The 42,287-nt window shown below is 72.9% G+C and carries 34 protein-coding genes, 1 rRNA gene, 1 pseudogene and 2 riboswitches; of the genes and pseudogenes, 13 read left to right on the plus strand and 23 right to left on the minus strand.

All coding sequences use genetic code 11. The features are described 5' to 3' along the window. A partial coding sequence (locus tag ABZY91_RS27055) for an MFS transporter (protein ID WP_355405617.1) occupies positions 1–1,212 on the minus strand: 1,212 nt, incomplete at its 3' end. A 273-nt stretch (positions 1,213–1,485) separates the two neighbouring features. Here ABZY91_RS27055 and ABZY91_RS27060 point away from each other — a divergent pair. Then, positions 1,486–2,205, plus strand: coding sequence for a DUF2470 domain-containing protein (locus ABZY91_RS27060; RefSeq protein WP_329877895.1), 720 nt, complete (start codon positions 1,486–1,488; stop codon positions 2,203–2,205). Positions 2,206–2,744: 539 nt separating this feature from the next. Here ABZY91_RS27060 and ABZY91_RS27065 read toward each other — a convergent pair. Beyond that, positions 2,745–3,746 (minus strand): LysM peptidoglycan-binding domain-containing M23 family metallopeptidase, encoded by a 1,002-nt coding sequence (locus ABZY91_RS27065; protein ID WP_355405618.1) that lies wholly within the window; start codon positions 3,744–3,746, stop codon positions 2,745–2,747. A gap of 3 nt (positions 3,747–3,749) precedes the next feature. Next, positions 3,750–3,911, minus strand: a riboswitch (cyclic di-AMP (ydaO/yuaA leader). Between the two features lie 310 nt (positions 3,912–4,221). Here ABZY91_RS27065 and ABZY91_RS27070 point away from each other — a divergent pair. Beyond that, positions 4,222–5,772 (plus strand): MFS transporter, encoded by a 1,551-nt coding sequence (locus ABZY91_RS27070; protein WP_355405619.1) that lies wholly within the window; start codon positions 4,222–4,224, stop codon positions 5,770–5,772. A 28-nt stretch (positions 5,773–5,800) separates the two neighbouring features. On the opposite strand, the gene purB is transcribed toward ABZY91_RS27070, so the two are convergent. The 4 genes from purB to ABZY91_RS27090 all read right to left on the minus strand — a co-directional run bounded on the left by purB (position 5,801) and on the right by ABZY91_RS27090 (position 9,108). Then, positions 5,801–7,231: an adenylosuccinate lyase gene (gene purB / locus ABZY91_RS27075; protein WP_329950143.1), complete on the minus strand. Its 1,431-nt coding sequence runs from the start codon at positions 7,229–7,231 to the stop codon at positions 5,801–5,803. A gap of 175 nt (positions 7,232–7,406) precedes the next feature. After that, positions 7,407–7,856, minus strand: coding sequence for a MarR family transcriptional regulator (locus ABZY91_RS27080; RefSeq protein ID WP_355405620.1), 450 nt, complete (start codon positions 7,854–7,856; stop codon positions 7,407–7,409). An 83-nt stretch (positions 7,857–7,939) separates the two neighbouring features. Continuing rightward, a complete protein-coding gene (locus tag ABZY91_RS27085) occupies positions 7,940–8,356 on the minus strand; it encodes a DUF3037 domain-containing protein (RefSeq protein WP_329877905.1) in 417 nt (138 codons plus the stop codon). Then, on the minus strand, positions 8,353–9,108 hold the full coding sequence (locus ABZY91_RS27090) for a HipA family kinase (protein WP_355405621.1): 756 nt from the start codon (positions 9,106–9,108) through the stop codon (positions 8,353–8,355). Before ABZY91_RS27090 ends, ABZY91_RS27085 begins: the two co-directional genes overlap by 4 nt. A 271-nt stretch (positions 9,109–9,379) precedes the next feature. On the opposite strand from ABZY91_RS27090, the gene ABZY91_RS27095 reads away from it, so the two are divergent. After that, positions 9,380–10,738 carry an NAD(P)/FAD-dependent oxidoreductase gene (locus ABZY91_RS27095; protein WP_329950145.1) on the plus strand — a complete coding sequence of 453 codons (1,359 nt, stop codon included), beginning with the start codon at positions 9,380–9,382 and terminating at the stop codon, positions 10,736–10,738. A gap of 89 nt (positions 10,739–10,827) precedes the next feature. Here the strand turns inward: ABZY91_RS27095 and ABZY91_RS27100 are convergent, their stop codons facing one another. Both ABZY91_RS27100 and ABZY91_RS27105 read right to left on the minus strand, forming a co-directional pair. Next, positions 10,828–12,027 (minus strand): GDSL-type esterase/lipase family protein, encoded by a 1,200-nt coding sequence (locus ABZY91_RS27100; RefSeq protein WP_355405622.1) that lies wholly within the window; start codon positions 12,025–12,027, stop codon positions 10,828–10,830. Between the two features lie 156 nt (positions 12,028–12,183). Then, positions 12,184–13,521 (minus strand): aminotransferase class I/II-fold pyridoxal phosphate-dependent enzyme, encoded by a 1,338-nt coding sequence (locus tag ABZY91_RS27105; RefSeq protein WP_355405623.1) that lies wholly within the window; start codon positions 13,519–13,521, stop codon positions 12,184–12,186. A gap of 34 nt (positions 13,522–13,555) precedes the next feature. Here ABZY91_RS27105 and ABZY91_RS27110 point away from each other — a divergent pair, with 34 nt between their 5' ends. The 6 genes from ABZY91_RS27110 (at position 13,556) to ABZY91_RS27135 (ending at position 19,272) form a co-directional block, all read left to right on the plus strand. Further along, on the plus strand, positions 13,556–14,227 hold the full coding sequence (locus tag ABZY91_RS27110; RefSeq protein WP_329877915.1) for a pyridoxamine 5'-phosphate oxidase family protein: 672 nt from the start codon (positions 13,556–13,558) through the stop codon (positions 14,225–14,227). Positions 14,228–14,240: 13 nt separating this feature from the next. Then, a complete protein-coding gene (locus tag ABZY91_RS27115) occupies positions 14,241–14,870 on the plus strand; it encodes an FMN-binding negative transcriptional regulator (protein WP_355405624.1) in 630 nt (209 codons plus the stop codon). A 230-nt stretch (positions 14,871–15,100) separates the two neighbouring features. After that, positions 15,101–16,513, plus strand: coding sequence for a sugar porter family MFS transporter (locus ABZY91_RS27120; protein WP_355405625.1), 1,413 nt, complete (start codon positions 15,101–15,103; stop codon positions 16,511–16,513). A 48-nt stretch (positions 16,514–16,561) separates the two neighbouring features. Continuing rightward, positions 16,562–17,263: an alpha/beta fold hydrolase gene (locus tag ABZY91_RS27125; protein WP_355405626.1), complete on the plus strand. Its 702-nt coding sequence runs from the start codon at positions 16,562–16,564 to the stop codon at positions 17,261–17,263. Positions 17,264–17,324: 61 nt separating this feature from the next. Beyond that, entirely contained in the window at positions 17,325–18,626 is a 1,302-nt protein-coding gene (locus tag ABZY91_RS27130) for an MFS transporter (protein ID WP_355405627.1), read from the plus strand. Between the two features lie 100 nt (positions 18,627–18,726). Continuing rightward, on the plus strand, positions 18,727–19,272 hold the full coding sequence (locus tag ABZY91_RS27135) for an HAD domain-containing protein (protein WP_355405628.1): 546 nt from the start codon (positions 18,727–18,729) through the stop codon (positions 19,270–19,272). 75 nt (positions 19,273–19,347) lie between these two features. Here the strand turns inward: ABZY91_RS27135 and ABZY91_RS27140 are convergent, their stop codons facing one another. Further along, positions 19,348–20,136, minus strand: coding sequence for a CPBP family intramembrane glutamic endopeptidase (locus ABZY91_RS27140; RefSeq protein ID WP_329950152.1), 789 nt, complete (start codon positions 20,134–20,136; stop codon positions 19,348–19,350). A 164-nt stretch (positions 20,137–20,300) separates the two neighbouring features. Further along, positions 20,301–21,806 (minus strand): glutamate--cysteine ligase, encoded by a 1,506-nt coding sequence (locus ABZY91_RS27145; RefSeq protein WP_329950161.1) that lies wholly within the window; start codon positions 21,804–21,806, stop codon positions 20,301–20,303. A gap of 370 nt (positions 21,807–22,176) precedes the next feature. Here ABZY91_RS27145 and ABZY91_RS27150 point away from each other — a divergent pair, with 370 nt between their 5' ends. Beyond that, positions 22,177–22,749, plus strand: coding sequence for a hypothetical protein (locus ABZY91_RS27150; RefSeq protein WP_329877931.1), 573 nt, complete (start codon positions 22,177–22,179; stop codon positions 22,747–22,749). Between the two features lie 476 nt (positions 22,750–23,225). Then, on the plus strand, positions 23,226–23,417 hold the full coding sequence (locus tag ABZY91_RS27155) for a DUF5999 family protein (RefSeq protein ID WP_329877932.1): 192 nt from the start codon (positions 23,226–23,228) through the stop codon (positions 23,415–23,417). 109 nt (positions 23,418–23,526) lie between these two features. Here ABZY91_RS27155 and gcvP read toward each other — a convergent pair whose 3' ends face one another. After that, positions 23,527–26,427 (minus strand): aminomethyl-transferring glycine dehydrogenase, encoded by a 2,901-nt coding sequence (gene gcvP / locus ABZY91_RS27160; protein ID WP_355405629.1) that lies wholly within the window; start codon positions 26,425–26,427, stop codon positions 23,527–23,529. Positions 26,428–26,668: 241 nt separating this feature from the next. Further along, positions 26,669–26,772: riboswitch (glycine riboswitch) on the minus strand. A 221-nt stretch (positions 26,773–26,993) separates the two neighbouring features. Between gcvP and ABZY91_RS27165 the strand changes: the two genes are divergently transcribed. Beyond that, a complete protein-coding gene (locus ABZY91_RS27165) occupies positions 26,994–28,319 on the plus strand; it encodes a DUF2382 domain-containing protein (protein WP_355405630.1) in 1,326 nt (441 codons plus the stop codon). 165 nt (positions 28,320–28,484) lie between these two features. After that, entirely contained in the window at positions 28,485–29,975 is a 1,491-nt protein-coding gene (locus tag ABZY91_RS27170; RefSeq protein WP_329877937.1) for an MFS transporter, read from the plus strand. Positions 29,976–30,155: 180 nt separating this feature from the next. On the opposite strand, the gene ABZY91_RS27175 is transcribed toward ABZY91_RS27170, so the two are convergent. The 12 genes and pseudogenes from ABZY91_RS27175 to rrf all read right to left on the minus strand — a co-directional run. Beyond that, positions 30,156–31,619 (minus strand): DNA polymerase IV, encoded by a 1,464-nt coding sequence (locus ABZY91_RS27175; protein WP_355405631.1) that lies wholly within the window; start codon positions 31,617–31,619, stop codon positions 30,156–30,158. 67 nt (positions 31,620–31,686) lie between these two features. Further along, positions 31,687–32,388 (minus strand): ElyC/SanA/YdcF family protein, encoded by a 702-nt coding sequence (locus ABZY91_RS27180; protein ID WP_329877972.1) that lies wholly within the window; start codon positions 32,386–32,388, stop codon positions 31,687–31,689. A gap of 123 nt (positions 32,389–32,511) precedes the next feature. Beyond that, a complete protein-coding gene (locus tag ABZY91_RS27185; protein WP_329877941.1) occupies positions 32,512–33,171 on the minus strand; it encodes a MerR family transcriptional regulator in 660 nt (219 codons plus the stop codon). A gap of 237 nt (positions 33,172–33,408) precedes the next feature. Then, the gene (locus tag ABZY91_RS27190) at positions 33,409–33,885 is read right to left on the minus strand and encodes a bifunctional nuclease family protein (RefSeq protein WP_063350203.1); all 477 of its coding nucleotides are present in this window, start codon (positions 33,883–33,885) and stop codon (positions 33,409–33,411) included. Between the two features lie 75 nt (positions 33,886–33,960). Continuing rightward, positions 33,961–34,659 carry a MerR family transcriptional regulator gene (locus ABZY91_RS27195; RefSeq protein WP_329877974.1) on the minus strand — a complete coding sequence of 233 codons (699 nt, stop codon included), beginning with the start codon at positions 34,657–34,659 and terminating at the stop codon, positions 33,961–33,963. Between the two features lie 182 nt (positions 34,660–34,841). Then, on the minus strand, positions 34,842–35,714 hold the full coding sequence (locus ABZY91_RS27200; protein ID WP_329877945.1) for an FHA domain-containing protein: 873 nt from the start codon (positions 35,712–35,714) through the stop codon (positions 34,842–34,844). Positions 35,715–35,829: 115 nt separating this feature from the next. Continuing rightward, positions 35,830–36,831 carry a DUF881 domain-containing protein gene (locus ABZY91_RS27205; RefSeq protein WP_355405632.1) on the minus strand — a complete coding sequence of 334 codons (1,002 nt, stop codon included), beginning with the start codon at positions 36,829–36,831 and terminating at the stop codon, positions 35,830–35,832. A gap of 400 nt (positions 36,832–37,231) precedes the next feature. Next, positions 37,232–37,564, minus strand: a complete 333-nt coding sequence (locus tag ABZY91_RS27210) for a small basic family protein (protein WP_030062488.1) — start codon at positions 37,562–37,564, stop codon at positions 37,232–37,234. Between the two features lie 254 nt (positions 37,565–37,818). Continuing rightward, positions 37,819–38,685 (minus strand): annotated as a pseudogene (locus ABZY91_RS27215) (DUF881 domain-containing protein); the annotation flags it as partial. Between the two features lie 160 nt (positions 38,686–38,845). Beyond that, a complete protein-coding gene (locus ABZY91_RS27220) occupies positions 38,846–41,341 on the minus strand; it encodes a mannose-1-phosphate guanyltransferase (protein WP_329877964.1) in 2,496 nt (831 codons plus the stop codon). Between the two features lie 136 nt (positions 41,342–41,477). Then, a complete protein-coding gene (locus tag ABZY91_RS27225; protein ID WP_329877966.1) occupies positions 41,478–42,098 on the minus strand; it encodes a CDP-alcohol phosphatidyltransferase family protein in 621 nt (206 codons plus the stop codon). 97 nt (positions 42,099–42,195) lie between these two features. Then, positions 42,196–42,287 (minus strand): 5S ribosomal RNA (rrf, locus tag ABZY91_RS27230); the annotation flags it as partial.

Consider the following 42,287-nt stretch of genomic DNA (forward strand, 5'->3'; position numbering starts at 1 on the left):
GGGGGAGACCTTCCACATCACGAGGAATGGGGTCGAGGTCGCGGAGCTGCGGCCGGTGTCGGGCCGGCGGCGGCTCACGGCGGAGGAACTGGTGGGCACGGCCACACCGAGCGCCGCGGCGGCCATCAGTCCGCCCACCCAGTTCGGCGCCTGGTAGCCGAGCCCGGCCGAGATGACCAGCCCACCGAGCCAGGCGGCCAGCGCGTTGCCCAGGTTGAACGCGGCGATGTTCGCGGCCGAGGCGAGCGTGGGCGCGCCCGCCGCCTGGTCCATCACCCGCTTCTGCAGCGGGGCGACGGTGGCGAAACCGAACACCCCGATCAGCGGGATGGCCACGATCGCGCCGACCCGGCTCTGCGCGGCGAAGGTGAAGGCGAACAGCAGCACCGTGAGCACCGCGAGGATCACGTAGAGGCTGCGCATCAGCGCGCGGTCGGCGAACCAGCCCCCGAGCAGGTTGCCGACGAAGAGGCCGACCCCGAAGAGGAAGAGCAGCCAGGTGACGCCGGACGGCGAGAAGCCGGCGAGCTCGGTCATCATCGGCGTGATGTAGGTGAACATCGCGAAGATGCCGCCCCAGCCGAGCACCGTCATGGTCAGCGCGAGCCAGATCTGCGGGGTCCGGAAGACGGCCAGCTCGGCGCCGAGCCGGGCCCCCTCCGGCCGGGACTGGACGGGGACGAGCGCGGCGATGCCTGCGAAGCCGATCACCCCGAGCGCGGCGACCACGTAGAAGGTGGAACGCCAGCCGAAGTGCTGGCCGAGCAGCGTGCCCATCGGGACGCCGAGCACGTTGGCGGCGGTGAGCCCGGTGAACATGAGGGCGATGGCGCCGGCCCTCTTGTGCGGGGCGACCAGGTCGGCGGCGACCACCGAACCGATGCCGAAGAACGCGCCGTGCGCGAAGGCGGCGAGGATCCGCCCGGCCATCAGCAACCCGAAGGCGGGGGCCATCGCGGAGACCAGGTTCCCGACGATGAACAGGCCGGTCAGCATCAGCAGCATGCCCTTGCGGGGGACGCGGGTGCCGAGGACGGTGAGCAGCGGCCCGCCGACGACGACGCCGAGCGCGTAGCCGGAGATGAGCAGGCCGGCGGTGGGGATGGACACCGAGAAGTCGCCGGCGACCTCGGGCAGCAGGCCCATGATCACGAACTCGGTGGTGCCGATGCCGAAGGCGCTGATCGCCAGCGCCAGGAGCGCGAGAGGCATGAGAGGGACCGCTTTCCGGAGCGTTGCAGGGGTACCGGTCAGCCGCACACCAAACCATTGCGCGTGCAACTACCAGCGTCGACAATACGACCGCTCGCCGGATACTTGCAAGCGCGGCATATAGACGGCCGCCTGCAACACCTTCCACGACAGCCTCACCCGGCTCCTCCTCCGGCAACTCGCCGCCACCCCCCGCACGCGACGGCCCGCGTCACCTTGCCTCACGCAGCGCAAGTCATTAGGTTAGCCTCACCTAACTAGCCGGAGGTTGCCATGAACCCCACCCCCATCGACGCCGAGGTCCCCGAGCCCACCGCCGCCGAACGGGTCGGCAGCCTGCTCTGCGCAGCCTCCTCCGTCGTCGTCCGCGCCTTCGGCGAGCACCACGAACTCACCACCCCCGTCTCGGTCCACGGCTCCAGGCTCCGCCTGCGCGCCCCGCTCGACGCCCCGCTCACCCTCGCGACCGTCCGCGAGCAGGACGGACTCCCCGTCGTCCTCGACCTCACCGACATCGCGCCGGTCGCCGTCCGCGACCGGGTCCGCGGACGCCTCACCCTGGCCGGGCGCCTCCACCTCGCACACCTCGCCGACGACGGCCTCAGCGTCCACCTCCGCCTGGACGTCGCCCACGCCGTCCTCTCCACCCCGTACGGCACCAGCGCCCTCACCGGCGCCGACCTCGCCCTCGCCACCCCGGACCCGCTCGCCCGCTACGAGGCCGGCATGCTCACCCACCTCGCCGACGACCACCCGGACGCCCTCGCGGTGCTCACCCGCCTCCTCGACCCGGAGCTGCTCGTCGACCACCCCGACGTCCGGCCGCTCGCCCTCGACCGGTACGGCCTGGTGCTCCGCCTCGACCACGCGCACGGCCACCGTGACGTCCGGCTGGTCTTCCCCGAACCGGCCCACGACGCCGACGACTTCGGCCACCGCGTGCACCAGCTGCTGACCGCCGCGCAGCAGGCCGAGCCCGCGCACCGGCGCTGACCCCCGTCCCACCCCCGGCCCGACTCTCCCGCCCGGCCCGGCCGTTGACGGCCGGCCACGCACCGCCGGTCACCCATGCCGCGGAACCGGTCGGCCGGGAGAATCCGCGAGCGTCCACCGGGTCGACCGCGCCCACCCGCGCGTCCCCGGCGGCCGCACACTCCGGCGCACCCGGCCGACCGGCACCACCGCCCCGCGCCGCCGACGGCACCCGAACGATCCGTTCGCCCGGAAACCCCTCCCGAACTCTCACCGAGCCCCTTCCGGAATCCTTCCGGAACCCTTCAGGATTCGGCCTGAATTCGGCGGGAATCCGGCCGGTCGGACCAGACGCCGGAAAGATCCCCCAGGGGGGGCGGAAACGACAGAGGCCGGCCCGGTTCGCGAGAGGAGGTCTCGCGAACCGGGCCGGCCCGACGGGCGTGTCCCGCGCCCGTGGATCCACTGGTGGTGCGGCGATCACCCGGTCAAGCGGTCACCCGACATGACCATTCCGGGAGGTCGTTCACCCCGCACCCAGCGGTGGTTCTGGTGCTCGATCAGATCGAGACGCCGTGCGCCCGCAGGTAGGCGATCGGGTCGATGTCCGAGCCGTACTCCGAGCCGGTGCGGATCTCGAAGTGCAGGTGCGGGCCGGTCACGTTGCCGGTCGCACCGGAGAGGCCGATCTGCTGGCCGGCGGTGACGGTCTGACCGACCTTCACCGCGATCGAGGACAGGTGCGCGTACTGGGCGTACTTGCCGTCGGCGAGCTTGATCTCGACCTCGTTGCCGTAGGCGCCGCCGTTGCCGGCCTTCACCACGGTGCCGGCCGCGATGGCGCGCAGCGGGGTGCCGGTGGCAGCGGAGAAGTCGACACCGGTGTGGTGGCCGGAGGACCACATGGAACCGGCGACACCGTAGGCGGTACCGAGCTTGGTACCGGCCAGCGGGGCGACGTAGCCGGAGGAGGCGACCACGGGAGCCGGCGCCGGGGCGGCGGGCTTCGCGGCCTGGACCGGCGCGGGCTTGGCGGCGGGCGCGACCGGCTTGACGGCCGGGGCGGCGGGCTTCGCGGCCGGGGCGGCGGGCTTGGCGGCCGGCTTCACCGAGTCCTGCGAGACCTGCGGCTTGGCGGCGGGCGCGGCCGGCTTGGCGGCCTCGACGGCCTTGCCGCCGAGGGCGAGCTGCTGGCCCGGGTAGATCAGGTTCGGGTTGGCGCCGACGACCGAGCGGTTGCGCTCGTACAGGGCCTCCCAGCCGCCCTGGACGTTCTTCGCGTCGGCGATCTTCGACAGGGTGTCCCCGCCGGCGACCTTGTAGGTCTCCTCGGCCGCGGCGGCCGGGGCGGTCTCGGCGGCCGGAGCGGCGGCCGGGGCGGCGTCGACGCTGGTGGCGCCGTTCCAGGTGCTGGTCTGGTGGGGCTTGGCGGCCGGAGCCTCGTGGGCCTGGGCGCTCACCGCGGTGACCAGCGGGAGGGCGAAGGCGGCGCCGGTGACGGCGGTGGCGATACCGATGCGGACGGCGCGGGGCAGGGCGATACGACGAGCCTGTGCGGCCATGGCTGATGTCCTCTCCGACGCCTACGAGGTGAGCTGTCGGGTTCGGGCTGGAGTTGCCCGGCCGCATCTAGGCGGCTTCACCCCAAGCCGGACCGCGAATTCCGGTCCGGCGACTTACCTTTGGGTCCCCCGCTCCTGCCGAACAGAGTTCGTTGCGTACCACCGGGCAGCGGCAGGACTAGGCGTTCCACCCGGTGGCCACCCGGGCTGACGCCGGGCGGTCGCTGAACTAAAACTCATCCGTCCGAGTGAAGCAATGTCGATCTCTTGAACTCGCAACAAAACACCGGACCGCCGTCACGCTCCGAATGATCGGCTGCACAGTACGCACACAATCGATTCACGGCGTGCCACTGATCCACGACCCTCCGCCGATTTCCGGACCGGTCCGCACACGATCACTCACGGAAAGCCATCCGCCGACACGCCCCCGGTGACCCTTGTCACGTCGGCCCCCGGGGCGGACGATCATGCCGTGGCCACCTCCGAGGCCGGCATCCTGCGGTTGGGCACCGCGCAGGGTCGCTGGGTACTTCTGGCGACGGTGCTCGGCTCCAGCCTGGCGATGCTCGACGGGACCGTCGTGAACGTCGCGCTGCCCAGGATCGGGACCGATCTCGACGCCCCGCTCGCTGCCCTGCAGTGGACGCTCAACGCCTACCTGCTCACCCTGGCCGGGCTGATCCTGCTCGGCGGCGCGCTCGGGGACCGGTACGGCCGACGCCGGATCTTCCTGCTCGGCGTGGTCTGGTTCGCCGTCGCCTCCGCGGCCTGCGCGGCCGCGCCCACCATCGAGGTGCTGGTCGCCGCCCGCGCGGTGCAGGGCGTCGGCGGGGCCCTGCTCACCCCGGGATCACTGGCGATGCTCCAGGCGGTCTTCCACCCCGAGGACCGCTCCGCCGCGGTCGGCCTCTGGTCCGGCCTCGGCGGGGTGTCGGCGGCGGTCGGACCGTTCCTCGGCGGCTGGCTGGTGGACGGGCCGGGCTGGCGGTGGATCTTCCTCCTGAACGTCCCGCTGGCCGTGCTGGTCGTCGCGGTGACCGCCCGACACGTGCCGGAGAGCCGGGACGAGTCCTCGACCGGCCGGTTCGACGTCCTCGGCGCGGTGCTGGCCGCAGTGGCCCTGGGGACCTTCACCTACGCGCTGACCGCCGCCGGGGAGGGCCTCTCCCCCGGGGTCTGGCTCACCGGGGCGGCCGGGCTGCTGCTGGGCGTGGCCTTCGTGCTGGTCGAGCGCCGCACGCCGGAGCCGATGCTGCCGCTCGGACTCTTCTCGTCACGCCTGTTCACGGCGGTGAACCTGGTCACCCTCGCCGTCTACGCGGCGTTCAGCGGGGTCTTCTTCCTGCTCGTCGTGCAGCTCCAGATCGTCTCCGGCTTCTCCCCCCTGGTCTCCGGGGTGGCCCTGGTGCCGATCACCGTGCTGATGCTGGCGCTCTCCGCGCGGGCCGGCCGGCTGGGCAAGCGGATCGGGCCCCGGCTGCCGCTCACCGTCGGCCCGCTGCTCTGCGCCGCCGGCGTGCTGCTGATGCTGCGGATCGGACCCGACGCCTCGTACTGGACGGACGTGCTGCCGGCCGTCACGGTGATGGGCTGCGGGATGGTGCTGCTGGTCGCGCCGCTGACCGCGACGGTGCTGGCGGCGGTGGAGGTACGGCACGCGGGGATCGCCAGCGGCGTGAACAACGCCGCCGCCCGGGCCGCCGGCCTGCTCGCGGTCGCCGCCCTGCCGTCGTTGGCCGGGCTGAGCGGCGACGCCTACCAGGTGCCGGCCTCGGTGGACGCGGCGTTCCGCACCGCGATGCTGATCTGCGCCGGGCTGCTGGTGGCCGGCGGGCTGACCGCGCTGGTCACCGTGCACGGCAACGTCCTGGCGCCGGAGGATCACCCGGTGGCCGAGCCGGACTGCCGGTACGCCTGCGCCACCGGCGCACCGCCACTGGATCCGGGCCACGCGCCGGAGGCGTCCGAGCACGGCGAAGGCCCCGCCACCGGTACGGTGACGAGGCCCCGGCCGGACGCCTGACGAGACGCCGGACCAGCCTGACGAAACGTCAGAGGATGTCGCCCGGAGCGTACTTGGCGGCCTCGGGGTGGGCGGCCGCGACCGCCTCGATCTGCCGGACGACCTCGGCGACCTGGGCACCGGCGGCGCCGGTGAAGGAGAGCCGGTCACCCAGCAGCGCGTCCAGCGCGGCCCGGTCCAGCGGGATCCGCTCGTCGTTCGCGAGGCGGTCCAGCAGCTCGTTCTCCCGGGCGCCGGCGCGCATCGCGAGCGCGGAGGCGACGGCGTGCTCCTTGATGACCTCGTGGCCGGCCTCCCGGCCGACGCCCGCGCGGACCGCGCCCATCAGCACCTTGGTGGTGGCCAGGAACGGCAGGTAGCGGTCCAGCTCGGCCTCGATCACGGCGGGGAAGGCGCCGAACTCGTCGAGGACGGTCAGGAAGGTCTCCAGCAGACCGTCGAACGCGAAGAAGGCGTCCGGCAGCGCGACCCGGCGGACCACGGAGCAGGAGACGTCGCCCTCGTTCCACTGGTCGCCGGCCAGCTCGGCGGTCATCGACGCGTAGCCGCGCAGGATGACGGCCAGGCCGTTGACGCGCTCGCAGGAGCGGGTGTTCATCTTGTGCGGCATCGCGGAGGAGCCGACCTGGCCCTCCTTGAACCCCTCGGTGACCAGCTCGTGGCCGGCCATCAGGCGGATCGTCTTGGCCAGGCTGGACGGCGCGGCCGACAGCTGGACGAGGGCGGTCAGCACCTCGAAGTCCAGCGAACGCGGGTAGACCTGGCCGACGCTGGTGAGCACGTTGTCGAAGCCGAGGTGCGCGGCGACCCGGCGCTCCAGCTCGGAGAGCTTGTCGGTGTCGCCGTCGAGCAGGTCGAGCATGTCCTGGGCGGTGCCGACCGGGCCCTTGATCCCGCGCAGCGGGTACCGGGCGATCAGCTCCTCCAGGCGGCGGAAGGCGACCAGCAGCTCGTCGGCGACGGTCGCGAAGCGCTTGCCCAGGGTGGTGGCCTGCGCGGCCACGTTGTGCGAGCGGCCGGCCATGACCAGCTCGGCGTGCTGGGCGGAGAGACGGCCCAGCCGGACCAGGACGGCCACGGCGCGGTCGCGCACGTGCTCCAGCGACTGCCGGATCTGCAGCTGCTCGACGTTCTCGGTCAGATCGCGGGAGGTCATCCCCTTGTGGATCTGCTCGTGGCCGGCGAGCTCGCTGAACTCCTCGATGCGGGCCTTCACGTCGTGCCGGGTGATCCGCTCGCGGGCGGCGATCGACGCGAGGTCGACCTGGTCGATCACTCGCTCGTAGTCGGCGACGGCCGTGGCCGGCACCTCGACGCCGAGGTCCTGCTGGGCCTTCAGGACGGCAAGCCAGAGGTGGCGCTCAAGCACCACCTTGTGCTCGGGGGACCAGAGCTGGGCCAGGGTCGCCGAGGCGTACCGGGAGGCCAGGACATTGGGGATCTGGGGCTTCGCGCTCACGCTTCGCAAGCCTAACAGCCGAGGTCAGCCGGAACCGCGCCGGTCCGGCGGCCACGGCGGACGGGCCGAACGGGCCGGAGCGAGCGGCCCGGGCCGGGGGCCGACGGAAACGGGCGCAGCGGTCGCGCCGGGCGCGCCCGGGAGTCGCGGAGGGCCCCAGGGAATCGCGGAGGCCTCAGGGAGCCGTCCGGCCGCTGAGCACCGGGAGCACCTGGACGCAGACCGAGTGCAGCGCCACCCGCTGCTCGTCGGTCATGGTCCCGATGGCCTGGTGGGTCCGGATCATCTCGCCCCGGATCAGCCCCAGGATCTCCCGGCCCTGCTCCGTGATGACGACGATCTTGACCCGCCGGTCCCCGGCCGCCGCCTCGCGGTGGGCCAGGCCCAGCGACTCCAGACGGTCGACGATCCCGGTCACGTTGGAGGCGTCACAGCCGAGGCGGCCGGCCAGCGCGCGCATCGGCACCGGCTCCTGGACGGCGCCGAGCGCCTTGGCCTGCGAGGAGGAGAGACCGTGCCGGGACGCGGCGGCCGCGAAGTCCTGGAAGTACGCGGCGCCGACGGCGGCCAGTGCCTCCATCAGCTCGCCGTTGGTCGGTACGGTCGTCGTCGCTGTCGAACCCATGAGGTCAGGGTACGACCGAGTGCTTCAGTAACTCAAGCTTTGAGCACGGCAAAGATCTGCCGCCCGGAGCGCGGGCCGCCCGGTCAGAGCACCAGCTGGTCGAAGAGCCGCCGCAGCTCGGCCTCCGGGTCGGCGGTCAGCCCGGTGTGCACCGGCCCCGGCTGGACCACCGCGCTGCGCGGCGCGGTCAGCCAGCGGAACCGCTGACCCGGGCTGTCCGCCGCCGCCGGACCGGCCTGCGGCCCGCCCTGGCAGACCACCTCGATCCCGTGCAGCGCCCGCCGCACCCCGGCGACGTCGACCACCGGGTCCAGCGCCAGCAGCCGCGCCTGGTCCAGGTGCGTCCGCGCCGCCAGGTGGGCGCTCTGCCGGCAGTACAGCAGCACGCCGACGTTGACGCACTCGCCGCGCTCCACCCGGGGCACCGCCCGGATCACCGCGTACTCGTAGTCGTGCAGTTCGGCGACGGCCGGCAGCGCCGACCGGATCGGGCCGGTCATGCGGACACCTCCGGCAGCCAGTCCCGCGGACCGGCCAGTCGCTCGGTCAGCTGGGCGCGGTACGCGGCGCGCACCGCCTCGGGCGAGTCGAACCCCGGCTCGTCCACCAGCCAGACGTCGGGGATCCGCGCCACCGCCTCCCCGATCGCCGACTCCGCCAGCGGGGCGAGCACCTTGTCGGCCGCGAGCAGGTCGGGCTCGGCGCGCAGCAGCGCGTGGTCGGAGGCGTCGTACGCCCGGCGGATCCAGGCAGCGGCGCCGGGCCAGTGGTGGTGGAAGATCAGGCTGGCGCCGTGGTCGATCAGCCGCAGCCCGCCGGTGGCGACCAGCAGGTTGGGATTGCGCCAGGAGCGGTCGACGTTGCCGATCAGCGCGTCGAACCAGAGCACCTGACCGGCCAGTCCGGAGTCCACCTCGAAGCAGACCGGGTCGAAGTTGAGCGCACCGCTGACGAAGGCCATGCCCAGGTTGACCCCGCCGCTGGCCCTCATCTGATCCTGGATCTGCGGGTCCGGCTCGCTGCGCGCCAGCACCGGGTCCAGGTCGACGGTGACCAGTTCGGGCACCGGCAGGCCGAGCCGCCGACCGAGTTCCCCGGCCAGCACCTCCGCGACCAGCGCCTTGCGGCCCTGCGCGGCACCGACCCACTTCAGCGCGTAGAGCCGCCGGTCGTCGGCCTCGACCAGGCCCGGCATCGAGCCGCCTTCTCGCAGTGGCGTCACATAACGGACCGCCGTCACCTCGGGGAGCACGGCCGACAGCCTATCCGGCATATGCACGGGGCGGGTGTCGCTCGGCATGCTCGCCCGCCCGGGTCGTCCCGGTGGCAGCCCGTGCTGCTCCGTGCGAGTGTGGCGGACAGTAGCGGGGTAGACGCCTGCCCGGCACCACCTGCACCACCGGCACCTGTACTGCCGTGGCCTGCACCGCTGTGAACTGCGCCGATTCGACCGGCACCGATTCGGCCCGCACCGTGACTGAACGACACCGTGACTGAACGACATGCACTGTGAGGGACGCACGATGGAACGACCCCGGATCCTGATCGTGGGCGGCGGCTTCGCCGGGCTGGAGTGCGCGCGCCGTCTGGAGCGCAAGCTCGCTCCCTCGGAGGCGGAGATCTCACTGGTCACACCATTCAGCTACCAGCTGTACCTGCCCCTGCTGCCGCACGTGGCGGCCGGCGTGCTCACCCCGCAGTCGGTGGCCGTCTCGTTGCGCCGGACGCTGCGCCGGACGCACATCGTCCCCGGCGGCGCGATCGGCGTCGATCCCGGGTCCAAGGTCTGCGTGGTCCGCAAGATCACCGACGAGGTGGTGGCGCTGAAGTACGACTACCTGGTCCTCGCCCCCGGCAGCGTCACCCGCACCTTCGACATCCCCGGCCTGACCGACTACGCGCGCGGGATGAAGACGCTCGCCGAGGCGACGTACGTCCGGGACCACGTGATCGCCCAACTCGACCTCGCCTCCGCCACGCTGGACCAGCGCGAGCGCGAGTCCCGGCTCCAGTTCGTGGTGGTCGGCGGCGGCTACGCCGGCACCGAGACCGCCGCCTGTCTGCAACGGCTCACCACGGCGGCGGCCCTCCGCTACCCGCGGCTGGACGCCCGGCAGATCAAGTGGCACCTGATCGACATCGCCCCGAAGCTGATGCCCGAACTCGGCGACGCGCTCGGCATCGCCGCCCTGGAGGTCCTGCGCGGGCGCGGCATCGAGGTCTCGCTGGGCGTCTCGGTGGCCGAGGTCGGCGCCGAGTCGGTCAAGTTCACCGACGGCCGGGTGCTGCCCTGCCGGACCCTGATCTGGACGGCGGGCGTCGCGGCCAGCCCGCTGATCGGCACCCTCGACGCGGAGACGGTGCGGGGCCGGATCGCGGTGACCGCGGAGATGCGGGTGCCGCAGTTCGAGGGAGTCTTCGCACTCGGCGACGCGGCCGCCGTGCCCGACCTCGCCAAGGGCGACGGTGCGGTCTGCCCGCCGACCGCCCAGCACTCGGCCCGTCAGGGCCGGGCGGTGGCCGGCAACGTGATCGCCGCCCTCCGCCACCAGCCGCTGGAGCCCTATTACCACAAGGACCTGGGCCTGGTCGTGGACCTCGGCGGCAAGGACGCCGTGTCGAAGCCGATCGGCGTGGAACTGCGCGGGGTGCCTGCCCAGGTGGTGGCACGCGGGTACCACCTGATGGCGATGCGCACCAATGCCGCCAAGTTCCGGGTCGGAGCGAACTGGCTGCTCAACGCGACCGCCGGTGACGACTTCGTCCGCACCGGGTTCCTGGCCCGCCAGCCCGCCCGGTTGCGCGACTTCGAGTACACCGACGCCTACCTGACGAAGGATCAGGTGAAGGCGCACGCCCAGGCGCTGCTCGCCAAGGGCTGACCGCCCGGCCGCGTCCGCGCGGTCCGGCCGGCGCCGGTGCCCCTCCCGCGACGGCCGTCGCGGGAGGGGCACCGGCCTTTCACCGCACGCTACTTCGCGGTCAGGTACATCCCGCCGGCGTCCTGCCCCGCCGTGTTGCGGCAGGCCCAGTTGCCGCCCGGCCTGGCGAACAGCAGGGTCAGGCACCGCCCGAGAGCCAACTGCCCGTAGTAGTTGGGGTGCAGGGACTCCTGGAGGGTGCCCTGGGAGGTGTTGAGCCCGCCGTCCAGGAACCTCGCCCACTCACTGGTGGTGGCGGAGGGCGCACTGGTCGAGGTGGCCTGCCGGGTCGCCTTCGAGCAGACCTCGCGCCCCTGCAGCGTGTCGGCCAGGTCCAGGAACTGCACGCCCTTGGCCGCCGCGACCCCGGCCAGCGAGCGGGAGATCTGCGGCACCAGCGAGTCCCGTGCCCAGTCCGCGTCGCCGTTCCAGAGCGGACAGCCGCCGGTGTCCGACCGGCTCCAGCCGCTCTCCGGGTAACGGATCTCGGCGGCCCGCGGGATCGGCGACGGGTAGGACTGGAGCACGATCCGGTAGTCGCCGCTCCCGTACCCGGCAGCCGCCATCACGGTGCGGATCTCGTCCACCGCCTTGCCGACCCCGGCCATCGCCGCCGGCATCCGGGCGTCGACCTCGCCCTGCTGGTCGTCGTGGCAGTAGGAGTACCAGACGAGGTAGTCGGCGACGCAGGTCTCGATCACGTCGGCGAAGCCGAGGTCGTTGCCCCCGATCGACAGCGTGACCAGCTTGACGCTGTACTGCTTCGCCACGGCGGCGAGCTGGTCGGCCTGCGGGGCCTCGCCCTTGAAGGACCGGCCGCCGGCGGCGGCACGGAAGACGTTCTCGGCGACGGCACCCGAACAGGCCAGGTTGATCTGGACCTGGGCCACGGTCGGTGCGCTGCGCACCTCGGCCACGTCCGAGCGGTCGCACCCGCTCGTGTAGGTGGCGCCGTAGATCCTGGCCGGGTCGGCCGCGCCGCCGCTCCAGGCCCGGTCGGTTCCGGACCGACTGCCGCCGGAGGCAACGGAGTTGCCCTTCCATCGGCCGGCCTCGCCGGAGATGTAGCTGTCGCCGAGGGTGACGCTGGCGGTCTGCCCGGCGAGAACCGCGCCGGCGAGGGACGCCGGGGCGGCGACCGCCGGCGCGGTGGTCAGCGCGGTGGCCAGCGGGAGTGCGACGGCTGCGGTGAGCAGCCGCCCGCTCCAGGAGGTGGTCCTGCGGATGATGCTCGAACGGTTCTCGGGCACGGCGGAACTCCTGCGGTCGGTCTCGCCCGCACAGTGGGGTCGGGGAGACACGGAGGTGAGGGTGGGCCGCCGGCCGGTGGCGCGATGAAGATGACATGCTCGCGCTTGTTACCGCTAGGTATCTGCACCGGATTTCTCGCCGGGTTACCGACCGGTTCAGCTCAGTCGCGAAACGGCGCCGCCCGTTCCGAGGACGCCGGCCAGGTCATCGGCCAGACGCCGCGCCTCAGCGGGGTCCAGCTCCGCGACGGTGATCCGCAGCCCGGGCGGGGACTGCAGCCGGTACCGCGCGCCGGGTGCCACGACCCAGCCCCGCTGCACCAGGGAGGCCAGCACGGTGGTCTCGTCCGGCACCGGCACCCAGACGTTGAGCCCGCTCGCCCCGTGCGCCGCGATCCCGCGCGCGGCCAGGTCGCCGATCAGCGCGTCCCGGCGCGCCCGGTACGCGGCGGCGACCCGCCCGGCCGGCGCCGCGTCGGTGCGCCACAGCTCGGCCACCGTGCACTGGAGCAGATGACTGACCCAGCCGGCCCCGAGCCGCTGCCTCCCGAGCACGCGACCGATGGTGTCCTCGTCCCCGACGGCGACCGAGAGCCGCAGGTCCGGCCCGTAGGCCTTGGCCGCCGAGCGGACCACCGCCCAGTGCGTCGGACCGGCCCCGGCCAGCGGGTGGTAGGGCTGGTCGACGATGCCGTGACCGTGGTCGTCCTCGATCAGCAGCACGTCCGGATGGCCGGCCAGCACCGCCCGCAGCTCCTCGGCCCGGCCGGCGGTGAGCACCGCTCCGGTGGGGTTCTGCGCCCGGCTGGTCACGACGACCGCCCGGGCCCCGCCGGCCAGCGCCTCGGCCAGCGCACCGGGCAGCGGACCCGCGTCGTCCAGCCGGACCGGCGCGGCCCGCAGGCCCAGCGCCGGCAGCAGGTCCAGCAGGCTCCCCCAGCCCGGGTCCTCGACGGCCACGGCGTCGCCGGGGCGCAGCCGGGTGGCCAGGATCCGCTCGATGGTGTCGAGCGAGCCGGAGGCGACGGCGATCGGCCCGGCCGGCAGGCCGTCGGCGGCGAAGCCCGCGCCCGCCAGCGCGAGCAGGCCGGCGTCGGCGGCCGACCCCCCGTAGCGCACGGGGGCGCGCCGGGCGGCCTCGGCGGCGGCGGCGAGGGCGGGGGTGAGGTCGGGCAGCAACGCCGGGTCGGGGTTGCCGTTGGAGAGGTCGCGGGCGTTCGGCGGGACGGGCAGCCGGAGCTGGTCGCGGGGGGTGTGGGGCGGCCGGGGGCGGATCCGGCTGCCCTTGCGGCCGGCGGTCTCGATCACGCCGCGGTCGCGGAGCAGCCGGTAGGCGGCGGCCACGGTGTTGGGGTTGACGCCGAGTTCGGTCGCGAGGTCGCGCAAGGGGGGCAGCGCCGTGCCGGGGGCCAGTCGGCCGCTGCTGACGCCCTGCTCGACGTCGGCCGCGATTTCGCTGGCACGCCGACCGGTGATCCGATAGTCTCCTAGCACAAAACAGATTATGCACTAGTACATAGAGGTTGTCATGTCGACCAGGCCGGACGGCGAAGCGTCCTACCCGCGCACCCCGCGCACCACTCCCACCCGCTACAAGGACCGCGCCACCTGGGAGCGGGAGGCGATCCACGCCATCCTCGACGCCACCTACCTCTGCCACCTCGGGTTCGTCGCCGACGGCGCCCCGGTCGTGCTGCCCACCATCCACGCGCGGGTCGGCGACCGACTCTACGTGCACGGCTCCACCGGCAGCCGGCCGCTGCGCGGGGCCCGGGGTGACCAGGGCCTGCCGGTCTGCGTCACCGTCACCCTGGTCGACGCCCTGGTGCTGACCAAGTCGGCGTTCAACCACTCGATCAACTTCCGCTCGGTGGTCGCCCACGGCACCGCCCACCAGGTCACCGATCCCGAGGAGCTGACGACCGCGCTCGACGCCCTGGTCGACCAGGTCGTCCCCGGCCGCTCCGCCGAGGTCCGCCCGGCCAACGCCAAGGAGCTCGCCGCCACCGCCGTGATCCGCCTCGACCTCGACGAGGTCTCCGCCAAGACCCGCGCCGACCTCGCCGACGACGACGCCGAGGACCTCGACCTGCCGCACTGGGCCGGCGTCGTCCCGGTCACCAGCGGCTACGGCACACCCGAGCCGGACGCCTCCACCACCGTGCCGCTCCCCGCCAACGTCCGCGACCTGACGGCCTGACGGGGGCGCACCGATGCTGATCCGGTCCTGGGACCGCGGCGACGAGGCCGAGTGGCAGGCCTGGCTCGCCGAGGGGCGCGACTTCGGCCTGCTCGCCGCCAACGGCGGACCGGGCCGGGGTCCCGTCCTCGTCCCCACCCACTTCCTGCTGGACGCCGGGCACGGCGAGATCCTGCTCCACCTCGCCGCGCCCAACCCCCTGCTGGCCGCCGTCCGGGACGACCCGGAGGTCACCCTCGCGGTGACCGACGACTACGCCTTCGCGCCCGGCCACTGGCGCGGCGAGCCCGGCACGCCGACCAGCTACTACGCCTCGGTCCACTTCCACGCCACCGCCGAGATCGTCGAGGACGCGGCCGGCAAGGCGGAGATCCTCAACCGCCAGCTGGCGCACTTCCAGCCCGAGACCCCGCAGACCCGGGTGGTCCCCGGCGAGGGCGAGTTCGGCCGGCTCCTCCCGGGCCTGCGCGGGCTGCGGCTGACGGTCCGCGAGGTCCGCGCCAAGTTCAAGTTCGACGACAAGAAGCCGCCGGCCGAGCAGTACGCGCTCGCCGACCGGCTCGCCGCGCGCGGCCTCGGCCTGGACGCGGGCACCCGCACGCAGTTGCTGCGCCGCAACGCCCGGCGGGCCCCCCGCCCGTAGCGCGCGCCGACCGCGGAGCGCCCGGCCGACCGGTCGCCCCGGCTCCCCCACCACACCCGCACCCCGGTCACCCCGGTACCCGCATGGAACCCGGGTCCCGGGGTATCCGGGCTGACGCCAAGTCACCCGATCAGCCCGTATTCGGGCGGAACCCGCCCTCCGCTGGTCGAATGTGACACGAATCCTGCCCGCTCGGTCGTGGGGCGGGCCGTCCATCCCGGGGAGCGCACGTGTCCAGAACCCATACCCATCCGGCCTCCGGTGAGGCCCACCTCGGACACGTCGTCTTCATCTCCGCCGCCGCCGCGATGGGCGGTTTCCTGTTCGGCTACGACAGCGCGGTGATCAACGGCGCGGTGACGGGCATCCAGAAGCACTTCGACGTGGGCAACGGAGAGACCGCCTTCGTGGTGGCCATCGCCCTGCTCGGCTCGGCCGCCGGCGCGGTGGCCGCCGGGCGGCTGGCCGACCACCTCGGCCGGGTCCGCACCATGCTGCTGGCCGCCGTCCTGTTCGCGATCAGCGGCGTCGGCTCGATGTTCCCGCCGAGCATCGAGGTGCTGGCCACCTGGCGGGTGGTCGGAGGCGTGGCGATCGGCATCGCCTCGGTCATCGCGCCGACCTACATCGCCGAGGTCGCCCCGACCGCCTACCGCGGCCGGCTGGCCTCCTTCCAGCAGATGGCGATCGTGCTCGGCATCACCGTCTCCCAGCTCGCCAACTGGGCGCTCAACCAGGCGGCCGGGGGCGAGTCCACCGGCCACCTGGGCGGCGTCCAGGCCTGGCAGTGGATGCTCGGCGTGGAGGCGATCCCGGCCATCGTCTACGGGCTGATGGCGCTGGCCATCCCGGAGTCCCCGCGCTACCTGATCGCCGACCGGCGGGAGGCGCAGGCCCGCAAGGTGCTGCTGGAGGTCGAGGGCGAGGGCGTCGACCTGGACGCCCGGGTGGCGGAGATCCGCGGAGTCCTGGAGTCCAGCCACAAGCCGCGGCTCAAGGACCTGCTGGGCGGCCGGTTCGGCCTGCTGCCGATCGTCTGGGTCGGCATCGGTGCCTCGGTCTTCCAGCAGTTCGTCGGCATCAACGTGATCTTCTACTACTCCTCCTTCCTCTGGCAGTCGGTCGGCATCAACGAGTCCAACTCGCTGCTGATCAGCCTCTCCACGTCGATCGTCAACGTCATCGGCACGGTGATCGCGATGGCCCTGGTGGACCGGATCGGCCGCAAGCCCCTCGCCCTGGCCGGGTCGGCCGGCATGGCCGCCGCGCTGGCCACCGCCGCCTGGGCGTTCTCCTACCGGCACGGCACCGGCGACGCCGCCACCCTGGACGACGCCCACGCCACGGTCGCGCTGGTCGCCGCCCACGTCTTCGTGTTCTGCTTCGCCTTCTCCTGGGGCGTGGTGGTCTGGGTGCTGCTCGGCGAGATGTTCCCGAACCGGATCCGCGCGCTCGCCCTGTCCGTCGCCGCGTCCGCCCAGTGGATCGCCAACTGGGCGATCACCGTCAGCTTCCCCGACCTCGCCGACTGGAACCTGTCGGCGACGTACGTCATCTACGCGGTCTTCGCCCTGCTCTCCATCCCGTTCGTGGCCTTCTGCATCAAGGAGACCAAGGGGCGCTCCCTGGAGGAGATGGGCTGAGCTCCGACGTCCATGCCGCCGCGCGCGGCCCGTCCCCGAGAGGAAGCCATGCCCGACCAGCGCGGCTCCCGGCAGAACACCGTCTTCCCGAGCGGCGGCCGTGAGGCCCACGGGTACCTGGCCCGCCCGCCGCAGGGCCTCGGCCCCGGCCTGGTGCTGGTCCAGGAGTGGTGGGGGCTGACCCCGTACCTGGCCGGGGTCGCGGACCGGTTCGCCGCCGAGGGCTTCACCGTCCTGGCGCCGGACCTGTTCGGCGGCGACACCACCCACGACCGCACCGAGGCGGCGCGGCTCGAACGCGAGCTGCCGGTCGAGCAGGCCGTCCAGGACCTGCGCGGCGCGGTCGGCCACCTGCTCGGTCTGGAGGGCGTGGTCGGCGACGCGGTCGGGGTGGTCGGCTTCTGCATGGGCGGCGGCTTCGCCCTCCTGCTGGCCGCCGCCGAGGGCGACCGGGTGGCCGCCGCGGTGCCGTTCTACGGCCTGCCGCCCGACCGGGAGTTCGAGTACCGCGGCCTGACCGCGCACGTCCTCGGCCACTTCGGCGAACACGACCGGTCCGTCCCGATGAAGGCCGTCGACGAGGCCGCGATCCGGATCGGGGAGGCCACCGACGTCCGTCCGGAGATTCACTTCTACCCGGCCGGCCACGCCTTCATGAACGAGGAGGACCTGCTCGGCACCTACGACCCGCTGCAGGCCCGGACGGCCTGGCTCCGCACCGTCAGCTTCCTCTGGGGCCACCTCGGCTGAGCGGTTCGGTAAGGGGCGAAACTCGCTGGACAGCTGACCGCTCCCCCGGCATAGTCGCCGGGTGCAGAGCCCACCCTCCCCCGTGCCCCGGCCCCGGTTCGCCTGGGCGAGCCGCAACTTCCGGATCCAGACCGCAGCCACCGTGATCGGCGGCCTCGGCAACGCCGGTGCCCCGATCGCCACCGCCTTCGCGGTCCTGGAGGCCGGCGGTTCCACCACCGAGGTCGGCTACGTCACCGCGGCCCGGCTGCTGCCCACCGTCCTGCTGCTGGTGCTCGGCGGCGCCCTCGCCGACCGGTTGCCGCGCCACCACGTCATGGTCGGCGCCAACCTCTTCAGCGCGGCAGCACAGGCCGCCCTCGCCGCGGTCGTACTGGCCGGCGGGGCGCCGCTCTGGCAGCTGATGCTGCTCTCCGCCGCCGGTGGCGCCGGGTACGCGTTCTACGCCCCCGCCGCCGGGGGCATGGTGCTGGAGAGCGTCGCCCCGGAGCACGCCGCCCGCGCCTTCTCGGTGTACCGGATGGGCCTCAACGCCGCCCAGATCGGCGGCGCGGCGCTCGGCGGCGCGCTGACCGCCGCGGTGGGCCCCGGCTGGGTGCTCGCCCTGGACGCCGGCTGCTTCCTGGTCGCCGCGGCGCTGCGGTTCCTGCTGGAGACGGTGCCGCCCGTGGCGGCGGCCGCGGGCGGCGGCATGCTGCGGGACCTGCGCGAGGGGTGGCAGGAGTTCGCCTCCCGCCGCTGGCTCTGGGTGATCGTGCTCCAGTTCTCGGTCCTGGTGGCCTGCATCAGCGCGGTCGAGGCGGTGTACGGGCCCATCGTCGCGAAGGAACGGCTCGGCGGGGCCCGCGACTGGGGGCTCGCGATGGCGGCCTACGGCGTCGGCCTGGTCGCCACCGGCGTGCTGATGGCGCGCTGGCAGCCGCGAAGGATCCTGCTGGTCGGCAACTGGGGCGTCTTCCTCTTCGGGGTGCCCGCCCTGGCGCTGGCGGTGTCCGCCCCGCTGCCGGTCCTGGCCGCGTCGATGTTCCTGTCCGGCGTCGGGGTCACCGTCTTCGGCGTCAACTGGATGATCGCGCTCCAGCAGGAGATCCCGCCCGAGGCGTTCTCCCGGGTCGCCGCGTACGACGAGTTCGGCTCGCTCTCGCTGGCGCCGCTCGGCACCGCGCTGGCCGGACCCGCCGCCGGGTTGCTCGGCCTCTCCGGCGCGCTCTGGGCCTGTGCCGCGCTCTCCTTCCTCCTCAGCGCGGTCGTCCTGCTGGAGCCGCAGGTCCGCCGGCTCACCAGACGCCCGGCCGCCGGCCCCACCGCCGCCGACGCCGCCGCCCAGGGCACACCGCGCACGGCAACCGCTCCCACCCTCTGACGCGCCCCGTGCGCCCCCGGATGCGCCCTCCGGTGGGCAACCACCGGAGGGCCCGGCTCGTCCGACCAGGTGACGACGAGTGAGACCTGGGGGGCGCCCGATGCCGAAGCCACTGCTGTTCCTGGACGTCGACGGAGTGCTCAACCCGGTCTGCCCCGGACCGGAGACCGACTTCGACGCGCACACCATGCTCGGCTACACCGTGCTGCTCTCCCCCCGGCACGGCACGTGGCTGCGCGAACTGGCCGCCGGCTACGAACTCGTCTGGGCCACCACCTGGGAGGAGCACGCCAACGCCCACATCGCCCCGGCGATCGGCCTGCCGGAGCTGCCGCTGGTCCGGTTCACCGGCTACACGCCCCAGCCCGGCGACCCGCGCGTCCCGTTGATGGAGCTGTTCTCCGCCCGCAAGTGGGCACCGCTGCTGCGCTACGCGGCCGGGCGGCCGTTCGCCTGGGTCGACGACGCCATCCCCGGCCGGCTGGTCCGCAGCGCGCTCTGGCGCCGCGACCGCGTGTTGCTGCCGATCGATCCGGGCCGGGGCCTCGAACGCCGGCACGTGGACCGGCTGCTGGCCCGGCCGCCGCGTCCCGCCACCCTGCGCCTGCGCACCACCCGACCCACCGCCCGGCCCGAGGCCGGTTGACCTCCCGGCCCACCGCGCCCACCGCGCCCACCCGCCCGGGCCGCCCTTGCCCCGCCCGGCCGCACGCGACGGGCCTCACCCGGTCGGCAGCCAGCTCACGTGCCCGGCCAGCAGCGCGTACCCGACGAAGGCCACCGTGTCGATCAGCGCGTGCGCCACGACCAGGGGCATCACCCGCCCCCACCGCCGGTAGAGCAGGCAGAACACGACGCCCATCACGATGTTGCCGACCAGCCCCCCGACCCCCTGGTACAGGTGGTACGAGCCGCGCAGCAGTGAACTCGCCACCACCGCGGCCGGCCACGACCAGCCCAGCTGCCCCAGCCGGCGTAGCAGGTAGCCGAGGACGACGACCTCCTCCAGGATCGCGTTCTGCCAGGCGGAGGCGAGCAGCACCGGAATCCGCCACCACACGTCCGGCAGCCCGGACGGCGCGACCGTGAGGTTGTAGCCGGCGGCCTGGGAGGCGAGGTACAGCGCCAGTCCCGAACCACCGATCGCCGCCGCGACCGCCGCACCCCGGCCGAGGTCGCGCAGCTTCTGCCCGAGGTCGAAGCCGAGCACCCGCAGCGCCACGCCCTCGCGGACCAGCAGGTAGCCGACCAGCACGACCGGCATCAGCCCGCGTCCGACGTAGTAGAGCTGCCAGAGCAGGTCGAGCCAGGGCCGGCCGGGGGCCCGTGAGCCGTTCAGCGTGGCGACCTGCCGGCCCAGGTTGAGCGGTTCGGTGAGCGAGCCCGCGAAGCTGATCAGCGCGCCGATGCCGCTGGCCCCGAGGGACAGGCCGAGAACGATCAGCAGCTCCGCGCCGAGCAGCCGGCGGGTGGGCTTCGCGGTCTGCGGTTCGGTCGGGACGGTGGTCACGTGGTGCTCCAGCGCGGACGGCGGACGGGCGTCGCTCCGGCCGTCGGCCGACCGCCGGAGCGGTCATCCTTCCACAGCGTGCCGGTGGGGTGTGCGGGGCGGATCGGCCCGGGGCCGCGACGGCTTCGTCCGGACCTTCGTCCGGACCGATCCCCGCGACGCGCCTATCCCACGGGCCAGGTGTGCACGGGCTCGCCGCCGCGCGAGTACTCCATGTACCGGCGGGTCATCGCCGCCAGGGCGGCCGGCCGGTCCATCCCGTACTGCTCGCGCAGCCGGTGGAACGTCGCGCTCTGCCAGGAGGCGCCGTTGGTCCGGCGCAGGCAGCGCTGCTCGATGATGCCGAGGTAGCGGTCCCGGTCGGCCGGCTCCACGCCCCAGGCGTCGAGTCCCTGGTGCGCCATCGGCAGCAGCTCGCCCAGCACGAGGTCGACGGCGGGCACCGCGGTCAGGCCGCCGCCGCGCCCGGCCCGGCCGTGCCGCGGCCACTGGAACACCGCGTCGACGCCGTACCGCGCCGCCTGCCGGAAGTTCTCGTCGGCCCGGTCGAACGGCAGCCTGGTCCAGATCGGCCGCGCCTGCTCGGCCAGCACCCGGACCACGCCGTAGTAGAACGCCGCGTTGGCGAGCGTGTCGGCGACGGTCGGCCCGGCCGGCAGCGCGCGGTTCTCCACCCGCAGGTGCGGCACCCCGCCGCTGACGTCGTACACCGGTCGGTTCCAGCGGTAGATGGTGCCGTTGTGCAGCCGCATCTCGGCGAGCCGGGGGACCCCTCCGGAGCCGAGCACCTTCACCGGGTCCTCGTCGTCACAGATCGGCAGCAGCGCCGGGAAGTACCGCAGGTTCTCCTCGAAGAGGTCGTACGCCGAGTCCACCCAGCGCTCGCCGAACCAGGTGATCGGGCGCACGCCCTGGGCCTTGAGCTCCGCCGAACGGGTGTCACAGGCCTGCTGGAACAGGACCGGCCGGGTCTCGCGCCACAGCTCCCGGCCGAACAGGAAGGGCGAGTTGGCACCGAGCGCGAGCTGCGGACCGCAGATCGCCTGCGCGGCGTTCCAGACCGAGGAGAACCGCTCGGGGGTCACCTGCAGGTGCAGCTGGAGCGACGTGGCGGCGGCCTCCGCGACCATGGTGATGGACTCCAGCTGGAGGCGCTCGACGCCCTCGATGTCCAGCGTGATGTCCTCGCCCCGGGCGGCCAGGATCTGGTCGCTGAGCAGGCTGTACCGCTGGTTGTGGGACATCGCGTCCAGCCCGGTGTGGTCGTGCTCCAGGGTCGGCAGGATGCCGACCATCACGATCCGCGCCCCGGCCTCGCTCGCCCGCCGGTCGGCGTAGCGCAAGCCGGTGTCGATCTCCTCGCGCAGGTCCTCGAAGACGTGCCCGCAGAGCCGGTGCGGCGCGATGTTGACCTCGATGTTGAACCGGCCGAGCTCGGTCTGGAAGTCGCTGGACCCGATCGCGGTGAGCACCTGCGCGTTGTTCATCACCGGCAGGCCCTGCTCGTCGGCCAGGTTGAGCTCGATCTCCAGGCCCATCACGGCCCGTGGTCGCTCGAAGCGGTCCTCGCGCAGCATCCGGCCGAACACGTCGAGGCTGGACTGCAGCTTGCGCCGGTAGAGCTGCCGGTCCGACAGGTCCGCCCGCGTCGCCACGACCTTCTCGCCCATGGTCCCCTCCTCCAGAGCCGCCCGGCCGAGCGACCGTGCAAGCATCATGCCCACCCCGAAGATCGATACCCGATGGCTTCGATTGGCTTGCAATGCAAGGAAACTGATGCCGTTTCAGCTAATCTGCCGACTTGCCCGACGCCACCGCCTGTGATAAACAGGTCACCCTGCGCACCTGTTCGAGTAGAATTCGCACTGCCCCACGGCCCGGCCCGCTTTCGCCCCGAGACCACCGTCGACGGCGGGGGCCTCGCCGGCACCGCGATCCTGCCCAACCGGACAAGGCCCAGGTTCCGTCACCGCCGACGCACCGGGCCATGCCGGTATGCCGCACTCGCACGCCGATCTCGCACGGAGAGGCGACTTTGCCATGACTCTGCAGACTCCCCAGCCCCCGCCCAGCGCGCTCCGCGCCGTCCTCGCCGCACTCGACTCCGAGACCGCGCTGCGCCAGCCCGCCGCCGCCGCGCTCCGTCATCCGACCGGCGCACTGCTCCCCGCCCATCCGCTCGCCGTCCACGTCCTGGACGGGCCTCGCGCCGATCTCGCCGCCGCCCGGCGGACGGGGTGGCGCTTCCTGATCAAGGACGGCGCCGACGTGGCCGCCGCGGCCGAGGTGGTGCAGGGGTCCGAGGGCCACACGTTCTCGCACTTCACCGCCGGCCCCTACCTGGACTCGACGGTCCGGGCGCTGCGCCAGGCCTGGCAGCTCGCCCAGTCCTCCCGGGCCCGCCGGCAGCCCAGGCTGCTGACCTTCCCCGGCCAGTACGCGACGGCCCTGTGGCTGCACGGCCCGGACGGCGACACCGGCTCGGACCTGCTGATCCCGCTGGCGCCGGCTCCGCTCGGTGTCACCGCGCACCGCACCTACCCGGCTGCCGAGCTCCTGCCGGTCCTGGCCCGTACGCCGATCGGGCGGCCGCTGCTGCTCGGCTCCCCCTGAGAGCGGGGCACCCGACCCGAGGCCCGACAACCCGACGACCCGGCGCCGCGAGCCGCCACCCGGACCCGACCCGGGACCCGCCCGGTGTCCGGCCCCGCGCCCCGGCCGGGTGCTCCGGTCCGGAGCTCGGCCACGCCCACCCCTCGCCCCTCCCGGCGAACACCCGGGTGGGCCATGCGGCATGGCCCGTCCGGGCCCGTCACCGGATGGCCCACCCGGCACCGGTCACGGTCCGCCGCCACCTGAACGGGTGATCTCTACCCGTTGGTTGTGGCGCATGTCACGAAATCGCTGCGCGCGCGTCCCCGGATGCCGACACTGGGAACCAGCGTGGAGGGACCTCCTGTCCTACCCACTTGAGTGCCGGTCCACACCTGGCCCGACACCGGACAGAATCCGACCACCGCGGCAGCGCCCGACGGCAGACCGGCGGCACCGTGTCTCGGGGAGGATCGCAGAGCGAAGCGAGGGTACGCATGTGCCAGCACCGTCCTGAGTGCCCGTCGGCCGAGTCCGAGGACCGCGAGGCCGCCGTCCCGGTGGCGTGCCACCCGGAGCAGGGCTGGAGCCTGCTCTGCAACGGTGTCCTGCTGTTCGAGGACACCGGCGAACTGCTGCCCGACGGCCGGGTGATCGCCCCGCGCCGCCGGACCGCCCACGCGCTCTGACCCGCCCGGCACCGGTCCGGACCACCACGGAACACAGGGCAGGGCCCCGGCGGAACGTTCCGCCGGGGCCCTGTCCACGTGTCCGCGGGCCGGCCGTACCGGTCCTGCGTCAGACGCCGTACTCGTCCAGCGGCGGGCAGGAGCAGACCAGGTTGCGGTCGCCGTACGCGCCGTCGATCCGGCTGACCGGCGGCCAGTACTTGTCCGCCGGGTTCACGCCCGCCGGGAAGACCGCCTCCTGCCGCGAGTAGCCGTGCGTCCACTCGCCCACCAGCGTGGCGGCGGTGTGCGGGGCGTTGCGCAGCGGGTTGTCCTCCGCGGCCCACTCGCCCGAACCGACCTTCTCGACCTCGGCGCGGATCTCGATCATCGCGTCGCAGAAGCGGTCGATCTCGTGCAGGTCCTCGGACTCGGTCGGCTCGATCATCAGCGTGCCGGCCACCGGGAAGGACATGGTCGGCGCGTGGAAGCCGTAGTCGATCAGGCGCTTGGCGATGTCGTCCACCGTCACGCCGGTCTCCTTGGTGAGCGGGCGCAGGTCGATGATGCACTCGTGCGCCACCAGACCGCCGGGGCCGGTGTAGAGCACCGGGAAGTGCGGGGCCAGCCGCTTGGCGATGTAGTTGGCGTTCAGCACCGCGACCTGGGTGGCGCGCTTGAGGCCCTCGCCGCCCATCAGCCGGACGTACGCCCAGGAGATCGGCAGGATCGCCGCCGAACCCCACGGCGCCGCCGAGATCGGGCCGACACCGGTGGCCGGGCCGGCCTCCTCCTGGAGCGGGTGGTTCGGCAGGTACGGCGCGAGGTGCGCGCGGACCGCCACCGGGCCGACGCCCGGGCCGCCGCCGCCGTGCGGGATGCAGAAGGTCTTGTGCAGGTTCAGGTGCGAGACGTCCGCGCCGAACTTGCCCGGCTTGGCCAGGCCGACCAGGGCGTTCAGGTTGGCCCCGTCGACGTACACCTGGCCACCGGCGTCGTGCACGGCCGCGCAGATGTCGGTGATCTCGGTCTCGTACACGCCGTGGGTCGACGGGTAGGTGACCATCAGCACGGCGAGGCTGTCGCGGTGCTGCTCGATCTTGGCCTTGAGGTCGGCCACGTCCACGTCGCCGTCGACCAGGGTCTTGACGACGACCACCCGCATGCCGGCCATCACCGCGGAGGCGGCGTTGGTGCCGTGCGCGGAGGACGGGATCAGGCAGACGTCACGCTGGGTGTCGCCGTTGGCGTGGTGGTAGGCGCGGACGGCCAGCAGGCCGGCCAGCTCGCCCTGGGAGCCGGCGTTCGGCTGGATGGAGACGGCGTCGTAGCCGGTCACCTCGACCAGCTGCTGCTCCAGCTGGCGGATCAGGGTGAGGAAGCCCGCGGCCTGGTCGACCGGCGCGAACGGGTGCAGCTGGCCGAACTCCGGCCAGGTCACCGGCTCCATCTCGGTGGTCGCGTTGAGCTTCATGGTGCAGGAGCCCAGCGGGATCATGCCCCGGTCCAGCGCGTAGTCACGGTCCGACAGGCGGCGCAGGTAGCGCAGCATGGCGGTCTCCGAGCGGTGGCTGTGGAAGACCGGGTGGGTCAGGTACTCGTCCTCGCGCAGCAGGGCGGCGGGCAGCGCGTCGGCGCCCTCCGCCACCTCGACGCCCTCGACGCCGAACGCGGCCCAGACCGCCGCCAGGTGCTCGCGGGTGGTGGTCTCGTCGGTGGAGGCCGAGATCCGGTCCTCGCCGTCCTGGTAGACGTTGACGCCGTTGGCGCGGGCGGCGGCGGCGATCTCCGCGGCGCGGCCGGGGACGACCGCGGTGACGGTGTCGAAGAACTCGCCGTGCAGCAGCTCGACGCCGCCGGCCGTCAGGCCCTCGGCCAGCGCGGCGGCGTAGCGGTGGGTGCGGCGGGCGATGTCGGCCAGGCCGTCCGGACCGTGGTAGACCGCGTACATCGAGGCCATGACGGCGAGCAGCACCTGGGCGGTGCAGATGTTGCTGGTGGCCTTCTCGCGGCGGATGTGCTGCTCACGGGTCTGCAGCGCCAGGCGGTAGGCGCGGTTGCCGTCGACGTCGACGGAGACGCCGACCAGGCGGCCGGGCAGCGAGCGCGCGTACTCGGCACGCACCGAGAGGTAGCCGGCGTGCGGGCCGCCGAAGCCCATCGGCACGCCGAACCGCTGCGAGGTGCCGCAGGCGATGTCGGCGCCGAGCGCGCCCGGGGACTTGAGCAGGGTGAGCGCCAGCAGGTCGGCGGCGACGGCGACGATCGCGCCGAGGCCGTGGGCCTGCTCGATCAGGGGGGTGAGGTCGCGGACGACACCGGTGGCGCCGGGGTACTGGAGCAGCACGCCGAAGACGCCGCGCTCGGCGATCTCGGCCGGGATGCCCTCGGACAGGTCGGCGACGACGACCTCGACGCCGGTCGGCACGGCACGGGTGTTGATGACCGCGGTGGTCTGCGGAAGCGTCTCGGCGTCGACCAGGAAGACACCGCCCTTGACCTTGGTGACGCGGCGGGCGAGCGCCATCGCCTCGGCGGCCGCGGTGCCCTCGTCCAGCAGGGAGGAACCGGAGGTGGGCAGGCCGGTCAGGTCGGAGACGATGGTCTGGAAGTTGAGCAGCGCCTCCAGCCGGCCCTGCGAGATCTCCGGCTGGTACGGGGTGTAGGCGGTGTACCAGGCCGGGTTCTCCAGCACGTTGCGCAGGATCACCGGCGGCGTGAAGGTGCCGTAGTAGCCCAGGCCGATCATCGGCTGGAGCACCTGGTTGCGGTCGGCCAGTTCGCGCAGCTCGGCGAGGACCTGCGCCTCGCTGCGGCCTGCGGGCAGGTCGAGCGCGGTGATGGAGCGGATCGCCTCGGGGACGGCGGCCGTGGCCAGCTCGTCCAGCGAGCCGTACCCGACCTGGGCCAGCATCTTCTCCTGCGCTGCGGCGTCGGGGCCGATGTGGCGGTTCTCGAAGGGGCTGGCCTGTTCGAGCTCGGTGAGGGTCGCGGGGGTGGTGGGGCGTCCCGAGTTCGGCTGGGCGTTCATGGTGGTCGAGGCCTCCTGGTCACGGACCGGCGGGGGTGCGCACGCCGGACGGCTTCGCCGCTGCGGAGAACAGCGGAGCGGCCTGGGCGGACGAACCCGACAGGCCTCCCCCTCTGTCATCGGGACCTGAGAGCTTCACCCGCGCGGGGGCACGGTGGGCGCCCCGCCGGCTTGCACCGTCGGTGAGGGTGGGGTCCGACGGCTCCCTCGCCGACGGTCCTGCCCTGCTTTCCAGAGTGACCTAGCCCACACGGTACGGATGCCTGAGAGATTCCGGGGAGGAGTTGCTCCTTCGGCGCCCCGACCAGCGGTTTCGACTGTCGGGGACTCTCCCGAGCGGGCTCGGCGGTCGCGCCCAGGGTACCAGCGGGAGGCCGCCCGATCACGGGTGCGTCAGGTCACTCGGCCCGTTGGGCCGTGACCCGGACGGACGACGGCCCGGCCCGTCCGGCCCCGTCCCGGTCGCGGACGTCCGGTTCATGGCTTTTGGTGTGAAGTGGCGGACAGGACGGGCGGGCCGGCCGCCGTCCTGCGGGAGCCGCAGGACGAGCGCACTGGAGGAAAGAGTGCAGACCGATATCGACCCCCGGGACCTCATCGGCCACAAGGCGGTCGACCGCAACGGAGACAAGATCGGCACCGTCGACGAGGTGTACCTGGACGACGCGACCGGCCGGCCCGAGTGGGCCGCCGTCCGGACCGGCATCTTCGGCCGGGACGCCTTCGTCCCCCTGACCACGAGCGAGTTCTCCGGCGACGAGCTGCGGGTGCCGTACGACAAGTCGCTGGTGAAGGAGTCGCCGGACTTCGGCGTGGGCCAGCACCTGTCGCCGGCGCAGGAGCTCCAGCTCTACCGCTACTACGGGCTGGACACGACGCTGGACGGGCAGCCGTCGGCGGGCGACGGCCCCGGCTCGGGTTCCGAGCCGGCCGACCTCGACTTCGGCACGACGGCGTCGAACGGCACCCCTGCCGACACGCCCTCGTCGAACGGCACCCCCGGCACCACCGCCTCGAACGGCACGCCCCTCGCGGGCGTCGCCGGAACGGCGGGCGCCGCAGCGGCCGCGCGGAGCCAGTCGGCCACGCCGTCCGCCGCCGCCCCGGCCAAGTCGCTCACCTTCCACACGGCCGCCGCCGCGGCCACCACCACTCCGGCAGCCGGTTCCGGCAAGCCGGCCGACCCCGTCACGGAGGCCAACGTGCGGACCCTCGCCACCCCCACGCCCGCGGCGGCGCCGCCGGCTTCCGCCGCGGCGACCGCCCCGGCCGCCGAGCCGCGCCCGCAGTCCGCGCAGCCCGCCCCGGCCAACGGCACCCCGCCGGCGGCCTCGCAACCCTCGCCCGCGCAGGCCACGCCGTCCGCCACCGGCACCTCGCGCTCCGCCGACGGTGCGGTCGCGTCCACGCCCGGCGGCCCGGTGGAGATCACCTGCCGCGAGGAGCGGCTGGACGTCACGACCGAGTGGCACGTCGTGGGCACGGCCAAGCTGCGCAAGTACGTGACCAGCGAGCCGGTCGAGCGCCGGGTCCCGGTGGTCCGCGAACGGGTCCGGGTCGAGCGGATGCCGGTCGGCGAGGCCGAGCGGGCCGCGCTCAGCGAGAAGGACATCGCCGAGGCGGTGGAGGAGGTCACCCTGCGCGAGGAGCGCCCGGTGATCCGCAAGTACCTCGCGCCGATCGAGCGGGTCCGTCTGGTGGTGGAGCGGTACACCACCGAGGAGGTGATCCGCGACGAGCTGCGGCGCGAGCACGTCGAGGTCCACGACACCACCGGGACGGCCTCGAACCCCCCGGTCTCCGCCTCCGCCGCGTCCGCCCCGTCGCCCGGGCCCGTCTCCCCCGCCCCCGACGAGCCGGCCCGCCCACTCCCGCTCAGGCCCCTGGTCTGACACCCGAGCCCGCTGGGCCCCGGCCGACCCGGCCGGGGCCCAGCGGCGTTCCACGGCGCAAACCCTTCGACTTTGCCAAGGCTTAACCAATGGATATTTGACACTCTGAAGTATCTCCCTGCATGGTTACTTCAGTTCATTCACTATGTACGGGAGGAAGCAACCGTGAGTGAGGCACCACAGCCCACCGTCGCGGCCGAGAAGCAGAGCAGCGCCCGGGTCCTGCCGGCCCTCATCCTGGCGATGCTGTCGTTCAGCGTGGTGCAGACCGCGGTCGTCCCGATCCTGCCCTCGCTCGCCAAAGAACTGAACGTCTCCGGTTCCAGCATCACCTGGCTGATGACGGCCAACCTGCTCTCCGCCGCCGTGCTCACCCCCCTCCTCGGCCGCTTCGGCGACCTGCGCGGCCGCAAGCCGATGCTGCTGATCTCGCTGGCCGGTCTGGCCGCGGGCTCCGCGCTCGCCGTCACCACCCACTCCTTCACCTGGCTGGTCCTCGCCCGCGTCCTCCAGGGCGCCGGCGGTGGCGTGCTCCCGCTGGCGATCAGCATCGTCCGCGACGAGCTCCCCAAGCAGAAGGTGACCGGCGGCGTCGCCGCCATCAGCGCCTCGATGGGTGTCGGCAGCGGCCTCGGCCTGGTCGCCACCGGTCTGCTCCTGGAGCACTGGAGCTACAAGTCCATCTTCTGGATGGGCCTCTTCTTCGGCCTGCTCGCGATCGCCCTGGTCGCCGTCCGGGTGCCCACCGACCCGGTCACGGACAAGGAGGGCGGCGCCGACCCGCTCGGTGCGATCACCCTGGCCGGCTGGCTCTCCGCCCTGCTGGTCGCGGTCAGCCAGGGCAACACCTGGGGCTGGACCTCGACCCGGACGCTCGGACTGTTCGCCGTGGCCGCCGTGGTCGCCCTGATCTGGGGCGTCATCGAGGTCAAGGTCAAGCACCCGCTGGTCGACATGACGATGATGTCCCGCCCGGCCGTCGCCTTCACCAACCTGGCCGGCCTGCTGATCGGCTTCGGCATGTACGGCTCGTTCATGGTGATCAGCAACTTCGCCCAGACCCCGGAGAAGCTCGCCCACTACGGCTTCACCGCCACCGTGCTGCACGCCGGTGTGATGCTGCTGCCGTCCGCCCTCGGCTCGATGGTCGCCGCCCCGCTCGGCGCCGTGCTGATCGCCCGCCGCGGGCCGCGCCTGCCGCTGGTCCTCGGCGGTGTCCTCGGCGCCGTCGCGATGGCCTACCTGGCCGTCCGGCACAGCCACGAGGCGGACATCTACCTCTCCTCGGCGATCTTCGGCCTCGGTATCGGCCTCGCGTTCTCGGCGATGCCGGCCTACATCAACGGCGCCGTCCCGGTCGAGCAGAGCGGCATCGCCAACGGCATGAACGCCGTGCTGCGCACCGTCGGCGGCGCGATCGGCACCGCCGTCATGGCCGCCATCCTCACCGGCGACACCATGAAGCTGCCGATCCCGGTCACGCTGCCCACCCTGGACGCCTACCAGCACGCGTTCTGGACCGCCGCCGTGGTCTGCGTGATCGCCGGCGCCGTCCCGTTCCTGATCCGCACCGTCAAGCCCACCACCACCGTGGTGCACGGCAACGAGGTCGCGGACCTGACCTCCGGCCCCCGGCCGGTGAAGACCGACGCCTGACGAGGCGTCCGACCCCGCGCTCAGGGACAGGGCGCGGGGACCGGGACCCGGACGGTCGCCGAGGGCATCGCGACCGTCCGTGGCCCGGAACCGCATGTGGCCCCACCCGGCCCCCCTGCCGGGTGGGGCCGCTTCATGTCCCGGCCCGGCAGCGCCGTCCCCGTCCCCCGGCCCCGCCCCTCAGCCCTCGGTCCCCGCCCGGCCGGACGCACCACCACCGTCCGCGCCACTCCCCGGGCCTCCACTCCCCGGGCCATCGCGCTCCGGGCCCGGCTCGCTCCCGCCCAGCGGCAGCGGCGGGGCCGGCTCCAGCGCCGGATCCTCCACCGCGAAGGTCCGCACCCGCCCCGGCCCGCTCCACGGCGTCTCGAACCGCACCGTCACCCGCCCCACCCCGCTGCCCTGCACCCACCCCGGCCCGAACTCGGCGTGGTGGACGTCCTGCCCGGGCAGCCAGCGCCGCACGGCCGGCGTCGCCTCCGCACGGTCGGCCTCCGCCTCCTCGTCCGCACCGGCCTCGTGCCCGGCAGCCTCCGCCTCCTCCCGGACGGCCTGCGCGAACAGGTCCTCCTGCGTGTAGTCGGCCAGTTGCGACACTCCGACGCCCAGCAACCGCACCCCACCCGTGATGTCCACCTGCGAGGCCAGCCGGCGCGCCGTCTCGGTGATCACCGTCTCGTCGTCCGTCGGCCCGCGCAGCGTCTCGGAGCGGGTCAGCGTCGAGAAGTCGAACCGCCGCACCTTCAACACCACCGTCCGCCCCGACCGCCCGGCACCCCGCAGCCGCCGCACGCACCGCGCCGCCAGTGCCCCCACCTCGCGCAGTATCCGCTCCCGGTCGGCCAGGTCCACCTCGTAGGTGTCCTCCACCGAGACCGACTTGGCGTCCTGGTCGGCCACCACCGGCCGGTCGTCGAGCCCCGTCGACATCTGGTACACGCCGGCCCCGTGGGCCTTCCCCAGCAGCTGGACCAGCTCGTTCTCCCCCGCTTCGGCGAGATCGGCCACCGTGTTCAGCCCCGACCGGCGCAGCACCTGCTCGGTGGCCGGACCGATCCCCGGCAGTGCGCGGACCGGCATCGGCCCGAGCACCGCGCGCTCCTGGCCGGGCTCGATCATCACCAGCCCGTCCGGTTTGGCCTGCTCGGAGGCGATCTTGGCCATCAGCTTGGACCCGGCCGCGCCCACCGAGGCCGTCAGCCCGGTCCGCCGCCGGATGTCCGCGCGGAGGTCCTCCGCCAGCGCCAGCACCAGCCGCTCGCCCGTCCGGTGCTCCGCCTCCGCCAGCAGCGGACCGTAGGGACCCGCCTCCAGGTCGACGAAGGCCTCGTCCAGGCTGAGCGGCTGCACCAGCGGGGACAGCTCCCGCAGCAGCCCCATCACCAGCTCGCTCACCGGCCGGTAGGCCTCGAAGCGACCGGCCAGGAAGGCCGCGTTCGGACAGAGCCGACGGGCCTGCGCCATCGGCATCGCCGAGTGCACCCCGAACTTCCGCGCCTCGTAGGACGCCGTGGACACCACCCCCCGCCCGCCGAGCCCGCCGACGACCACGGGCTTCCCGCGCAGGCTCGGCTTGGCCGCCTGCTCCACCGCCGCGAAGAAGGCGTCCATGTCGAGGTGGATGATGCTCGGCAGTGACCGCACCCGCCGATCATGCCGCACGGGTCCGACAGCACGGTCGAACCCGGCCGTCTCCCCCCGGTGGCGGGCCCTACCCGCGCACCGGACCGGCCCCCGCGTCAGCCAGCGCCTTCGGCAGGCCCGGCTCGCGGGGCCCGAGGAAGAGCGGGTCCGGCCGCAGCCAGGCGTTCAGCGCCGCCTTCCCCGCCCCCGGGATCTCCCGCAGCCCGCCGTACAGCCAGGTGAGGTCCCGCGCCTCCGGCACGCCCACCGCGTACGACTCGATGCCGGCCGCCCGGCAGAGTGCCAGCGCCCGCCGCACGTGGAAGTCCTGACTGACCAGCACCGCCCGCTCCACCCCGAAGATCCGGTGCGCGCGCGTGCAGGAGTCCCAGGTGTCGAACCCCGCGTAGTCGCCGACCACCCGGACGTCCGGCACCCCGTGCTCGATCAGGTACCGCCGCATCGCCTCGGTCTCGTCGTAGCTCTCCCGGCCGTTGTCCCCGGTCACCAGGATCGCCTGGACCTTCCGCCGTTCGAACAGCTCGACCGCCGCGTCCAGCCGGTGCGCCAGGTAGGGCGAGGGCCTGCCGTCGAACAGCCCGGCGCCGAACACCACCGCCACCGGCGCCTGCGGCGCCGTCGCCACGGTGCCCACCCGCTCCCCCGCCGAGAACCAGAGCCAGGCGCTCGGCGCCAGCGCCAGCGAGCAGCAGACCGTCACCAGCTGGAACAGCCGGCGCTGCGCCCGCCTGCGCCGCAACCGGACGCCGAGCCGCACCGCCCGCCGCATCACCAGGCCGGGGATTCCGGAACCGAAGCGCACGTGCCCTCCCTCTGTCGGTTCACCGGCCACGACGAAACCGCGGGCCCGGACGGTTCCCCGTCCGGGCCCGCGGCCTCGTCAGATGCCTGTTCAGACAGCCCTGTTGCGGCGCTGCGCCAGCTCGTCCGCAGGGTCGTGCCCGGCCACCGTCTCCCCGGTGTCGGTCCGCTCCGCGTGCAGCCGCCCGAGGGTGCGTTCCAGCTCCTGCCATACCGCGCCGACGGCGATCCCGAAGACCCCCTGGCCGCTCTTCAGCAGGTCCACGACCTGCTGCGGGGTGGTGCACTCGTACACCGTCGCGCCGTCGCACATCAACGTCAGTCCGGTCAGGTCACAGACCTCGACGGACTGCAGGTGGGCGACCGCGACCCGGATGTTCTGCAACGAGACGCCCGCGTCGAGCAGCCGCTTGACGATCTTCAACAGCAGGATGTCGCGGAAGCTGTAGAGCCGTTGGCCGGTCGCCGGGAAGGTCGACCGGACGCTCGGGGCCAGCAGGCCCGTACGGGCCCAGTAGTCCAGCTGGCGGTAGGTGATCCCGGCCGCGGCGCAGGCCGTCGGACCGCGGTAACCGATCAGTTCGGACGTGGGCCCGAGTCGCTCCAGGGCCGGCTGGCCGGGCTGGACCGCCGGGAACCGGCCCACCCGGGGCAGTTCCGGCCGGGGCAGCTCGGTCACGTTGCGGGCGGTGCGCGGCATGTGCACGGTGCACAGGCCTCCCACGGCCAATTCCTCGCCGGTGCCGGTCATGCCTACCTCCGTCCACTCGTGCTGCGGGCAACCCAGACCACGGGCATCGGACACCCGGGCAGCCCCTCCTGACGGTAGGCAGTCCCCTATGGCCCGTCAACGATCGCCACGCCGTGGCGGGCAGACCACATCACTCAGGAGAGTGGTTTTTCGTGCCCCTAGTGTGGGTAGGTGGACGCGGTTTGGCAAAACGGCCGGACACACACGGCCCGCCGGCCCACTGACCGGCCGCACGCCCTACTGCGGGCCGCTGCCGCCGAAGTCCTCGGGCGACACCTGGTCGAGGAACTCGCGGAACTTCTCGACCTCGTCCTCCTGCTCGTCCGGGATCGCGATGCCCGCCTCGGCGAGCACCTCCTCGCTCCCGTAGATCGGCGTCCCGGTCCGCAGCGCCAGCGCTATCGCGTCGGACGGGCGGGCGCTGACCTCGACGCCGCCGGTGAAGACGAGCTCGGCGTAGAAGACGCCCTCGCGCAGGTCGGTGATCCGGACCTCGGTGAGCTGCTGGCCCAGAGCCTCCAGCACGTCCTTGAAGAGGTCGTGCGTCAGCGGGCGCACCGGCGTCATGCCCTGCTGGGCGAAGGCGATCGCGGTCGCCTCGCCGGGGCCGATCCAGATGGGCAGGTACCGATCGCCCCCGACCTCGCGGAGCAGCACGATCGGCTGGTTGGAAGGCATCTCCACCCGGACACCCACGACGTCGAGCTCATTCACACGAGCAACCCTATGGCTCCCGACCCGGATATGAAAGCGCAGCGCCGACGGCGCTGGTCAGCGCGGTGGCGCGGGTCAGGTCCAGGCCCGCAGACCGGCCTGGACCATGGCCGCGTGCAGCCGGACGGAGAGGGTCGCCAGCTCGCGCGCGGTGGCCTCGGCGTGCGCCCTGGTCTGGGGGTTCCGGTGCCGCCGCAACGGCGCCACCACCTGCTCGACCAGGGCGATCTCCCGGTCGGCGGCGGCCTTCATGGCCCGCAGGTGGCGCGGTTCCAGACCGAACCGGCCCAGTTCGGCGACCAGGCGGGCCACCTGGAGCGCCTCGCCGTCGTACCCGCCGTCCGGCCCTGGCGCGATCAGCCCGTAGGACTCCCACTCGGCCAGTTCGCGCTCGCCCGCCTCGGCGGCGGCCAGCAGCTCGGCCCGACCCAGGCGGACCCCGGCGGAGGCCTCGGCCGCGGCGGTCAGCTCGCGGTCCGCCTCCTCCACCGGCCCCGGGCGGCTGTCGGAGGGGCCGGGCAGCGCCGGCGGGGTCTCGCCGCGCTCGATCGCGTCGAGGTGGTCGCGGATCACCCGCAGCGGCAGGTAGTGGTCGCGCTGCATCCGCAGCACGTGGGCCAGCCGCTCGACGTCGGCCGGGCTGAACTTCCGGTACCCCGAAGGCGTGCGCTGGGGCTCGACCAGGCCCTCCGCCTCCAGGAACCTGATCTTGGAGATGGTGACCTCGGGGAAGTCGTCACGCAGGAAGGCCAGCACCGCACCGATGCTCAGCAGCTCGTCGCCGCCGCGGCGCCGGCCGCCCCCGCCGGGCCGGTCCGACCGGACCGGCTGCCTGGGGGCCGCGACCACCCCGCGCGAGCCCTTGTCCGGCGTGTGGCCGAACGGCGCGGGGGTGGCCGCCCCGAGAGGAGAAGAAGGGGTATTCGTGCTCACTCGGGCTCCTGCCGACGTTGGTTTCAGTACCCCCGGTTGTGGCTGGCGAAGAAGACCAGCCGGTACTTCCCGATCTGCACCTCGTCGCCGTTGTTCAGCGACACCTCGTCGATCCGCTCCCGGTTGACGTAGGTGCCGTTGAGGCTGCCGACGTCGGCGACGGTGAAGCCGCCACCGGGCGTCCGGCGGAACTCCACGTGCTTGCGGGAGACGGTGACGTCGTCCAGGAAGATGTCGCCCTGCGGGTGGCGGCCGGCCGTGGTCTTGTCCGAGTCCAGCAGGAACCGGCTGCCGGAGTTCGGGCCTCGCTGGACGATCAGCAGGGCCGAACCCGGGGGCAGCGCGTCGATGGCCGCCAACACCTCGGCCGAGAGGGCCGGCGTGCCGGTCCCGGTCGTGGTGTTCGGGTCGTACGACTCCAGGCCGGAGATCGAGATCGTCGACGTGGTCTCCGCCGACCCCTCGGGCAGCAGACCACCGCGCAGCGCCGAACCGCAGTTGGAACAGAAGCGGGCCGCGGCCGGGTTCTGGTTGCCGCACCTGGGGCACGGAGTGGGGCCAGCCATGTTCACAGCCTCCTGGCGCGGCACACCCGACGGGTTGTGCCCGGCGTACGGGTCCGGTGCAAACCCTCCACCAGAGGTTGAGGGTCCTGACGGGAAACCTATGCGCGGGGCGCCGGAGGGGTCAACCGACGCGCCGTAGCCCGCCTGATTCCCGGCGTACTGGGCGCCGTCCCGGAACAGCGGGCGCTCGGCGTACTCCGCGCCCTCGGGGGCGGGACGCATGCCCGGCACGGCGGGTTCGTCGTCCCGGCGGTGGCGCGCGGTCGGCGCCTCGACGGCGGCCGCGTCGCGGCCCTTGTTACGACCGAACAACTTAGAGAAGAAACTCACGGGCGAATCCCCTTGCGTGTGACAGACCCGCCCGCGGGGCAGGGTGAGGACCTCGGACAGGTTGCGGGCCCGGTCGTGGATCGGGCCGGCTGGAGCGGAACTCCGACTGCGGTGCTCACTTCGGAGCCGGTTTGGCGTACTGCGGGGTCTTCGGGTCGACGAGTGCGTCGACGACCACCTTCTGCTGTTGGGAGATGGTCGCGCGTGCCTGGTTGTTCTCCAAGGTACGGACCACACCCCCCGGAATGTTCAACGCGGGTGTGAGGTCCTGCGGATTCCCCACGACGGTGAACCGGTAGGGCGCCGAGACCTTCTTGCCGTCGATCTGCACGCCGCCGCCGGACACGTCCGTGAAGTAGGTGTTGACCACCACACGCACATCGTTGATCTGAATCGCCTCCGCCCCCGCCGCTCGGAGTTCCTGCAGGGTGTCCAGCAGCATATCTGCCTTCACCTGCCCTTGGGGATCATCGACCGTCAGTACGATCCCCGGACCAGTGGCTCGGACGGTCCCGGCCAGAACGCCGAGCTCCGTCACCTTCTTCCTGGTCTGTTCCTGGGCTTCCTTGGCCTGGTTGGAGCTGTTCTCCAACTTCGCCAGGGACTGCTCGAGCTCCGCTTTCTCCTGCTGGAGACGCTGCTGACGGCCGTCCAGTTCGTCGAGGATGCGAACAAGGTCTTCCTGGCGCGCGCCACGCAGCTGACTGTGGTGGTCGTTGGTGGAACGCACCTGGATCGCCAGCGCCAGTCCGAGCGAGAACAGCAGCACCGCCACCACCAGCTGGCCGCGCGACAGCCTCGGCGGCCAGACCGCGGCCTTCAGCCGTCGCCGCCCCGCGGCCCGGTCGTCCCCGGCCGGCCCGGACTCGGGTTCGGGGGCGGGCGCGGTGGCAGGCAGGAGGGCCGGCGCGGGCTCCGGTTCCGGTACCGGTGGCGGCGGGGACGGCGGTGGCGGCGCGACGGACTCGGCGTCCGGCCCCGCCGGCTGTAGCTGCGACTGGGTTTGGGCCTGGGGCTGCGGGATCGACTTCGCTGCGGGCTCGGGCCGCGGCTCCGGCCGCCGTACCGGTTCCGCTGCCGCCACCGGCGGCAGCGCACGCGCGGGCGCAGGCGTCACCTCGGGGGCGCTCGCCGGAGCAGGCTCCGAGACCCCCTCCGCAGGCTCCGCTCCGGGCTCCGCCGGGGCCCCGGGCGCGGGCTCGTCCCCGGCCCCGTCGACGGCAGCGCCCTCCGGCCTCCCGTCGGGCCGAGGTTCTTCGGCCGACTCCCCCCGCGCCTCCCGCTCCTCCGCCACCGCGTCCGCGGGCTGCCCGGGCCGTTCCTCGGGCTCCGGCGCGATCGCCGGCCCGTCGGGCCGCCTCACCGGCCGGTCCCCGGACCCCTGCCCGAGCTTCTCCTGCCGCTTCCCGTCCACCGGCTCGACCGGTACCGGCTCGCGTTCCTCGCCACCGCCCTCGCGCACAACTTCTCCCGCAGATCCGTCCGCTTTCTTCTCCGCCGCCCGCTCGCGGCCCGGCTCAGGCGCGGAAGACATGGCGCCTGATCGCAGCGGCGTTGGAGAAGATGCGGATTCCGAGGACGACGACGACGCCCGTGGAGAGCTGCGAGCCCACGCCCAGCTGGTCCCCGAGGAAGACGATCAGCGCCGCCACCACCACGTTCGACAGGAACGACACGATGAAGACCTTGTCGTTGAAGATCCCGTCCAGCATCGCGCGGACGCCGCCGAACACCGCGTCCAGCGCCGCCACCACCGCGATCGGCAGGTACGGCACGACGGCGTCCGGTACCTCGGGCTGGACGAAGAGTCCGACGACGACCCCGATCACGAGACCCAGTACGGCAATCACGGTCTAGCTGCTCCTGTCGCTGCGGAGGGCGACCCGGTGGTCGCGGTGGGCGGACGGCCGGTCGTGGTCTTGGCCGAGGGGCTCGGCGAGCGCTTCCCCGAGGCCTGCCCGGTCGGCTTCGCGGACGGCGAGGTGGTGCCGGACGGACTCGCGGTGCCGCCCGTCGACGGTGAGGCCGATCCGGAGGGCCCCGCGGACGGCGACGCCTCCCCGGAGGCGGGCGGACTCGCGGTGGGAGAGGGCTCGGGGAGCGCAGGTTGGGCGGTCCGCAGGGTGACTCCCACGGCCGCGGGCAGGGTCAGGCTCTTCTGTGCGGAGATGGTCGACTTGATGCCGTACTTCTCCTGCAACAGCCGCAGGTACTGGCCCGCCATCGCGCTCTCGAAGGCGCCCACCAGCTTGGGCCCGTTCCCCAGCGCCTGCACGGTGTACGGCGGGACCAGCGGCCGGTTGTCCACCAGTACGGCCTCACCGGCCGCGCGGATCGCGGAGAGCGCGGTGAGCCGCTGCCCGTTGATCGCGACGGCCTCCGCGCCGGAGGACCAGAGCCCGTTCACCACCAGTTGCAGGTCACGGTCCCGCAGCCGTCCGCTGTTCGAGAAGCCCTGCCCGCTCCGCGGGTCGACGTTGCCGCCTGCGCCCGTACCGGTCGCGTCCTCCAGCACCAGCTTGACGCCGGGCCCGGTCACCTCGGCCAGGCCGACCGCGCCGGCCAGGACGGCCGGGTCGACCTCCCCCGGAGCGAGTGCCTGCTGCTGGGTGCTGTCGACCCTGCGCCGCAGTTCCTGGACCTGCTTCTGGAGCTGGTCCGCCGAACCGTTGGAGTCGTTGATCCGGTGGATCAGGGCGTCGCGCTCCTTGGCGAGCGTCGGCTCGGCCTCGTGCGCGTTCACGGCCCCGACCGTGAGGACCGCGCCCACCAGGGCCAGCCCGGCCCCCAGCGTGAGGAGCCCCCGCGCCGTACCGGGTATCCGGTACGGACCGTCGCCGCCCCGTGCCGCAGCCGCCTCGGCGTACCCCTCGTCGAGGCTGTGGTCCATCACATTGGTCAGCAGGGACATCGAGGCATCCGGACGGTTGTACCGTCCACTGCTGGCACTCGGCGTCGGCGTCGCTGACATGCGGACCATCGTCCCACGACCGACGAGGGCCCCGTGCACAACCCCTGACCTGCATACATATCAAAACGGACCGACCGCCACCAACCACTCGAAACGGACAGCGGGGCGGTGCGGCACCAGCCGCCCGCCCCGCCGCCGACCCGTCACCGGGCTCCGGCCGTCACCTCCCGGCCCCGTCGACCACCGCCGCCCATTCGTCCAGCAGCGCCTCGGTCGCCTCGTCGTCCGGGCCCTCGGCCCACAGGTGGGTGACCGCCTCGGCCGGGTCCGGCAGCACCAGCGTCCACCGCCCGTCCGCCTCGACGACCCGGACACCGTCCGTGGTGTCCAGCTGCCGGCTGCCGGCCGCCTCCACCACCGAACGCATGACCATGCCCTTCGCCGCCCACGGCGTCGCGATGTCCCGGCGGCGGATGTGCGCCTGCGGGATCCGCGCGTCGATCTGGCTCAGCGTGAGCTGGGTCCGGGCGACCAGCCCGACCAGCCGGACGAACGCCGCGGCGCCGTCCAGCACACCGCTGAACTCCGGCACGACGAAGCCGCCGCGCCCGTCCCCGCCGAACACCGTGCCCTCGGCGGCTGCCGCCTTCGCCAGGTCGTCCGGCGTGGTCGTGGTCCAGGTGACCTGCGTGCCGTGGTACGCCGCGACCTGCTCGGCGATCCGCGTCGTGGTCACCGGCAGCGCCACCTGACCGCTCCGCCGCTCGGCCGCGACCAGGTCCAGCAGGACCAGCAGCGCCCGGTCGTCGTCGATGACCCGGCCCAGCTCGTCCACGAAGGCCACTCGCTCGCCCACCGGGTCGAAGCGGACCCCGAAGGCGGCCCGGGACGACGCCACCAGCTCGCCCAGCCGGGCGAGCCCGGCGCGCCGCTCCTCGGCGTCCTCGGTGGGCCGGGACTCGTCCAGCCCGCTGGAGACACTGAGCGCCTCGACCCCGAGCCGACCGAGGATGCTCGGCAGGACGAGCCCGGCGCTGCCGTGCGCGGTGTCCACGACGACCTTCAGACCGGCCTCGCGCACCCCGGTGGTGTCGACGGCCCGCAGCAGGTTGCCCGCGTAGGAGTCGAAGACGCTGGACGGGAAGGTGAGGTCCCCGATCTCGCCGGGGAAGGCCCGGCGGTACTCCTGGCGCGCGTAGACCCGGTCGAGCTTGCGCTGCCCGGCCTGCGAGAGATCGGCCCCGCGCTCGTCGAAGAAGAGGATGTCCAGCGAGTCCGGCACCCCGGGCGTGGTCCGCAGGAAGATCCCGCCGGCACTGCCCCGGGCCGTGTGCTGCCGGGCCACCGGCATCGGCACGTTCTCCAGGTCGCGGACGTCGATCGCGCTGGTCTGCAACCCGGAGATCATCGCCCGCTTCAGGGCGCGCGCACCTCGCGAGTGGTCACGCGCGATGGTGACGGTCGCGCCCTTCTTCAGCGTCGTCGCGTACGCGCCGGCGAGCCGTACGGCCAGCTCGGGGGTGATCTCGACGTTCAGGATCCCGGAGACACCCCGCAGCCCGAACAGGTGCTCCTGCCCGCGGGACTCCCAGATCACCGAGGTGTTGACGACCGCGCCGGCCTCGATGGTCTTGAACGGGTAGACCCGGACGTTGGCCGCGATGATCGACTCCTCGCCGATCAGGCACTCGTCCCCGATCACCGCGCCGTCCTCGATCCGCGCGGCCCGCATGACATCGGTGTTCTTGCCGACCACACAGCCCCGCAGATTGCTCTGCGGCCCCACGTAGACGTTGTCGTGGATGACCGACCGGTGCAGGAACGCCCCGCGCTTCACGACCACGTTGCTGCCGAGCACGGTGTGTTCGCGGATCTCCACGCCGGCCTCGACCTTGGCGTAGTCCCCGATGTACAGCGGCCCGCGGAGCACCGCCTCCGGGTCGACCTCGGCGCCCTCGGCGACCCAGACCCCGGGAGAGATCTCGAACCCGTCGATCTCGACGTCGACCTTGCCCTCCAGGACGTCCGCCTGGGCCTTGCCATAGCTCTCGTGGGTGCCCACGTCCTCCCAGTAGCCCTCGGCGACGTACCCGTAGACCCGCTTGCCCTCCTTCAGCAGCTGCGGGAACACGTCACTCGACCAGTCGACGGACTCACCCGCCGCGACGTAGTCGAAGACCTCGGGTTCCATGACGTAGATACCGGTGTTCACCGTGTCCGAGAAGACCTGCCCCCAGGTCGGCTTCTCCAGGAAGCGCTCCACGCGCCCCTCGTCATCGGTGATCGTGATACCGAACTCCAGTGGATTCGGCACCCTGGTGAGACAGACGGTGACCAGTGCGTTCTTACTACGGTGAAACGCGATCAATTCAGAGAGGTCGAAGTCGGTCAGTGCGTCACCGGAGATCACCAGAAAGGAGTCGTCCTTCAGGGCGTCCTCGGCGTTCTTGACACTCCCCGCAGTGCCCAGTGGCGTCTCCTCGTTGGCATAGGTGAGATTCATGCCCAACTCTTCGCCGTCACCGAAGTAGTTCTTGACCAGTGAGGCCAGGAACTGGACGGTCACGACGGTGTCGGAGAGGCCGTGCCGCTTCAGCAGCCGCAGCACGTGCTCCATGATCGGCCTGTTGACCACGGGAAGCAGCGGCTTCGGCATGCTGGAGGTCATCGGGCGGAGTCGGGTGCCTTCGCCCCCCGCCATTACAACGGCTTTCATTACGGGTGCGTCCTCCTTCGCGGTGTGGACCCTGCAGGTCCATCAAACCGTTCCAGAGGGGGTCTACCCGGAAGATATCGTCCGACGCACCGTGTCGCCGTGGGACTTCTCTCAGATCCCGTCCCGGGATCGCGTCTCAGACAGTGGACGCGGAGGAGGCCGAGCTGCCCCGGATGATCTGGCGCGCCTGGACGGCGTAGAGAATGCCGGCCCACCAGTACAGGGCGGTCCCCCACCAGATGAAGGCCCAGCTCACGATCTCGGCCGGCCGGGCGATCCAGCTGTCCCCGGCGCCGAGCAGCAGAAGCGGAAACGCGTACATCAGATTGAAGGTCGCGGCTTTCCCCAGGAAACTCACCTGCAACGGCCCGTAGCCGTGCCGGTTGAGAAGGGGAAGGAGCGCGGCGATAAACAGCTCACGCGCAATCAGGATCGCCGTCAGCCACCACGGCAGGATCTCACGCCAGGTCAGGCCGAGGAGCGTGGAGAGCACGTAGAGCCGGTCCGCCAGCGGATCCAGCAGCTGCCCCACGCGGCTGATCTGCCCCCACCGGCGGGCGAGTTTCCCGTCCAGGTAATCACTGATACCGCTGAGCATCAGAATCAGCAATGCCCAGCCGTCGTTGTTCGGCCCGTCGAACACCGGCCAGAGGATCAGCCAGAGAAAGAGCGGAACACCGACCAGCCGGCCCATGCTCAGCAGGTTGGGGATGGTGAGGACGCGATCGGTCTGGACCCGCGTCTCCTGGACCTCCACCCGGGGGCCTCCTGTCATGTGTGGCAACTTCGCACGTTGACCTTACAACAGAAAAGCCCCCGCCCGGTTCCCCGGCGGGGGCTTCTCCATAAGAATTGTTCGGCGGCGTCCTACTCTCCCACAGGGTCCCCCCTGCAGTACCATCGGCGCTGTGAGGCTTAGCTTCCGGGTTCGGAATGTAACCGGGCG

It is taken from the genome of Kitasatospora sp. NPDC002965, from assembly GCF_040611255.1.
In the GTDB taxonomy this organism is placed as follows: domain Bacteria; phylum Actinomycetota; class Actinomycetes; order Streptomycetales; family Streptomycetaceae; genus Kitasatospora.

Bases quoted from the DNA above. Each gene is read 5' to 3' on its own strand.
- ABZY91_RS27085 (WP_329877905.1), bottom strand. From the start codon at position 8,356: ATGACCGGCCCGATCCGGTCGGCGCTGCCGGCCGTCGCCGAACTGCAC.
- gcvP (WP_355405629.1), bottom strand. From the start codon at position 26,427: ATGAACGCCCAGCCGAACTCGGGACGCCCCACCACCCCCGCGACCCTC.
- ABZY91_RS27095 (WP_329950145.1), top strand. From the start codon at position 9,380: ATGGAACGACCCCGGATCCTGATCGTGGGCGGCGGCTTCGCCGGGCTG.
- ABZY91_RS27150 (WP_329877931.1), top strand. From the start codon at position 22,177: ATGACTCTGCAGACTCCCCAGCCCCCGCCCAGCGCGCTCCGCGCCGTC.
- ABZY91_RS27155 (WP_329877932.1), top strand. From the start codon at position 23,226: ATGTGCCAGCACCGTCCTGAGTGCCCGTCGGCCGAGTCCGAGGACCGC.
- ABZY91_RS27060 (WP_329877895.1), top strand. From the start codon at position 1,486: ATGAACCCCACCCCCATCGACGCCGAGGTCCCCGAGCCCACCGCCGCC.
- ABZY91_RS27115 (WP_355405624.1), top strand. From the start codon at position 14,241: ATGCTGATCCGGTCCTGGGACCGCGGCGACGAGGCCGAGTGGCAGGCC.
- ABZY91_RS27065 (WP_355405618.1), bottom strand. From the start codon at position 3,746: ATGGCCGCACAGGCTCGTCGTATCGCCCTGCCCCGCGCCGTCCGCATC.
- ABZY91_RS27135 (WP_355405628.1), top strand. From the start codon at position 18,727: ATGCCGAAGCCACTGCTGTTCCTGGACGTCGACGGAGTGCTCAACCCG.
- ABZY91_RS27185 (WP_329877941.1), bottom strand. From the start codon at position 33,171: ATGACCGGCACCGGCGAGGAATTGGCCGTGGGAGGCCTGTGCACCGTG.
- ABZY91_RS27125 (WP_355405626.1), top strand. From the start codon at position 16,562: ATGCCCGACCAGCGCGGCTCCCGGCAGAACACCGTCTTCCCGAGCGGC.
- ABZY91_RS27220 (WP_329877964.1), bottom strand. From the start codon at position 41,341: ATGAAAGCCGTTGTAATGGCGGGGGGCGAAGGCACCCGACTCCGCCCG.
- ABZY91_RS27145 (WP_329950161.1), bottom strand. From the start codon at position 21,806: ATGGGCGAGAAGGTCGTGGCGACGCGGGCGGACCTGTCGGACCGGCAG.
- ABZY91_RS27110 (WP_329877915.1), top strand. From the start codon at position 13,556: ATGTCGACCAGGCCGGACGGCGAAGCGTCCTACCCGCGCACCCCGCGC.
- ABZY91_RS27080 (WP_355405620.1), bottom strand. From the start codon at position 7,856: ATGGGTTCGACAGCGACGACGACCGTACCGACCAACGGCGAGCTGATG.
- ABZY91_RS27180 (WP_329877972.1), bottom strand. From the start codon at position 32,388: ATGCGGCGGGCGGTGCGGCTCGGCGTCCGGTTGCGGCGCAGGCGGGCG.